Source organism: Bradyrhizobium sp. KB893862 SZCCT0404, from assembly GCF_018130885.1.
Taxonomy (GTDB): Bacteria; Pseudomonadota; Alphaproteobacteria; order Rhizobiales; family Xanthobacteraceae; genus Bradyrhizobium; species Bradyrhizobium stylosanthis.
On the sequence record NZ_JAFCLT010000008.1, the window covers coordinates 111982 to 169652 of the forward strand.

Sequence of the window (57671 nt, forward strand, 5' to 3'; positions counted from 1 at the left end):
AGGTCGCGATCGAGGCCGCGATCAGCTCCTTGGCCAGCGGCGGATGCATCGGATTGAGCATCGGCTGCGACATCACGGGCGTCAGCATCTGCCGCGCCGCCGGTACGTAATGCACCTCGTCGAAGACGAACTTCTCAGGCGTGGTGAGTCCGATCAGCAGCGCCAGATGCGCGATCAGGAAAATCGCGACAGCGATCACTGCGCTTCGCGACATCATCGGAACCGGCGCTGCTTCAAGCGACTCTTGTGGGGATTTTTTACGTGGCAAATCTGCTTCACCGCGGAGAAAAACAGGGACGGCACTTTTCATTGAACGCATTCTGCCGCAACTGTCACTAAGCATAGCGCAGGTCCCGCGCCGCTTGTGATAATTTCGCCACATCAGAAGCGCGCGCGATCCGGTACGATCAGGGACACATCGATCGGTTGCGAAATGAATTTGCGTTTCTGGCTTTTCCCCACACTGCTGTCGGCCGCTCTGTGCGCGGCGCCCTGCGCACAGGCGCAGACGCGCGTCGGCGAAGCAGTCGTGATCCAGAATGAAGTGGTGCGCGTCGCCGCGACCACGACGCCGATCAGCGTCGGCGACAGCATGCTGCGCGACGAGACCGTACGCACCGGCGCCGACAGCGCCGCGCGGTTCGTCATGGCCGACAGCACCAATCTGTCGCTCGGCCCGAGCGCGACGCTGAAGCTCGACCGCACCGTCTTCAACGACGAGCACAGTTATCGCGACGTCGCGATCCGCATGACGACCGGCGCATTCCGCTTCGTCACCGGGCATTCCGAAAAGACCGCCTACAAGATCACGACGCCGCTCGCGACCATCGGGGTGCGCGGCACCACGCTCGACATCCTGTCCCAGCGCGGCCGCTCCGTCGTCGTGCTTCAGGACGGCGCGGCCAGCGTCTGCACGACGAGCTTCCAGTGCGTGCAGCTCACCCAGCCCGGCGACACCGCAATCATCACGTCCACCGGCGGCAAGGTCTCGATCACCAAGACCAATACGCCGCCCTGGACCTTCGCCGCCAACTGCGCCGCGAGTGCGGGACTGTGCGCGGTCAACCAATATGCCGACGCCTCGCCGACCATCACGCCCGCCGTCCATGACGACGGCATGCTGTGCGGGCGCTGACGATGGCAAAATTCCACTTTGGACGGCTCATCCTTGCCGGCGTGCTGACCACTGCACTTGCCTTTGTCGCGCTGGACATCCACCCGGCTGCAGCCCAGGCGGCGTGCGAGTCCGAGTGCACCACCGGACCGACTCCCACACCGACCTATTCTCCCTCACCTTCGCCCTCTCCGTCGCCGATCCCCTCTCCGTCACCATCGCCGAACCCGTATCCGTCCCCGAGCCCGACACCGACGGGCGCCGACTCCAGCGGCAATTCGATCGGCGGCCTCGCCAATCAGCGCTTCAACCAGATGATCACCAACCGGGTGCTCGGGACGGTGCTGCTCGGCGTCAACGAGCAGGTCAATTGCAGCGACTGCATCAGCGCGTTCGGCTCGGCGGGCTCGTTCTCGGCCGGCATCCACGGCCGCAAGGAATTGACCAACAATCTGTCGCTGCTCGCCGGCATCGCCTACACCCAGTACAACGAGGGCGGCTACAAGATCACCAGCGCGCCGATCGGTGCCTTCGCGCTGCGCTACGACTTCACCGATTGGGGCTCCTCGCGCCCGTTCTTCGACGTCGGCACCATCCTGACGCCATGGGAGAAGGCGCGTTACACGCGCAGCTACGACACCAGCCTCGGCCCGGTGAGCGTCACGAGCTCGACCAACGCCTCGAACTACGCGGTCTACGGCCGCGCCGGCTGGATCAGCCGGGTGTCACCGCGCGACGAGGTCGCAGCTTCGATCGAGGTCTGGCAACTCTGGCAGCGCGTCTCCGGCTATAGCGACAGCGCCGTGGCGTTCAATCCATTCGACGCCAGCATCGCGACCGGCACGGATCGCACCAATCTGGTCAAGATCGGCGGCCAATGGACGCATCTGTTCGCCGGCAACATCGAGACCAACATCAATGGCGGCTGGGTGCAGTCGTTCGCCAGCCATAGCGGCATCGTCGCCACCGTGACCGGCAACGGCACTGTGGTGCCGACGATGGGCAACCAGGGCTGGTTCGAATATGGCGGCCGCCTCGGCTTCCGCGTGCAGAAGGGCTGGATCGTGGACCTGTTCGCCAACGGCACGCTGGGCCCGCAGCCGGTGGGGAATACGATCCACGGCGGCGTGGGGTTACGGATCAATTATTGAGACCATGCATGGTCTCGTAGGGTGGGCAAAGGCGCGAGAGCGCCGTGCCCACCATCCGTCTCCATTTGCGAAAGGTGGTGGGCACGCTTCGCTTTGCCCACCCTACGGCACTAAGTACGTGGCACGAGTCACGCCGCCGACTTGCCCTCGAACGCCCGCCGCAAGGCATCCGAGTCCAGCTTCACCATCTTCATCATGGCCTGCATTGCACGCGCGGCGGCGGCCCGGTCGGGGCTCGACAGGAACTCGAACATCACTTTCGGCACCACCTGCCAGGCCACGCCCCAGCGATCCCTGAGCCAGCCGCACTGTTCTTCCTTGCCGCCGTGAGCGAGGAACGCGCTCCAGACGCTGTCGACCTGGGCCTGGTCGTCGCAATGGATCATCAGCGAGATCGCGTGGGTGTACTCCATCTTCATGCCGCCATTGAGCGCGACCAGCGGCTGCCCGGCCACCGTGAACTCGACGACGAGCACCGAGCCCGTCTTGCCGGACGGGCCGTCCGAAACATTGCGCTGAACGTGCGTGATCTCGGAGTTCGGCACCAGCGAGGTGTAGAATTTCGCGGCGTCTTCGGCATCGCCGTTGAACCACATGCAGGGCACGACCTTGGACATCGTGAATGCTCCTCTTCAGCTGACTGGGGTTTCGATCAGGCGGGCGCCATGTCGGACTGCGCGGCGAAGGCCGCGAGGTCCATCCAGTTCACGCCCCACATGTGGCCGTCGGGGTCCTCGAAGCTGCGGCCGTACATGAAGCTGTACTCGTCTTTCGGGCCGGGGTCGGCGACCCCGCCGGCGGCTTCGGCCCTGGCGACGATATCGTCGACCTCGTCGCGGCTGTCCGCGGACAGGCAGAACAGCGCCTGGTTCGAGGTCCTAGCGTCCGAGATCGGCTTCGGCGTGAACTGGCGAAACTTGTCGTGGGTCAGGAGCATGACGAAAATGGTCTCGGAGAGGACCATGCAGCTCGCCGTGTCGTCACAGAATTGCGGGTTCCTGACCGCGCCGACCGCCTCATAGAAAGCGGTCGCGCGCTTGAGGTCGGTCACCGGCAAATTGACGAAAATCATCCTGGGCATCGGAAGCTCCGTGGGCGGGGTTCTGCCCAAGGACGGATGGCCCGACGGCCACCCGACACCGCTTCCGGATATTTTTATCAGATGCGCCCTGCGTGGTTCTGCCGCACAGGGACCAGCCGGCGCTCAGGCCGGCCTTACTTCTTCTCGTTGGGATCCCGGTGCACCGGGTCGATCCACAGCACCGTCTCGGGCTTCTCGACCGGCTCGATGTCGAGGTTGATCGCCACCGCCTCGCCGTCGCTGCGCACCAGCACGCATTCCAGCACCTCGTCCGGGCTGGCATTGATCTCCTGGTGGGGCACGTAGGGCGGAACGAAGATGAAATCGCCGGGGCCGGCTTCCGCGGTGAATTGCAGCTTCTCGCCCCAGCGCATCCGCGCCTTGCCCTTCACCACGTAGATGACGCTTTCGAGATGGCCGTGGTGGTGCGCACCGGTCTTGGCATCGGGCTTGATGCTGACCGTGCCCGCCCAAAGTTTCTGCGCGCCGACGCGCGCGAAATTGATCGCGGCCGCGCGGTCCATGCCCGCCGTCGACGGCACGTTGGTGTCGAGCTGGTTGCCGGGAATGACGCGCACGCCATCATGTTTCCAGCGATCCTCGTGATCGTGATCGTGGTCATGGTGGGAATGCGAATGGTCATGGCCGGTCATGGGACTTGCTTTCTGTTGGTTCCGTGCGCGGCAAAGTAACCCAAAGCCATATCTTCAAGCCATACCAAAATCGGAACTCTCGTAGTTGCCTGACGTTGTCCTTCCGAGCGAAATGGAAGGAGAGTTTCATGGGTAGCACGACCGACAAGATCAAGGGCAACGCCAACGAAGCGATCGGCAAGGCCAAGCAGGGCATCGGTGAAGCCACTGGTTCGGATCGCTTGCAGGGCGAAGGCGCGGTTCAGGAAGTCAAGGGCAAGGGCCAGAAGGCCATGGGTGATGCCAAGGACGCCGCGAAGGAAGCGATGGATCGCGCCGCAGCGGCCGCACGTCGCGCGGCGGAATAACGCGCGTCCGTCTGAAAGCGAAAAGACCGGCCGCAAGGCCGGTCTTTTTGTTTTGCTTGTCTCGCTCTCTCCGTCATGGCCGGGCTTGACCCGGCCATCCACGTCTTAGCCACGTCAAAGAAAGAACGTGGATGCCCGGGACAAGCCCGGGCATGACGACGTGGAGACGTGAGTTACTTCACCGCGAGCAATTCCACGTCGAACATCAGCGTCGCGTTCGGCGGGATCACGCCGCCGGCACCGCGCGCGCCGTAGCCGAGCTGCGGCGGAATGATCAGCGTGCGCTTGCCGCCGACCTTCATCGACGCGACGCCCTCGTCCCAACCCGCGATCACGCGGCCCTTGCCGATCGGAAACTCGAACGGCTCCTTGCGGTCGACGGACGAGTCGAATTTCTTGCCCTTCTGGCCGTTCTCATAGAGCCAACCGGTATAGTGCATCACACAGATCTGGCCGGGCTGCGGCGAGGCGCCGGTGCCGACAGTGCTGTCGATGATCTGCAAGCCTGAAGCTGTGGTCATGGTCTTTCCTGCGGTCTGGGCCGAGGCCGTGGTGGAAACAAAATCGGACACGCCGGCGATCACCGTGATCGCGAGTGCCGACATGATAGCGAGGAGCATGCGCTGGAAACGCTGCATATGACACCTTCCATTTGAGGCGGGAGGTGTCTAACCCAACGCCGTTGCCGTTTCCACCCCCTTTAGACCTCGATATTTTCCAGCCGGACCGGGAGCTTGCGGATGCGCTGACCGGTGGCGTGGTAGATCGCATTGCAGATGGCGGCATTGGTGCCGACATTGGCGAGCTCGCCCAGGCCCTTCGCACCCGCGGAGTTGATGTGATCGTCTTGCTCCGAGAGCAGGATGACCTCGACGCCAGGCACATCAGCATTCACCGGCACGAGATAGTCGGCAAGATTGTCGTTGACGTAGCGCGCGTAGCGCTCGTCGATCTCGGTGGCCTCGAGCAGCGCCGAGGACATGCCCCAGATCAGGCCGCCCATCAGCTGGCTGCGCGCCGTGCGCGGGTTCATGATGCGGCCGGCCGCGAAGGCGCCGACGAGGCGCGGACAGCGGATTTCGTGCGTGAAGCGGTTGACCCGGACCTCGACGAACTCGGCACCGAAAGCGTAGGCGATCCTGTCCTTCATCTGGTGACCGCCAACCAGCCGGGCGTGCCCGCTATGCATGGCCTTGAACGAGTCAAGCGGCGCGCCCTCCGGCTTCCACTCACCATATTCCTCGACCACACCGACGCCGAGCGCATCGAACGCCTTCTCGATATCGAGCGGACGATCGCTCTTCGCGGCCTGGGTGGTGGGCGCCGGGCTGATGCCGACGGTCTCCTTGGCCTTGTCCGTGAGGCTGTCGCCCGGCATCACCGCCTTGAACAGCCGCTGGCGAATCTGGTCGCACACCATCATCACCGCAGAGCAGGTGCTGGCGGTCGAGTTCGAACCGCCCGCGACCGGCCCCGGCGGCAGGTCGCTGTCGCCCATGAACACCGATACCTTCTCCAGGGGCACGCCGAGCCGTTCGGCCGCGGTCTGCGCGATGATCGTATAGGCGCCCGTCCCGATCTCATGGCCGGCGATCTCGACGCGGGTGCGGCCGTCGCGCTGCAGGCGAACGCGCGCCGCGGACGGCGCCATCTGGGTCGGGTAGCAGGTGGCGGCACAGCCATAGCCGATCAGCCAGTCGCCCTCCGACATCGATTTCGGCTGCGGCGATCGCTGCGACCAGCCGAACGCCTTGGCGGCCTCGTCGAAGCACGCCATCAGCGACCGCGATGTGTAGGGCTTGCCTTCGATCGGCTCATTGGTGGTGTCGTTGATGCGGCGCAGCTCGACCGGATCCATGTCCAGCTTCACCGCGAGCTCGTCCAGCGCGCTTTCCAGGGCGAACAGGTACGGCACTTCCGGCGGCGAGCGCATGAAGCCGGGCGTGTTGCGGTCGGCGCGCACGATCGACACCAGGCTGTCGACATTCGGACAGGCATAGAGCCGCGTCGTGGTCTTGGTGCCGCCGACGCAATAGGCGTCCGGCCGCGAGGACACCTCGGCGCCCTCGTGCCTGAGCGCGGTGAGCTTGCCGTCGCGGCTGGCGCCGAGCTTGATCTCGTGGCGGGTCTCCGCGCGATAGGTCGCGATGGTAAATCCCTGGTCGCGGGTCGGAACCAGCTTGATCGGCCGGTTCAGCCGCCTGGCGATGCCGGCGATGATGGCCGTGCGCGGCGTCATCGACCCGCGCGAGCCAAAGCCGCCGCCGACATAAGGATTGACCACGCGCACCTTGTCGGCGTCGATGCCGAGCTGCTCGGCCACGCCGTTCTTGAGGCCATAGACGTACTGGCTGCCCTCGTAGATGACGAGCTCGTCGCCCATCCAGGCGCAGCTCGTCGTGAACAGCTCCATCGGATTGTGGTGCTGCGTCGGCGTATCGTAGGCGGCGGTCAGCTTGACCTCTGCCGCATCGAACGCCTTGGCGAAGTCGCCGACCTTCGCGTCTTCCTTGAACTGCGCGTTCTGTCCTTTCGCCGCAGCCGTGGTCGTGCCGGGCGAGTCGAAGGTGGCGCTGGGTGCAGCTGCGGTATAGCTGACCTTGACGCGGTTGGCGGCTTCGCGCGCGGCTTCATAGGTTTCAGCGATGACGACCGCAATGATCTGTCCGTCATGCGCGATCTCAGCCGATCTCAGCGGCTGGATCGTGGTCCCGGCATACCCGCCATTGCTGAACAGCTTCGACTCCTTCAGCTTCGGCGCATTCTCGTGCGTCACGATGTCGATCACGCCGCGGACGGCCTTGGCATCGTCCAGATCGAAGCCATCGACGCGGCCCTTGGCGATCGCGCTGGTGACCAGGAACGCGTAGGCCGGACCGGGCAAGGGCATGTCAGACGCATAGGTCGCCCGTCCCGTGACTTTCGAGACCGCGTCATAGCGCGGCACCGGCTTGCCCATATTCGCCTTCGGCTCGGGAGCTGCAGCGGTCATGGTCAGATCTCCATCGTTACGGCCTGCTGGAGCGCGCGTGCCATCACGCGCTTGCCGAGCTCGATCTTGAAGCTGTTGTGCCGGCGGCCGCGCGCGTCTGCAAAGGCGGCGTCGGCCGCGCGCTGCGCGAGGCTGTCGTCAAACTTCTGTCCCTTCAGCAGCGCCTCCGCCTCGCGGGCGCGCCAGGGGATTGTGGCGACGCCGCCAAGCGCGACCCGCGCATCCCGGATCGTGCCATCCTGCACGTCGAGCGCGATCGCAGCCGACGACAAGGCGAATTCGTAGGACTGCCGGTCCCGCGCCTTGAGATAGACCGACCGCGGCCAGCGGCCGGGGACGGCAAAGGCCGAGATCAACTCACCCGGCTGAAGCGAGGTCTCGATGTCGGGGGTGTTTCCCGGCGCCTTATGCAGCTGTGCGAACGGCAGGCTCCGGCGACCGGACTTCCCGGTGACTTCGACGGTTGCATCCAGTGCGATCAGGGCCTGGGCGAAATCGCCGGGATAGGTCGCGATGCACTGGTCGGAGATGCCGAGCACGGCGTGCATGCGGTTGACGCCGTCCATCGCGGCGCAGCCCGAGCCCGGATTGCGCTTGTTGCAGTTCTCGTAGGAGACATCGCGAAAATAGCTGCAGCGCGTCCGCTGCATCACGTTGCCGCCGAGCGTCGCCATGTTGCGCAGCTGGGCGCTGGCGGCGAGCTTCAGGGAATCGGCGATGACCGGATAGCTGCGCTGGATCTCGTCATGCGCGGCGACATCGGACATCCTTGCCAGCGCACCGAGCCGCAAGGCGTCGCCGCCCGGCTCGATTGCCGACCAGTCGCGCGCAAGCGGATTGATGTCCACGATCGCACTCGGGCGCATCACGTCCAGCTTCATCAGGTCGATCAGCGTCGTGCCGCCGGCGAGCGGCTGCGCCGCCGCCTTTGTCCGCGGGTTGCTAGCGACCGCGGCCGCGCTGAGCGCCTGCACCGCCGCATCGGGGTCCGTCGCCCGTTGGTACGAAAAGGGTCGCATGCGCCTAGCCTTTCATGATCTCGGGCGCGGCCTGCTTCACCGCAGCGACGATGTTGGGATAAGCGGCGCAGCGGCAGATGTTGCCGCTCATGTATTCGCGGATGTCGGCGTCGCTGCTGGCGTGGCCCTCCTTCACGCAGGCGATCGCGGACATGATCTGGCCCGGCGTGCAGTAGCCGCATTGGAACGCATCATTGTCGACGAAGGCCTGCTGCATCGGATGCAGGCGATCGTCGGTGGCGAGGCCCTCGATGGTCGTGATCTCCTGCCCTTCGGCAGCAAGCGCGAGCGTCAGGCACGACACCACGCGGCGGTCGCCGATCAGCACCGTGCAGGCGCCGCACTGGCCGTGATCGCAGCCCTTCTTGCTCCCGGTGAGCTTGAGATGCTCGCGCAGCGCGTCGAGCACCGTAGTGCGCGCATCGAGTTGAAGACGCTTGTCCTTGCCGTTCACCCGCAGCGTGACGTCAACAGGGAGCGCTGGATCCTGCGCGGTCGGCGCTCTCGCATCCTGCGAGGCGGCCCGCGCCGTCATCGGAACAAGCGCGCTGCCGGCGGCGCCTGCCATGAAGGAGCGCCGATCGAATCCGGATGGTCGGGAACTTGAATGGTCGGACATGGACGGCCTCCGCCGCTGCAAAACAAAGCAGCGCACGCCTGCACCGCTCACCGCCCACCAACTTGGGGCCATGAGCTCCGTTCCGAACGGGAAAGGGCGGCGCAGCCAATGCCGCACCGCCCTTCGTCAACTTTTCCTGATGTTCGCGCGAGGAACTTTGCCCGGCGCAGCCAGAGATCAGTAGCCCAGCGCGCAGCCGTCCTTGCGCGGGTCCGAGCCGCCGGTGAGCGTGCCCTTGTCCCAGTCGATCCAGATCGCCTGGGCGCCGCCGAGCGGGGCGACCACGCTGGTGGTCTTGTGGCCGAGCTTCTTCAGGCCCTCGACGATGTCGGCGGGAACACTGTCCTCGAGCTGGTACTGGCCCTCGTAGTGCAGGCCACGCGGCATATCGATCGCCTCCTGCACGTCGCAGCCATAGTCGAGGATATTGGTGATCACGTGAGTCTGACCGGTCGGCTGGTACTGGCCGCCCATCACCGCGAACGGCATCACGGAGCGTCCGCCCTTGGTGAGCAGGCCCGGCATGATCGTGTGCAGCGGGCGCTTGCCGCCCTCGATGCAGTTGGGATGGCCGGGCTGGATCCGGAAGCCGCCGGCGCGGTTCTGGAACAGCACGCCGGTCTTGTCGGAGACGATCGCCGAGCCGAACGAATGCGCGACCGAATTAATGAACGAGCAGACGTTGCGGTCCTTGTCCACCACGGTGATGTAGATGGTCGAGGGATTCATCGGCGGCGCGACGTTCGGCAGGTCGAGCATGCCGTCCATGCGGATCTTGCTGATGTACTCGTCGGCAAAGCCCTTCTCGAGCATCTCGGCGACGTTGATCTTCATGTGCTCGGGAGACGCGACATGCATCTCGCGGTTCATGTAGGCGATGCGCGCGGCTTCCGCCTCGAGATGGAAGCGCTCGACGCTCACGGGCGCGTACTTGGTCAGGTCGAAGCGCGACAGGATGTTGAGCATCAGCAGCGCCGTGACGCCCGGACCGTTCGGCGGGCATTGCCAGACGTCGTAGCCCTTGTACGTGCTGCCGATCGGCGTCGTGGTCTCGGTGGTGTGCGCGGCGAAATCGTCGAGCGTGTGCAGGCCGCCGATGCGGCGCAGCGTCTCGACCATGTCCTCCGCGATCTCGCCCTTGTAGAAGGCGTCGCGGCCGTTCTTGGCGATCGCGCGCAGCGTCTTGCCGAGCTCGGCCTGACGGATGACGTCGCCCGCCACCGGCGGCTTGCCGCCCGGCAGCAGGTAGCGCACGCTGTTGGTGCCGTTCTTCAGCTTCTCGAACTGGTTCTTCCAGTCGAAGGCAATGCGGGGGGCGACGACATAGCCTTCTTCGGCCGCCTTGATCGCGGGCTGGAGCAGGCGGTCGAAGCCGAACTTGCCGTGATCGCGCAGCACGGTCGCGAAGGCGTCGATCACGCCGGGGATCGAGACCGCATGCGCCGAGGTCAGCGGCACGGAATTGATCTTGCGCTCGAGATACCAGTCGGCATTGGCCGCCTTTGGCGCCCGGCCGGAGCCGTTATAGGCGATGATCTTGCCTTCGCCGCGCGGCTGGATCAGCGCGAAACAGTCGCCGCCGATGCCGGTCGATTGCGGCTCGATCACGCCGAGCAGGGCCGAACCCGCCACGGCCGCGTCCACCGCCGTGCCGCCCTCGCGCAGCACCTCGATCGCGGCCAGCGAGGCCTGCGGATGCGAGGTCGCGACCATCGCGTTGGTGGCGTGGACCGTGGACCTGCCGGGGAAATGGAAGTTTCTCATCGAATTCTTGCTCTCGTTAGGCTTTGTTGGCCGTGGATGCGCGCGCCGGGCGGTCGCGGAAAAACCCGGTCTACATGACACATTCCGCCCGGTCGGGGCAATGCTGGCATACCAGGGAAATGGCTGCCATCCGCTGGGCGTATAGACCTTTTCCGGCCCGGGACCATGCGGGTTTTCCGGGCTGCGCCCGCCTGCTAAATGAGCCGCCATGATCACCAAGGTCTGCGCCTTCTATCAATTCGCCGCCCTTCCCGATTACCGCGAGCTGCGCGAGCCGCTGCGCGTGTTCTGCGCCGGTCTCGGGCTGAAGGGCAGCGTGCTGCTGGCCGAGGAGGGCATCAACGGCACGATCGCAGGCGCAGCCGAGGCCATCGACGCCTTCGCCCGCGAGCTCGCACACGGCGACATGTTCGGCGGCCGGCTGGACAATCTCGAATTGAAGTTCTCGACCGCGGAGGCAATGCCGTTCGGCCGGCTCAAGGTGCGGCTGAAGAAGGAGATCGTCACGCTCGGCGATACGGCCGCCGATCCGACGCGGCAGGTCGGCACCTATGTCGATGCGCGCGAATGGAACGCGCTGATCGCGGCGCCCGACACGCTGGTGCTCGACACCCGCAACGCCTTCGAGGTGGCGATGGGCACGTTCGAGGGCGCGGTCGACCCTGATATCAAGAGCTTCGGCCAGTTCAAGGATTTTGCCGCCGAGAAGCTCGATCCGGCCAAGCACCGGAGGATCGCGATGTTCTGCACCGGCGGCATCCGCTGCGAGAAGGCGAGCGCACACCTGCTCGCGCGCGGCTTTGCCGAGGTCTATCACCTCAAGGGCGGCATCCTGAAATATCTGGAAGTGGTGCCGGAGGCGCAGAGCCGCTGGCGCGGCGAATGCTTCGTGTTCGACGAGCGCGTCGCGCTCGGCCACGGCCTGCAGGAAATCGGCTTGCGCGAACGGGACAAGGGGCACCACGGTGACGAATGACATGAAAGTCCTGAGCGAGCGCATCGACGCGCTGGAGATGCGCATCGCCTATCAGGACGATACGATCGAGACGCTGAACCAGACCATCACCGCGCAGTGGAAGCAGATCGACGCGCTGACGCGAAAGGTCTCGGAGCTCGGCGAGCGCCTGCAGCAAGCCGAGGCGAATGCGCCGGGCCCCGCCAACGAGCGCCCGCCGCATTATTGAGCGGGGTTACTCGCCGACCGCCTTCGGCAGGTGCGTCACCTCGATCGACATCATCAGGCGGTTGCGGCCGGCTTCCTTTGCCGCATAGAGCGCCTGATCGGCAGCCTCGACGAGCGTGCCGACGCCGGCGGTGCGCTCGAACGCCGGCCGGCAGGTCGCGCCGCCGAGCGACGCGGTGACGTAACCCGACGCAGAATTGGTGGTGTGGACGAGGCCAGCCGCACGGATGGCCTTGCGGATCCGCTCGCCGATGCGGGCGCAGCCTGCAGCATCGGTGTTCGGCAACAGCATGGCGAACTCCTCGCCGCCATAGCGCGCGGCCAGGTCGCCGGGCCGCTGCACCTCGGCCGCCATCACCTGCGCCACCACGCGCAGGCAGGCATCGCCAGCGGGATGGCCGTATTCGTCGTTGTAGGCCTTGAAGCGATCGACGTCGATCATCAGCAGCGCGAGCGTGGAGCGGTCGCGATAGGCGCGCGCCCATTCCTCGTTCAGCCGTTCGTCGAAGCGGCGGCGGTTGGCGAGCCCGGTGAGGCTGTCCTCGATCGCAAGCGTCTCGAGCTTGGTCTCCAGCTTCTTCTGCTCGGTGATGTCGCGCGAGATCGCGACCACGCCGTCGACGCGGCCGTTGTCCTTGCGCGTCACCCGCATGGTCGATTCCAGCCAGACCTCGCCGTTCTGCCGGTGCGAGTTGCGGTAGGTGACACGCGCCTCCTCCTTCTCGCCGCGCTTCATGGCGTCGACGAGGGCCTGGACCTGCGGCAGGTCGTCGGCGTGAATGCCGGCAAGCGCGGGCGTTCCGATCAGCTGATTGGCGCGCCAGCCGACGACGCGGATCGACGAGGGCGAGACGTAGCGCAGCCGCTCGTCGAGCCCGATCCGGGTCACCATGTCGCTGGAGCCTTCGGCGAGCAGGCGGAAATGCGCCTCCTTCTCGATCAGGGCGGCCGCCATGTGCTGGCCGCGCTGCAACTGCCGCACCAGCACGGCGCCGATGATCGCGATCAACATGACCAGCGCCAGGACGTAGAGCATCCGCGAGATCGCGGCGGCGCGCCACGGCGCCAGCAATTCCTCCCTGTCGACGGTGGCGAGCAGGACGAGCGGATAGCGGCCGGAGCGCTTGAAGAAGCTGACGCGTTCGGCTCCGTCCAGCGGCGACTTGAAATGATAGGCGCCGCTCGGCCGTTGCAGGCTCGCGTCGCGGAACAGCGGTGCGTCGGCAACGCTGCGGCCGACATATTTCTCGTTGCTGGGATTGCGCGCGATGATGAGGCCGTCGCCATGCGTCAGCGCAACCGAGCTGTTGCGGCCGATCTCGAACTGCTCGTAGAAATGCGAAAGATATTTCGAGCTGATGGTCGCGAGCACCACGCCACCGAAGCTGCCGTCCGGCTTGTTGAAGCGGCGCGACAGGGTAACGACCCATTCGCCGTCGATGAGGCTCTTCACGGGGCGTCCGAAATGGGGTTCGCGCTTCGGCGAGAGCTGGTGGTGCCGAAAGAACGCGTCGTCGCTGAACGTCGCGCCGATCGTGCCGGGTGAAGTCAGCCAGTTGCCGTGGTCGTCGATGATGGCGAAGCTGTGCACGCGCTCCATCGCCTTCTTGCGCACCTCCAGGAGGTTGCGGAGCTTTGCGATCGTGGCGGGTTCGGTACCGTCCATCTCCAGACGGCTGACGACGCCGACGACGCCGGAATCGAGCAGATCGAGGCTGTCCTCGGCATGCTGCGTCAGCGAGCGCGCGACGTTCGCCATCTCGGTCTCGGCGCCCTTGAGCACCGCATCGCGCGCAGCCCATTCGCGCCAGCCGCTGACGCCGAGGATGGTCGCGCATGTAAGCACGACGAACGCCGCCGCGCGCAGCGGCAGGCGGCTCCATCCGGCTCTCTGGGCTAGGACGTTCATGCGGCAGGGTTTCTCCGATCGTTTCGGAAACTCTGCCGCTTCTATTAGTGAACCCTGAAACCACTACTGGAATACGTAGCTAACTCCCCGCTTTCCAGTAGTCCTACGGACGCCGGGATCGGCGCATCGCTAACAAGACATTAGCGAACCTATCGGAATCCGGGCGTGCCTCGCCGCTAGCTGAAGATCGCCTTAACCTTGTCCCAGAGCGAGGGGGCATCTGCCTCCGCGTCGGCCTTCGACGGCGTCGGCTGTGCGGCGCTGACGGGATCCGATGCCGGGAAAGTGTCCTTCAGGCCGGTATCGAGCTTGGCGTGACGATCGGCGGCGAGCGCGTCGCGCAGATCGTCGGCGTGCTTGTCGTGCGGGGCGGGATTGAATGTCTCAGCCATGATCTCCTCCGTTGGCTGGTCAACGCCGCCCGATTGCGCTGGTTCCCCTGTTCCGCTGGACGCCGGGGCGGTGTATCAGGGGCCATAACCCGCTTCAGGACCCTTCGTGCCCCAGTCTGCGACAAAGCCCTTCATCGACGTGCTCTCCGGCCAGCGCCAGCCCGTCCCGCCCATGTGGATGATGCGACAGGCCGGCCGCTATCTGCCGGAATATCGCGAGGTGCGCGCCAAAGCCGGCGGCTTCCTCGATCTCTGCTTCAATCCGGAACTGGCCGCCGAAGTCACGCTGCAGCCGATCCGCAGGTTCGGCTTCGATGCGGCGATCATCTTCTCGGACATCCTGGTGATCCCCTACGCGCTCGGCCGCTCGGTGCGCTTCGAGGTCGGCGAAGGTCCGCGGCTCGATCCGCTGGACGATCCCGCGAAGGTCGGCACGCTGGCGCCGCGTGCCGACTTCGGCAAGCTTCAACCGGTGTTCGACGCCTTGAAGATCGTGCGCGGCGCGCTCGATCCCAGGACCGCGCTGATCGGCTTCTGCGGCGCGCCGTGGACGGTGGCGACCTACATGGTCGCTGGCCAAGGCACGCCCGACCAGGCGCCGGCGCGCATGATGGCCTACCGGCATCCCGAGGCGTTCTCCAAAATCATCGACGTGCTGGTCGACAATTCGATCTCGTACCTGCTGGCGCAGCTCGCTGCCGGCGCCGACGCCTTGCAGATCTTCGACACCTGGGCCGGCGTGCTGCCGCCGGCCGAGTTCGCGCGCTGGTCGGTCGAGCCGACGCGGCGCATCGTCGAGGGCGTGCGTGCGAAAGTGCCGGATGCGAAGATCATCGGCTTTCCGCGCGGCGCCGGCGCGCAATTGCCCGGTTATGTCGAGGCGACCGGCGTCAACGGCGTCAGCATCGACTGGACCGCGGAGCCGGCCTTCGTCCGCGAGCGCGTGCAGTCACGCGTCACTGTACAGGGCAATCTGGACCCGCTGGTGCTGATCACCGGCGGCGCCGCGCTCGACCGCGCGGTCGACACCGTGCTGGCGAACTTCGCGCAAGGGCGGTTCATCTTCAATCTCGGCCACGGCATCCAGCCGGAGACGCCGATCGCCCATGTCGAGCAGATGATCAAGCGGGTGCGGGGGTGACGATCTTTTTGTAGGCCCAAACAAAAAGTGCGAAAACAACCCCATGCACAGTACAAATCGTTGAGGAATTTCGCCCCGCGCGGCTTCGTGCCCGGCAGCGTCGCGGTTTGACCCGTCGGGCAAAACAGGGGCATATTGCCACCATCGCCCCGATCAAGAATTCGATGAGAGTCTAGCGCGGCCGGCTGCGCTCGATGATCTCGGCTGCACCCTTGCCCAGCAGGTCCAGTCCCACCGCGCGGCCGAGCTCGCGCGGGCGGTTGGCCGGGCCCGTGCGCGCGGCTTCGATGATGGTGTTGCCGGAGAGGTCGAGCACGGACGCGGTGAGCGACATCTGATCGCCGGCGATGGTCGAGAAGCCTGCCACCGGTGAATTGCAGTGACCGTTGAGCACCCACAGCACCTCGCGCTCGGCATCGGCCGAGGCGTGCGCGGCGGCATCGTCGATCGATGACAGGATCTGTCGCGTCTGCCAGTCCTGCGCGGCGCATTCGACCGCGACGATGCCCTGCCCTGCCGCGGGCAGCATTTCGGCCGCGGTGAATTCGTAGGCGATGCGGCTCGACAGGCCGACGCGGTCGAGGCCCGAGCGCGCCATGATCAGCGCATCGGCCGGGCCCACCGCGCCGCCGTCCGGCAACTTCTGCATCTCGCCATTGTCGAGCTTTCGCACGCGGGTGTCGGCCGCGCCGCGGAAATGGATCACCTCCACATCCGGAAACAAGCGCCGCGCATAAGCGGCGCGCCGGACGGCATTGGTGCCGATTTTAAAACCCTTGCCGCGGGACTGGCGCAGCGCCTCCAGCGTCACGCCGTCGCGCAGAACCAGCGCGTCGCCGGGCGGATCGCGCGACAGCGTTGCGCCGATGACGAGGCCGGGCGTGTCCTCGTTGCCCGGCATGTCCTTCAGCGAATGCATCGCGGCCTGCAATTCGCCCGACAGCACGGCGGCGCGGATCTGCGCGACGAAGGCGCCGCCCTTGCCGCCATGCGGCAGCAGCTTGCTGGTCTGATCGAGATCGCCCGTGGTGTCGAACTTGACGATCTCGACGTCGAGACCGGGCACGGCGGCGGTCAGGCGGCGCGCAATTTCTTCCGTCTGCGCCAGCGCCATGGCGCTCTTGCGTGTGCCGATCCTGAATCGCGTCGCCAAGTCCAAATGCTCCTAATTCGCGTCCTGCAATATCATATCGGACGCCTTCTCCGCGATCATGATGATCGGCGCGTTGGTGTTCCCCGAGACGAGGTCCGGCATGACCGAACCGTCGACGACGCGGAGGCCTTCGAGCCCCCTCACCTTCAGCCGCTGGTCCACCACCGCGAGCGCATCGTTGCCCATACGACAGGTCGAGGTCGGATGGTAGATGGTGCTACCCCGCTCGCGGCAATAATCCAGGATCTCGGCATCCGTGGATACCTTCGCCCCGGGATCGTACTCGCTGATCACGAACGGCTTCAGCGCCGGCGCGTTCAGGATCTTGCGCAGGATCTTGATGGCTTCGACGTTGGTGGTGCGGTCGGTCTCCGTGGACATGTAGTTGATGCGGATTTCCGGCGGCACCGTGGGGTCCGCGCTTTTGATGCGCAGGGAACCCCGGCTCTCGGGGCGGAGCTGGCACACCGAGGCCGTGAAGCCGGAAAAATCATGCAGCCTCTCGCCCATCTTGTCGGTCGAGAACGGCAGGAAGTGGACCTGGATATCGGGCGAGGCCAGCCGCGGATTGGTCTTGAAGAACGCGCCCGCCGTGCCGGCCGCGATCGTCAACCAGCCCTTGCGGAACAGTGCATAGCGCGCGCCGGCGAGCGTGCGGCGGAGCGGATTGTTGACGGTGTCATTCAGCGTGATCTTCTGCGAGCAGCGCATCACGATGCGGACCTGCATATGGTCCTGCAGATCATGGCCGACGCCTTGCGCATCGAGCACGACGTCGATGCCGTGCTTGCGCAGGAGATCGGCAGGGCCGACGCCGGAGAGCTGCAGCAGTTGCGGCGAGTTGTAGGCGCCGCTCGACAGCACGACCTCCTTCCGCGCACGCGCGCGGCGCACATTCGCGCCCTGGCGATATTCAACGCCGACCGCACGGCGGCCCTCGAACAGCACGCGCTGGCCAAGTGCCTCGGTCTCGACCTTGAGATTGCCGCGCGCCCTCGCGGGGCCAAGATAGGCCACGGCCGTCGAAGCGCGGCGGCCGTTGCGCGTCGTGGTCTGGAACAGGCCGACGCCTTCCTGCGTGGCGCCGTTGAAGTCAGGGTTGTAGGGCAGACCGGTCTCGACCGCGGCGTCCATGAACGCCTTTGACAGCGGATCGGTCACGACCATGTTGGAGACCGGCAGCGGCCCTCCGGTGCCGTGATATTGGTCGGCGCCGCGCGTCTGGTTCTCCGCTTTCTTGAAGTAAGGCAGCACGTCGTCATAGCCCCAGCCGGCGTTGCCGTGCTGGCGCCAGCGATCGTAATCCTCGTGCTGGCCACGCACGTAAAGGAGCCCGTTGATCGAGCTCGAGCCGCCCAGCGTCTTGCCACGCGGCTGGAACACTTGCCGGCCCTTCAGCTCGGGCTCCGGCTCGGTCTGGTACATCCAGTTGACGGACTTCTCCTTGAACAGCTTGCCGTAACCGAGCGGCACGTGGATCCAGATGTTGGAATCCTTCGGGCCGGCCTCGAGCAGGAGCACGCTGTGCTTGCCGTTCGCGGACAGCCTGTTCGCAAGCACGCAGCCGGCGGAGCCTGCACCGACGATGATGTAGTCGAACTCGGGATCGCCAGAGGCGAGAGAGGAATTTGCGTTCATGCGCTACACGTCTTCTTGTTGTGGGCGTTTCCGCTTCGTCACTAGCACAATCATGGTGTGACGCGCAGCGCCTCGACCAGCGACCTGAACGCACGGGCATATTCCGCGCCCGCCCTTGCGATATCGGCGCGTCCGGCGCAGGCGACCGCGGCCTCCGTCACCGCGCCGAGCAGCAGCCGCGCCAGCGGCTCGACCGGCTGCCTGGCGATCAGGCCGGCCTCCATCGCAGCGGACAACGCACGCGGCATCTTGCCGCCGAAATGCTGCGCGTCGATCTCGCGCCAGCGCTCCCAGCCGAGCACGGCGGGACCATCGCGCAGGATGATCTGGCCGGTCGGTCCCTTGGCGGTCGCGGCAAAATAATGCTGGGTGCCGGCAACCATCGCGGCGAGCACGTCCTTCTCGGCGCGCGCGGTGCGATCGATCTCGGCGACGAGGTCGCGCGAGACGGAATCGAACACCGCTTCGAACACCGCCTCCTTGGTCTTGAAGTGATGATAGACCGCGCCCTTTGCGACCGAGGCCGCTTCCGCGATCTCGTCCATCGTGGTGGCGGCGAAGCCCTGCGTCCCGAACAGGCGGCGCGCGGCCGTCAGGATCGCCTCCGATGTCGCCGCCCGCCGCTCTGCCTGCTTTGCCATGTCGTTCCTGTCTAAGCGCGGGGCTCGGCCACGGGCTCGCTGCACCTCTCCCGCTTGCGGGGGAGGCATAGGCCGCCTTCGGCGGCCGTCCCCTTAGAAACGCCGAGGCGCCGCCTCGGCTATGGCGAAGCGCCGGGTGGGGGCTCTCTCCTCTTGGGGGTCCTTCCTTGCGGAGACCCCCCACCCCAGCCCTCCCCCGCAAGCGGGAGAGGGAGCAGACCTCCATCGTGGACGCACCTCGATCTGATCTCGTGATGCTCTAATCGAATTCGTCTCACGCCACCAGTTGACTTTTCGACTACCGGTCGGTATTTACCGACTATCAGTCGGTTTTAACTGTGAGGTGCGCCATGCCCAGCCGTGACATCGTCGAAGCGTTTGCGAAGCGGTTGGAGCATGGCGACTTCGTCGGGGCGATCGAGCAGTTCTACACGCCAGATGCCGCGACCGACGAGAACAACGCTGCGCCCACGATCGGGCGGGACAAGCTCGCGGCAAAGGAGCGCGGCGTGCTGGCCGCCTTCAAGGAGGTCAAGGCCGCCCGCATCGGGCCGAGCATGATCGAAGGCGACCATGTCGCCACGCGCTGGGTCTTCAGCTTCACCAATGCCGAAGGCGTCACCCGAACGCTGGACGAGATCGCCTGGCAAACCTGGCGCGGCGATGAGCTGATCGAAGAACGGTTCTATTACGACCCCAAGCAGCTAGGCCGCTGACAAGCCACGCTGTCGTAACCGACTTCAGCCCTGCTCGCCCGGCGCGACCATCGCGTCTGCGAGCTTGCGCATCAAGCGCACGAGATCCTCGATCTCCTGATCGTCCCAGCTCGCGAACATCCCGCCGACAATCCGTTCGCGTGCCCTGTCGACCGCATCCGTCATGGCCTTGCCGCTCGGCGTGATCGTGGCTTCGCTGACGCGGCGGTCCGCTTTGCTGGCGTGACGCTTGACCAGGCCCAGGCTCTCCAGCTTCGCGACCTGCCGGCTCACCGTGGTGTAATCCCGCCCCATGCGATCGGCGAGGTCGACGACGCCGATCGGTCCACGCCGCTCGATGCCGACGAGCAGCGGAAACAGCGCGCGATCGAGCGATATCCCCGCCTCGCGGATCATCATCTCGTCGCCCTGCCGGCGGTTCATCACGCTGATGATGTCGATCAACGCCTCGTGAAGCGATCGCACCTGTTTTTTAATATGTGTATTTTGCACGCTTCTTGACATCCGGCCGACTCCTCTCTTAATATGTGCATATTACACATATTGAGGATCCCATGACAAAGCAATTCACGGCGGACGTCCTGATCTCGGGTGCAGGCGCGGCCGGCCTGACACTCGCCATTGATCTCGCCCGGCGGGGCGTCTCGTTTCGGCTGATCGAGCAGAAAGACGCCCCGTTCCACGGCTCGCGCGGCAAGGGAATCCAGCCCCGAACCCAGGAGATTTTCGAGGATCTCGGCATCCTAGACCGTATCGTCGCGGCCGGCGGCCCCTACCCGCCGGAGCGCAAATACCGCGATGACGGCAGCTTCACCGAGTCGGCGGTGGCAGAGCACATCGACCCGACACCCGCCGAGCCCTACCACATGGCGCTGATGATCCCGCAATTCCTGACCGAGGGCGTGATGCGCGAGCGCCTGCGCGAGCTCGGCCATCGCGTGGAATTCGGCTGCGAATTGATCGGCCTCGAGCAGGACCAGGACGGCGTGACCGCGCGGCTTTCGAGCGCGGCCGGTGCCGAGACAATACGGGTGCGTTACCTCGTCGGCGCTGACGGCGGTCGCAGTTTCGTACGTCACGCGCTCGATATCGGCTTCCCAGGCAAGACGCTCGGCGTGCGTGCCATCGTCGCCGATGTTGTCCTGACGGGGCTCGACCGCACGGCGTGGCACCGGTTCAACGACGGCGCGATGGACCGCCAGATCGCGTTGTGCCCACTGGCCGGAACGGAGCTGTTTCAGTTGCAGGCACCGATCCCGCTCGAAGGCGAGATCGATCTATCGGCCGAAGGTCTTTCGGCGATGATCGCCGATCGCACGGGCCGCAAGGATATCCTCGTCCAGTCCGTGCTGTGGGCCTCGGCCTATCAGATGAACGCAAGGCTCGCCGATCGCTACCGGGATCGCCGCGCATTCCTGATCGGCGACGCCGCTCACATCCACCCTCCGACTGGCGGACAAGGTCTCAATACCAGCGTGCAGGACGCCTACAATCTCGGCTGGAAGCTCGCTGCAGTTATCGGCGGCGCGCCGGAAACTCTGCTCGACAGTTACGAGAGCGAACGGCGCCCTGTCGCTGCAGGCATGCTCGGCCTTGCCACGGATCTGCTGGAGGCCGCGAAACGCGGCGACATGAGACGCGGCCGCGAGGTGCAGCAACTCGTCATCGGCTATCCCGGCTCGCCGCTGGCGCTGGAAGAGCCGGAGCGCGCGGCAGGCTTGCTCGCGGGAGATCGTGCACCGGATGCGCCGCTGCGCGGTGCCGCCGGACAGCCCATCCGCCTGTTCGACTTGCTCAGGGGTTCCCATTGGACGCTGCTCGGCTATCGGGTGGAACGAGGCGCCGTGCCCGCACGCGCTGGACTGCATATCCACTGCATTGGTTCGAACGGAGAGCTCATCGACGAAAGCGGGCACTTCCGGAGCGCCTACGCCGTGTCGTCAGGGGATTGGGTGCTGGTGCGCCCCGACGGTTACATCGGCGCCTTCGTGGGCCCGCAGCAGACCGGCAAGCTCACCCGGTTCCTGGACGAACAGGGCCTGGTCTGATCGAGGCGCTGTTCGCGCCTTCCTGACATCGGTGTCATCTCCCGCCTTGTGCGCGCTTGCGCACTAGGCGGGGCATGAGAGGAGTCAGTGGCGGACGCTCGACCGCAGCCATAATGCGGGACGCCGCATTTGTATCGATTTGTTATCGATACCCCCGATCGAACACGCAGAAGTGGTCACGGCGAACGTGGTGAACGGGGATAATTCATAGTTCGTCAAAGGTTTGCGGCGAATTCTCGCGATCGCGCCGGACCAACCGCCGTGCTGCCAGGCTTTGACATGCGGACTCAACTGACCAACTATGTCGCGCGGCTGTTCGCCGGCGATCTGTCGGCGTTCGGCGGTCCCGGAACGGACGAAGCCGTGGCCGGCCACATCCGCGCCGAACAGATGTCGCTGGTGCTCGGCTATTCGGTCGGCATCATGCTCGCCAACGCCTGCAACGCCGTGGTGCTTGCGATCGCGCTGTGGCATTCGCCGGACTGGAGGCTGGCCCTGATCTGGGCCGTGCTCGTCGCCGGCGCCGCGATCGCGTTCGGCGTGCAATCCCACGCCTCCCGCCGGATCACCAAGCCGCAATTCGTCTCGCGTCGCGCGATGCACCGGCTGGTGCGCAACGCCTTCGTCCTCGGCACCGCCTGGGGCTTCGTGCCGGTCGCCTTCTTCGCCGACGCCTCCTCCGGCGGCCAGCTCGTGATCACCTGCCTCTGCTCGGGCATGCTGGCCGGCGGTGCGCTGGCCTTCGCCACCATCCCGATCGCGGCCATCGCCTTCACCGCGCCGATCTTCGCCGGCATCGCGATCTGCCTCAGCCGCGACGGCGATCCCGCCTATGTGCTGGTGGCGATCCTGGTCGTGGTCTACGGCACCGTGCTGCTCCGCGCTGTGTTCGTCTATTCCTTCACCTTCGCGCGCCGCGTGATGCGGCAGATCGAGGCGGAGCGTACGGTGCGGCAGGACCCGCTGACGCAACTGCCCAACCGCTTCGCCTTCAACGAGACGCTCGATGCCGCCTTGAAGCGCCTTGCCCTCTCCGGCGAGGAGTTCGCGGTGCTGCTGCTCGATCTCGACCGCTTCAAGGAGGTCAACGACAAGTTCGGCCATCCCGCCGGCGACGAATTCCTGATGCAGGTCGCAAACCGGCTGCAGCGCTGCACCCGCGCGGCCGAGCATGTCGCGCGCATCGGCGGCGACGAGTTCGCGCTTGTGATGGCCAATCTGGCGCGGCCCGAGGATGCGCTCGAGATCGCCGAGCGCTTCGTCGCGGCCTTCACCGAGCCGTTCCAGATCGAGGGCCGCCAGATCTCGGGCGCGACCAGCGTCGGCATCGTGCTGGCACCGCGCGACGGCAACACGGCGCTCGACATCATGAAGAACGCCGACGCGGCGCTCTACCGCGCCAAGAAGGCCGGACCGGGCTCGGTGTGTTTCTTCGAGCAGGCCGACGACAGGCTGTCCCGCGACCGCAAGGCGCTGCAATCCGACCTCGAGGGCGCCGTCGCGCGGAACGAGCTGTTCCTCGTGTTCCAGCCGTTCCTCGAGCTCGGCAAGAACAGGATCACTGGCTTCGAGGCGTTGCTGCGGTGGCAGCATCCCACGCGTGGCCTGGTGCCGCCGAGCGAGTTCATCGCCATCGCCGAGGAGACCGGGCTGATCCACGAGATCGGCGAGTGGGTCATCCGCCGCGCCTGCGCGACGCTGGCGGACTGGCCGGAAGACATCCGGGTCGCCGTCAACTTCTCGGCGGCCCAGTTTCACAACACGGCCATCCTGCAGACCATCGTGCAGGCGCTCGCCGATGCGAAGGTGTCACCCAGCCGGCTCGAGATCGAGATCACGGAATCGATGCTGCTGTCGAAATACGGCTCCGCGGCGTCGATCCTGAATGCGCTGCTGCAGCTCGGCGTCACCGTGGCGCTCGACGATTTCGGCACCGGCTTCTCGTCGCTCACCTATCTGCGCAAGCTGCCGTTCAGCCGCATCAAGATCGACCAGTCCTTCATCCGCGACATGCTGGCGCAGCGGGACTGCGCCGCGATCGTGAAGTCGGTGATCTCGCTGGCGCGCGACCTCGACATCGGCGTCGTCGCCGAAGGCGTCGAGACCGCCGACCAGCTCGAATATCTCAGGCAGACCGGCTGCGACGAGGTGCAGGGCTATCTGATCAGCCGGCCGGTGTCGGCCGATAACGTGCTGGCGCTGCTGAATACGCGGAAGCTTCGGGCGATCTACGCGGCTTAGGCCGTTTGGCCGTCATCGACACGCCGCTATCCCCAGACGAAAGCCGAATGGCGCTGCAACATCCACGCGCCTAGATTGAAGGCTTGAAGGCAGGTTGTCGCCGGGCAAACGGGGATACCGCATGATCAGCAGCTTCCTTTGGCGCGTGTGGCAACGGTACAAGAAGAACACCCGGGATTTGGACGGGGCCGAGCCGTCCGCCGAACATTTCGACGACAGGCATCGGCGGCACATGCTGCAGGCGCTGTCCGCGCTGGTGGCCGGTGGTGCTCTCGGCGGAATGTCGCACCCGGCCGCAGCAAAGGATTCGAGTGATCTGCCGGCACCAAAACGCGCGCTGACCGGCCGCGACGAGACCGGCAAATCGGTCTTCAAGTCTTTCGACGTGACGTCGAAGGTGGTCGAGATCGATGCAAATCCCGGACTGACTTTCTACGAACTGTACATGACCGAGGGCGTGCCGGAGCTCACCGGCCGTGAGCCGGACCCGATGTTGAAGGGCACGAAAGCCTTCCCGGGTCCCGGAGGTACGATGTTTCGTCTCATCTCGTACCCGCCGAAGCGCCCGGAAGGCTGGAAGCCGCCGCCGGGTGTCACGTTCGAGAGCGGGCTTCGCGAAATGTCGGACAAGATCCCTGGCATGGGAGACCATTTCGACCGCAGCACGCCGGGCATGCACACGACGGACACCATCGACTACGGGGTCGTCGTTCGCGGCGAGATGACACTGGAATTGGACGACGGGCAGAAGATCCATCTGCGTCAGGGCGATTGCGTCGTGCAGAACGGCACGCGCCATCGCTGGCGCAACCCGCTGCCGGAGCCCTGTCTCATGGCGTTCATCTCGGTCGGCGGCAAGCGCGCCTGAGTCCGGAGCGAATTCGGCTCAGACCGCGTCCGCGCGCAGCAGCGTGTCCACCGTGATGGTGCCCCGCGCGCGGGAGACGCAGGCGCAGATCTTCTCGTTGCTCTGCTTCTGGTGGTCGCTGAAGAAGACGTCGCGGTGGTCGATCTCGCCGTCGACCGCGACCACGTCGATGGCGCAGAGGCCGCATTCGCCGCGCTTGCAGTCGTACATCACCTCGTGACCGCTGGCATTGAGCACATCCAGCATCGAGCGCTCGCGCGGGATCTCGAGCTCGACATCGGAGCCCTTCAGGCGCACGCGAAACGTTTCGGTCGGCAGCGTGCCGCTGGAGCCGAAGGTCTCGTAGCGGAGATCGGGAAGCGGATGGCCGGCGCCGACCCAGGCATGGCGCGCGGCATCCAGCATCCGCATCGGGCCGCAGAACAACGCCAGCGCGCCCCGCGGCGTTGAGGCGAACAGCGCGTCGAGATCGAGGCGCCCGCCTTCGTCGCCGGCATGCACGACGAGGCGCTCGCCGAGCATCCCCGAGAGATCGTCGAGATAGGCCGCCTCGGTGCGCGAGCGCATCGCATAATGCAGGGTGACATCGGCTCCGCGCCGCGCCAGCGCCTGCGCGGCGCCGAGGATCGGCGTGATGCCGATGCCGCCGGCGATCAGGCAATAGTTCTCGCGCGCCCAGTCCACCGCGAGCAGCGAGGCGGGCTGCGTGATGTCGAGCCGCGCGCCGGGACTGAGCTGCCACATGTAGCGCGAGCCGCCGCGGGAATCCTCGGCGCGGCGCACGGCGATGCGGAGGCCGTGCGGCGAGGCCTCGCCGACCAGCGAATAGGACCGCGTTTCCGGCATTCCGTCGATGGTCACGCTGACATTGATGTGGCTGCCGACCGGATAGGCGGCGCCGTCGAACTGATCGGGCCGGATCAGGAATTCGCGGATGCCGGGCGCAAGGTCGCGCGTCGAGACCAGCGTCGCCGGGGTCCAGGTTTCGATGAAGCGCATGGCGATGCCCTCAGTCGGTTGCGGTCTTGATCAGCGCGAGCGCCGGCAAGAGGTCGAGATGGGTGCGGTTGCGCAGCGCGAGCCGCAAATTGCGCACCGCAAGCCGCGCATGCTCGCGCATGATGGCTTCGGCGCGGGCGCCTTCACGATTCTCGATGGCGTCGATGACGACCCGGTGATGCTCCTGCCCGATGATCAGGATCTGCTGCGCTTCCGGCAGCGCCGACTGCGCCATCACGAAGCCGCTCGGGGAGGCAAACGGCAGCGCCGAGGCGCGGTCGATCTGCCGGATCAGCGGCGCGCTGCGCGACAATTCCGTGAGCACGGCATGGAAGCGCGCATTCAGCGTGACGTAGGACGAGAAGGCATCGACCGAGATCGGCACCTGACGCAGCAGCTCGTCGATCGCGGCCGAGCATTCCTTCAGCGGCTCGAGCTCACGCGCGGAGACGCCGCGCTCCGCGGCAAAGCGCGCGGCGAGGCCCTCCAGCGTACCGCGCACTTCGATGGAATCGGAGATGTCGCGTTCGGAGAACGCCTTCACCATGAAGCCGCCGGAGGGGATGGCTTCCAGCAGGCCCTCCTCCTCCAGCCGCACCAGCGCCATGCGCACCGGGGTGCGCGAGGCGCCTGTGGTCTCCACCGCCTGCAGCTCGGAGATGCGCTCGCCGGGACGCAAGGAGCCTGCCAGGATCTGGTCGCGCAGCGCGAGCTGCGCCTTCACGGTCTGCGAGACGGAGCGGTCGACCTCGCGCTCGGGCGCTGCTTTCACCTGCCCTACTCCGCGGCCTGGAGGCGCGGAGGCGGGTTTTCCTTCGCTACCATCTTGTCGATCAGCTTGCGCGACCACATCGCGCCGGCGTCGATGTTGAGATTGTAGAACACGCGATCGGGATTCTCGTCCATCGCGCGCTGCTGCGCCTCGAGGATCAGTTCGTCCTCGTGGAAGATGCCGGAGACGCCATCGCGGATCTCAGTGGTGATGCGCTGCTCGCCGATCTGGTAGTTGCGGACGAAGGCCCAGAAGTAATGGCAGGTCTTCTCGGTCTCCGGCGTGATGGTGTTGAGCACGAAGCCGTTGACGCCTTGCGAGCGGTCGCCTTCCGGCGCGCCGGTGCCCGTCGGCGCGACGCCGACGTCGATCGCGATGGTGCACGGCGCCTCGAAGCGGATGATCTGCCAGCGGTCGACGAGGCCGGACTTGCCGAGTTGTTTCGCCCAGAACGGCGGCGCCTCGATGCCGCGCATCCAGCGCGTCACCGTCACGGTCTTCTCGCCATGGGTGACGTCGAACGGCGCTTCGGCGACCGCTTCGTTGCCGATGGAGGAGCCGTGCACGAACGTCTCGTGGGTGAGGTCCATGAGATTGTCGAGCACGAGACGGTAGTCGCAATTGACGTGAATGGTCTTGCCGTCGCCGGCCCAGGCCGGATCGTGATTCCAGTGCATGTCGGGCACCAGCGCGGGATCGGCCAGCGCGGGATCGCCCATCCAGAGCCAGATGTAGCGATGGCGCTCGACCACGGGATAGGCGCGCACGCAGGCCGACGGATTGATGGTCTCCTGCGAGGGCATGAAGGTGCAGCGGCCCTGCGCGTTGTACTTCAGACCGTGATAGCCGCAGACGACGGTGTCGCCCTCGAGCCGGCCCTTCGACAGCGGCACCAGGCGATGCCAGCAGGCGTCTTCCAGCGCGGCCACCGAGCCGTCGGCCTTGCGATACATCACGATGTGCTTGCCGCAGATCGTGCGCGGCAGCAGCGCCGGCTTCACGTCCGCGTCCCAGGCGGCGGCGTACCAGGCGTTCATGGGGAAGGGCTTGGTCATCGGTCTCACTCCCGCGGCTTATGTATGCGTTATGTATACAATAGCGGAGGGATAGAATCGTTCAAGGCCGAATTTTGCGTATCTAATTACCTATTTCTGATGTGATGTATACATATGTAAACAACCAGTCATTCCCCGCGAAGGCGGGTGATGACGGCGGAGGATGCGGCAGCCCCTCCGGAGGGAGAGGATAAGAGAGAGCGCCTCGGCGCTTTACGCCTCGAACACTTTCTTCAGCCCCGCCTGCGCCTCTTCCTGAATCCGCTTCAGGTGCTCGGTGCTGCGAAAGCTTTCCGCATAGATCTTGTACACATCCTCCGTCCCGGAAGGCCGCGCGGCGAACCAGCCGAAATCGGTCTCGACCTTGATGCCGCCGAACGGCTGGCCGTTGCCGGGCGCCTTGCTCAGCGTCGAGCGAACCGGATCGCCGGCGAGATCCTTCAGGCCGAGTTGCTCGGGCGTGACGGATTTCAGGATGTTCTTCTGCGGCCCGGTTGCCGCGACGTCGATGCGCGCATAGTGCGGCACGCCGAGCTCGGCGGTGAGGTCGTTGAACAACTGGCTGGGATCGCGGCCGGTCTTCGCCATGATCTCCGCGGCGAGCAGGCCGAGGATGACGCCGTCCTTGTCGGTGGTCCATACCGTGCCGTCGCGGCGCAGGAACGAGGCCCCTGCACTCTCCTCGCCGCCGAAACCGAAGCTGCCGCCGACGAGGCCATCCACGAACCATTTGAAGCCGACCGGCGTCTCCACCAGCTTGCGGCCGAGCTTCTTGGCGACGCGGTCGATGATCGAACTCGACACCACGGTCTTGCCGATCGCGGCATCCTTGCCCCAGTTCGGCCGGTGCGCGAACAGATAGGAGATCGCGGTCGCCAGATAATGATTGGGATTCATCAGGCCGCCGGTGCGGGTGACGACGCCGTGGCGGTCGGCGTCGGTGTCGTTGGCGAAGGCAACGTCGAAGCGGTCGCGCATGCCGATCAGGCTGGCCATCGCATAGGGCGAGGAGCAGTCCATGCGGATCTTGCCGTCCCAGTCCACGGTCATGAAGCGGAAGGTCGGATCGATCGCCTCGTTCACGACGGTGGCCTTCAGGCCATAGCGCTCGATGATCGGATGCCAGTAGTGCACGGCGGCGCCGCCGAGCGGATCGATGCCGATATTGATGCCGGCGGATTTGATGAGATCGAGATCGACGACGTTGCCGAGATCGGCGACGTAGGGCGTGATGAAGTCGTAGGGGTGAACGTTCGCGGCCTTGCGCGCTCTGGCGTAGTCGATGCGGTTCACGCCCTTGAGGCCGTCGGCGAGATAGGCGTTGGCGCGTTTCTCGACGATTCCGGTCACGTCGGTGTCGGCCGGGCCGCCATGCGGCGGATTGTATTTGTAGCCGCCGTCCTCGGGCGGATTGTGCGACGGCGTGATGACGACGCCATCAGCCAGGCCAGACGTGCGCCCCTTGTTGTAGGTGAGGATCGCGTGCGAGATCACGGGCGTCGGCGTATAGCCGCCGTCCTTGTCGATCATGACCTCGACGCCGTTGGCGGCGAACACCTCGACGGCGCTCGCCAGCGCGGGCTCGGCCAGCGCATGGGTGTCGATGCCGATGAAGAGCGGGCCGGTCAGCCCCTTTTCCTTGCGGTAATCACAGATCGCCTGCGTGGTCGCGAGGATGTGGCCCTCGTTGAAGGTGTTCTTGAACGAGGTGCCGCGGTGGCCGGAGGTGCCGAACGCCACCCGCTGCGCGGGGTCCGCCACGTCGGGCTTGCCCGCGAAATAGGCCGTCACCAGCCGTGGAATGTTGGTGAGCGCGTCCGGCGAGACCTGCTTGCCCGCCGCGGGATGAACATCAGCCACTGGAAAGATCCTCGTCTGTCGTGAGTGCGGGACACCATAGCATCGGCAGGGCCCCCGCCAAATGCACAACACGCGCGAGGGGGAAGGCGTTCCTTGGGTGTGACGACGACCGAAGTACCGTCATCCTGAGGTGCGAGTGGCGCGATGCCACGCATCGCGCCGGGAGCCTCGAAGGATGGACGGCCGGGATGCAGCCGGGCCGCCGCCCTTCGAGGGCCGCTGAAGAAGCGGCCACCTCAGGGTGACGGGGATGAATTGGAGCGCGCGGCCTGCGCATCCGCTGGTTCATGCTATGCTTGCTCCCATCGAGGCCCCGTCGAATCGTCGCATGATCCTTCAGCGAAAACTGCTTCTGCTGATCGCCGGTCTCGTCATGGCCGGTGCGCCTGCAATGGCCGCGGAGTTCTACACCGAGGATCTGCGCATTCCGATGACGGAGGCGGGGCCGCAGGGGCTGGAGGCGTTCCTGGTGCGTCCGGCGGGGACGAAGCGTTATCCGCTGGCGCTGCTCAGCCACGGCTCGCCGCGCAAGTTCGACGACCGCGCGGGAATGTCGGCCCACAAATATTACGGCCTTGCGCTCGAATATGCCCGGCGCGGCTTCGCCGCGCTGATCGTGATGCGGCGCGGCTACGGCACCTCGCCCGGCGGCCGCGTCGACAGCGTCGGCGGCTGCGCCAATGCGGCTTATCTGCCGGCAGCGGCGGTTGCGGTCGCTGATCTGCGTGCCGCGATCGACGCGATGGCAGGGCGAAGCGACGTCACGACATCAGGCATGATCGCGGCCGGCCATTCCGCCGGCGGGCTCGCCACCGTCGCGCTGACGGCGCAGGCGCCGCCGGGTCTCGTCGCCGCGATCAGCTTCGCCGGCGGCCGCGGCTCGCGCGACGACGACGACGTCTGCAACGAGGATGGACTGGTGCAGGCCTTCGCCACCTTCGGCAAGACCTCGCGCGTGCCGATGCTGTGGGTCTATGCAGCCAACGATTCCTTCTTCGGTCCCGATCTTGCGCGCCGGCTCTATGACGGGTTTCGCAAGGGCGGCGGTAACGCGAAGTTCATCGCCGCGCCGCCCTATGGCGACGACGGCCACTATCTCTATTCGGTCGTCGCGCGTCCGCAATGGACGCCCTATCTCGACGCTTTCCTGCGCGAGCGCGGGCTGAACCACGACATCTTGAGTCCGCCCGATCCGCTGCCGCCGCCGAGCCAGCTCAACGAGGCCGCGCGCGCCGAGTTCGCGCGCTATCTCGCCAGCATGATGCCGCACAAGGCGTTTGCGGTGTCTCCGAACGGCGGCTACGGCTGGCGTTCGGGGCATACGACCGCCGAAGACGCCCAGCGCGATTCCCTCAATGCCTGCATGAAATGGTCGGCGACCTGCACGCTCTATGCGGTCGACGACCGGCTGGCCGGACCTGCGCGGAAGCCCGCGGCGGACCAGAGCGCCCGCGCGCGATAAGACGCTTAGAGGCGCTCGCTGAGTGCGAGCTTGTAGCCGACGCCGGTGACGGTCGCGATCACGGGCGTGCCGCTGCCGACGAGCTTGCGCCGCAGCCGCGCCACCAGCGCATCGACGGTGCGGATGTCGACCTCGGCCTGGCGGTTGCTGACGACCTCGATCAGATAGTCGCGGCTCAGCGGCCGGCCGTCGGCGCCGACCAGCGCCGCCAGCAGGTCGAATTCGGCGCGCGTCAGCGCCACCGGCTTGCCATCGGCGCCGAGCAGCTCGCGCCGCGTCAGGTCGATGATCCAGTCGCCGAAGGCGATCGAATTGTGGTTGCGCGCCGCCTTGCGATCGATCGAGCGCCGGCGCAGCACGCTGCGTGCGCGCGCGAGCAGATCGCGCAGATTGATCGGCTTGGTGACGTAGTGGTCGCCGGCGATCTCGAGGCCGAGAATGCGGTCCACATCGGTGTCGCGGCGGGTCACGAAGATGATGCCCGCGTTGTTGGTCGCCTGGATTTCCTTGGCAAGCTCGAAGCCGTCGCCGTCGGGCAGCTGCACGTCGAGGAAGACGAGATCGGTGCGCGAGCGCAGCGCCTGGCGGCACTCTGCGCAGGAGCCGGCGCCGACGACGTCGAAGTTGTTCTCACTGAAATAGCCGACCAGCATGGTCCGCGTCACCGGATCGTCTTCGACAACGATCAGCCGCTCGCGGCCCGCCGGGCGCACGTCCTGACGTGAAGCATCAGCCACGATGTTGGATGTCCTGTGTGCGGGCGACCCGGTGTGAAAAGTCACGCTGTCGCGCAACGCATTGTCTTGTGAACGTACATTCACAGCTGGTTCGAGCCCCCGAAATTGCCTGCCGAATATTAGGCGTGTTGTGCAGCCCGAACAATATTGTTCACGGTATTGCCGCATTAAGTATGAATTGCCCCACATTTCTCATCCGGCGCATCATCATGCAGGCGCGCCTCGCAAAGCGCCGCGAGAGCGGTTTCATGCCGCCCACCCCGCACATCCGTCATTTTATGCAACCTCTGGTTATCAAAATTTTCGGATTCCTGGAAACGACGATATGCCGCGGGCTCGCCGGGCGTGATGACGAGCCACCTTCGGCAATGCGGGCGCGCGAACAACCATCGCGTCGACCTCGGCTCTTATGCGGTTGAAATGCTGACCTGTTCGACATCGTCAGGGCCACGACGATGTCGCCTGGCATGGACGCGACGCGCGAAAGCCAGCGCGCTACGCAAGTTCTACATCCGCTTGCCTCGCCGCCGCCTTCGACTTTACTCTGTGCACTCAAAACATCTGCGCGCTGGAGTGAGCGCCATGGAAGTCATATTGCTCGGCACCGGCGGTCCGCGCCCCGACCCACGCCGCATGGCGACGACCACGCTGATCAGGCTCGGTGATGAGAACATCCTGTTCGACGCAGGCCGCGGCGTCATGGTGCAGCTCACCAAGGCCGGCGTGCCGCTCGGCGCCATCAACACGGTCTTTCTCACCCATCACCATTTCGACCACATCGGCGACCTCTACGACGTGATGCTCAATTCCTGGATGCATGGACGCAAGGACGAGCTGCGCATCTACGGACCGCCGGACACCGAACGGCTGGTCAACACGCTGGTCACGCAGGTCTACGACAAGGACATTGCCTGGCGGGATCAGGGCGAGCCGACCTTCGGCGGATGGAAGCCGGTCGTCGCAACCGACATCATTCCCGGTCCCGTTCTCGACACCGGCCGCTGGAAGATCAGCGCCGAGCTCGTCTCGCATGGCGACGGGCTCGACATGTCGCCGGCGTTTCTGGCGCGCTGGATGTGTCTCGGCTATCGCTTCGAGGCGGAGGGGAAGGTCATCGCAATCTCCGGCGACACGGTCCCCTGCCCCGGCCTCGAGCGGCTGGCCGAAGGCGCCGATCTGCTCGTCCAGGTCTGCTTTCTCGCAACGCCCGAGATCAACAACGAGCATCTGCGCCGGCTGGCGAAATACACGATCGCCTGTGGCGACACCGTCGGCAAGGTCGCCGCCAAGGCCGGCGTGAAGAAGCTCGCGCTGACCCATCATCGTCCGCGCACCGACGATGCCATGCTGGAGGCGCTGCTCGCCGATGTCCGGCGGGATTATTCCGGTCCGGTCGTGCTCGGCGAGGATCTGACGCGGATCGAAGTCTAACTCAGGACGATGCGACCTCGATCCGGAACGACAACCGCTCTTCGGCACCGGGCGCGATATGCATCAGGCCGGGCTTGTCGCTGAACTCGCCGTCGAAGCCGGCCGGGCTGGCATGGCCACGCCAGGGCTCGATGCAGAGGAACGGCGCGCCCGACGGTTTCGACCAGACGCCGAGCTCGCGAAAACCCTGCCATGACATTTTCAGCGAGGGACCGGCGGCTGCGCCCTGCCCGGCCGCGTAGCGCACTGAATGGCTCTCGATCCGGTCGAAGATGATCGCATCATCGACGAACAGGGAGTCGGACAAGGCAAGTGCCGCGCCCTGGACCGGGCTAGGCTCAGGCGCTGCCCGCAGCAGGCCGCCGTCGAGACGGCGAACGGGAGAGGACTCCGCGTTCGCGAAGGTCAGCGCATAGCTCTCCTTCGCCGCGCCAGGCTGGAGCGGCCAATTGAAGGCGGGATGACCGCCGAGCGACGCCGGCAACGTCTCGCTGCCGGTGTTCGCGACCGTGAGCGAGAGATCGAGACCGGTCTCGTCGATCGTGTAGACGGCCGTCAGGCGGAACGCGAACGGATAGAGCGCCCGCGTCGTCTCGTTGTCTTCGAGCACGAGCACGCAGCGGCTTTCGCCGCGCTCCGCCCAGCGAAAGCGGCTGTCGCGCGCGAAGCCGTGCTGCGTCATGCGATACGTCTTGCCCCGGTGCCGCAATTCGTCGTTGGCGAGACGTCCGACGATCGGAAACAGCAGCGGTGCATGGCGCGGCCAGGCCGGCGCGGCCTGCCAGACGAATTCTATCCCGGCGTCGCTCCTCAGCGAGCACATTTCGGCGCCCTGCGCCTTGACGGTCGCAGAGAGGCCACCGCTGCGGATCGTGTGCGTGTCGTCGGTCATGGTCATCTCCATGGAAGCAGCGAGGCTGACGAAACCAAGCGCGGGTCGCCGCGCGCGGCCCGATCATATCTCATCAGAAACGATTTCGCCCGCCCCAGGATGAGGCGGGCGAAGCTCAACTGCAAACAGCTTGCTCAGGCCTGCGGCGACCGTCCGACGCTGTCGTAGGTGAAGCCGGCGGCAACCATCTCTTCCGGACGATAGATGTTGCGGAGATCAACGACGACGGGCTGTGCCATGACGCTCTTCAGCCGATCGAGATCGAGCGCGCGGAACTGTACCCATTCGGTGACGATGACGAGTGCATCGGCGCCTTGCGCACAGGAATAGGCATCCTCGCAATAGGTGATGTTCGGCAGCTCACCCTTGGCCTGCTCCATGCCCACGGGGTCGAACGCTTTCACCTTCGCGCCCATGTCGATGAGGCCCGTGACGAGCGGGATCGACGGCGCGTCGCGCATGTCGTCGGTGTCGGGCTTGAAGGTGAGGCCGAGCACGCCGATGGTCTTGCCGCGCAGGCCGCCGCCGAGCGCCTGGCTCACCTTGCGGGCCATCGCACGCTTGCGGTTCTCGTTGACCGCCAGCACGGATTCGACGATGCGAAGGGACACATCGTAATCCTGCGCGATCTTGATCAGCGCCTTGGTGTCCTTCGGGAAGCACGAGCCGCCGAAGCCGGGACCGGCATGCAGGAATTTGGTGCCGATGCGGTTGTCCAGGCCAATGCCGCGCGCGACCTCCTGCACGTTGGCGCCGACCTTTTCCGAGAGATCGGCGATCTCGTTGATGAAGGTGATCTTGGTGGCGAGGAACGCGTTCGCGGCGTATTTGATCATCTCGGCGGTGCGGCGCGCGGTGAACATCAGCGGCGCCTGGTTCAGCGACAGCGGACGATAGATGTCGCCCATCACCTTGCGGCCGCGCTCGTCGGAGGTGCCGACCACGACGCGATCCGGAAACTTGAAGTCGCGGATCGCCGCGCCCTCGCGCAGGAACTCCGGGTTGGAGGCGACGACGACGTCCGCCTTCGGGTTGGTCTCGCGGATGATGCGCTCGACCTCGTCGCCGGTGCCGACGGGCACGGTCGACTTCGTCACCACGACGGTGAAGCCGGACAGCGACTGCGCGATCTCCTTCGCGGCAGCATAGACGTAGGACAGGTCGGCGTGGCCGTCGCCGCGGCGCGAGGGCGTGCCGACCGCGATGAACACGGCATCAGCGTCGGCGACCGGCTTGGAGAGATCAGTGGTGAAGTCGAGCCGCTTGGCCTTCACATTGGTTGCGACCAGCTCGTCGAGGCCGGGCTCGTAGATCGGGATCTCGCCACGGTGAAGGGCTGCGATCTTCTTCTCGTCCTTGTCGACGCAGGTGACGTCGTGACCGAAATCCGCAAAGCAGGCTCCGGACACCAGTCCCACATAGCCCGTTCCGATCATCGCGATTCGCATGAAAAACTCTTTCCGTTGAAGACGGATGTTCCACTGAACACCCTAGACATTTCTCTATCAGGCCGCACGCACAACATTAGGGCACGCTGCTTCGCTGAACGAACAAACCTTAGCCGCATCGCGTGACAGGAATTCCGGACATCTTTTTGAATACGGGACATGCAATTGTGCATTCTACGTATGCGAGAGATGTGCCGGATATGCGCGCGTTCCAAGTCGAGGCGCGTCTTCACACGCGCCGACGTTCGCAAGTGATCAGACACGCAAGAACCACGACACGAACGGAGGTTCACGGACGGCGCACAGGCTGTCGCCGATTGCGGACTCAGAGGTCGTGATATTTGCGATACCACGCGACGAAACGGTCGAGCCCGTCCGCAATGGACGTCGACGGCGAGAAGCCCACATCGCGCTGGAGCGCGGAAATGTCGGCGCGCGTTTCCAGGACGTCGCCCGGCTGCATCGGCAGCAACTGGCGGATCGCGGGCTTGCCGATGATCTTCTCCAGCGTCTCGACGAACTCGAGCAGCTTGACCGACCTGTTGTTGCCGATGTTGTAGACGCGGTACGGCGCATAGCTCGACGAATTCTCGGGCCGCTCCGCGTTCCACGCGGGGTTCGGCGCCGCCGGCCGGTCGAGCGTGCGGATCACGCCTTCGACGATGTCGTCGACATAGGTGAAGTCGCGCCACATGTCGCCATTATTGAAGATCTTGATCGGCTCATTGGCGAAGATCGCGCGCGTGAACAGCCAGGCGGCCATGTCGGGCCGGCCCCACGGACCGTACACGGTGAAGAAACGCAGGCCCGTCACCGGCAGCTTGTGAACATGCGCGAAGGTGTGCGCCATCAGCTCGTTCGCCTTCTTGCTCGCGGCGTAGAGGCTGACCGGATGGTTCACCGAATGCTCGGTCGAATACGGCAAAGTGCGGTTGGCGCCGTAGACGGAGCTCGACGAGGCATAGACGAGATGCGCAAGGCCATGACGCCGTCCGGCCTCGAGCACGGTGACGAAGCCGTCGCAATTGGCGCGGATGCTGGTGATGGGATCGTCGATCGAGGCGCGCACACCGGGCTGCGCCGCCAGATGCACGACGCGATCGGGCGAGACCTCATCAAAGACACGCGTCACCGCGGCGAAATCGGCAAGATCGATTTCGTAGAACTTGAATCCTGGATGGTGCTCGAGCGTTGCGAGGCGCGCGTGTTTCAGCGCGGGATCGTAGTATGGCGTGAACGCATCGATACCGACGACTTGTTCTCCGCGCGCGAGCAGACGCTCACACACATGCATGCCGATAAAGCCGGCAGCGCCGGTCACAATCACAGGAGCCATGATCAACTCGTCGCTTCGTCCTTACCGCACTGCAATGCCAGACTGATACGTCCGAAGCAAGGCTCGGATTTCGGCAGTTTCGTGCACGGCACCATCGGGGCGCCGGCGCTTCATGCGCGACAGGAAACTTGCCACTAGCCGCGGACGGGATTGCCGGGTTCGGCGAAGCACGCATGCGTAATGCGCAGCCCGCGGCTCTCGGCAAAGCGACGGAAGATGAGCCTCACCTCGACCGGATCGGTGCACATGCCCTCGAGCAGCACCGCCTGGGTCGCTTGCGATGCGGCTTGATACATCAGAACCGCGGTCGGAAACAGACGAGCTCCGATAATGTCGTCGAAATCGGCGCGCGTCTGCCGCTTGAGGTCGTCAGGCAGGAAGCCGTAGGCACGTAGCGCCAGCGGCGCGCGGAAAAGCTGAACCCAGATCTCGTGCGGTCCGAAACGATAGGACTGGGTGAGATAGGAAATCGCGGTCGGGCCAAAGCCCCCGGCTCGAATCTCGACCCAGTACAAGGCCAGCCAGGCGATCGATTCCGAGGGCGAGCACGCGATCAGTTGCTTTGCCGAGCGCGTCACGTTTTGCAGGCTCGCATCGAGCGCGTCGATGCTGCCGGATTCCAGGTGATTGCTCAGGAGCCGCAGATTGATCAGGAGCAGGTTGCGGCGCTGCCTGGCGTCGCAAAATACGACCGAGGCGTCCTCGTAGCGGGACGCAATCCGTTGGAGCACCTCGTTGTCGTAGTTCTCGCCGCGGCTCAGACGCGCGGCGAGATCCTGCAGCGTGGGACGGAACGTATAGCTCGCGACCGACAGCAGCCAGACCAGCGCCATTGCGGCGACAACGACGTTGACGACAGCCGCAAATACCGCAGACGGGCGGCGCGTCCCCTGCTTCCGATCAGGCCTGCTCGACGTAATAGTCGGAATAGTGCCGCCCCTTGTACGACTCGATGCGCTTCAGCGTCTTCGGATTGGCGCGATTCAGCACGATACCGACGACCTTGCTCCGGAACACTTCGAGATCGAGGATGGCCTCGTTCACCGCCGCACGGCGGGTCTTGCCCCATTCGACCACATAGACGATGGCGTCGACCAGATGGCCGGCGGCCTTGGCGTCCGTCACCGGAAGCACGGGAGCGAGATCGACGAAGATATAGTCGTACTTCTTCTTCGCTACCTTGAGGAAATCCGACATCGACTGGGACGACAGCACATCGGCCGAATTGACCAGCCGCGCCCGCACGACCGACGGCAGGAAGTTGAGGTTGGACTGCCGATCGACCTGGATGTGGTGCTCGAACTGCGCGGGATCGGCGAGGGCCTCGACGAGACCGGACTTGGCGCCGGGGGCGAGCTTCCGCGTCAGGGACTGGGTGTGCAGATCGCCATCGATCAGCAGCGTGCGATGCCCGGCGAGGGCAGCCAGGTGCGCGAGATTCGCGGCAACGGTCGTCTTGCCCTCCTTCGGGAGCGAGGAGACGACGGCAATGACGTTCGTTTCCCTGGTCAGGCGCGACAGGTCGACGGCGGTCTTGATGTTGCGCAGCGTTTCGGCGAATCGCGAGAACGGATGTTCGAGCGCGTATCGCGTCAGCGCCGCGCCGCGCACGTCCGAGGACGAACCGTCCGCGGCGTCGGGGCGAAGCTCCGGCAGGGTGCCAAGGCACTGCAGCGCCGTCTCGGCCTCGACCTCCGACGGCGTGCGCAGCACTTCGGTCAGCATTTCCTTGCCGACGGCACCGCCGAGACCGAAGCACAGGCCTCCGATGAGGCCGCCCAGGAGCAGCAGGCCCGTCTTCGGCCAGCTCTTCTTGTCCGCCTTCTGGGCCGTGCTGATGATTCTGGCTTCGCTGATCGGGAAGCTCTGGTTCTGCGTCGCTTCCTGCAACTGCTGCAGGAAGTTGTTGTACAGCGTCCGGTAGGTGTCGGCGGCGCTCTCCAGATTGCGCAGCTTCACCTGGGCCTGGCTGGCGCTGCCGGATTGGCTCACGAGCTTGTTGAGATCCGCTTCCAGCGAACTCTCCCGGCTGCGCGCGATCTCGTAGTCGCTCTTGTAGGCGTCGGCGATGCGTTTGACCTCGTCCTTGATCGCCCGCCGCAGTTCCTGCATGCGGGACGCCAGGTTGACCGAGGCCTGGTGGTCCTTGCCGTACTTGTTCGACCAATCGGCATACTGGGCGGCGAGATCGAGATATTGCGCGCGCAGTCGCGTGATCACGGTGTTGCTGAGAGCGTCCGTCACGGTCGGCTGCGCAAGATCCTGGTCCGTGATCGCGTTGATTCGGTCGAGTCTGGCCTTAGCTTCCGCCGTGCCGGCGCGCGCCTGGATCAACTGGGTGTTGACGTCGGAGAGCTGCTGCTCGTTCATCAAGCCCTTGCTCGTGCCGACGATGTTGTTCTCGGCCTTGAAGGTCTGGACCGCCCGATCGGCCTCCATCGCCTGCTGCTGCAGCTCGGCGCTTCGCCGTTGCAGCCATTCGCTGGCCCGCTTGGTGGACTGGTACTTGGCTTCAAGGACGCTGGTCATGTACGCGTCCGCCAGGGCGTTGGCGATCTTCGCGGCCTTCTCGGGCACCGTCGAGCGGAACGACATGGTCAGCACGTAGGTGACGCCGACACGCTCCACCTTCAGATTCTTCTTCAGGCTGGCGACCACCATCCGCTTCACGAAATCCTTGGATTCCGGTTCGCCGAGACCGAGCAGATTGACGATCGTGCCGACGACGGAGGAGATCATGTCGGGCTGGGTGTATTCGGGATCGCTGGTGAGGTTCAGCGAATCAACGACCGAGCGCACCAAATCGTCGGACGTGAGAATTTCGACCTGGCTCTCGACGAAGCCGGGATCGATCAGCGTGCTGTTCGCCGCGTCAGTCGACTTGTTCAGAACGGCCTGACGGGTATCGACGAGGATGCTGACGGAACTCGTGTAATAAGGTGTGGCGGTCAGCGCATAGGCCACCACCACGGCCAGACAGACGCCCACGACAGAGGCGATCAACGGCCACTGCCGGCGCACGATGTCGAGCGTCCGCTCGAAGGTCAACACGGCCGTGTTGAGCGGCAACGACGAAGATTGTCCGGCGTCGAAGGTATTTCGCGGCTGATACATGCTGCTCTATCGCGGCAATTCGAGAGGAAGCGGGACGGGGGCGAACGGATTGCCGACATCCATGTTCCATTCTCCCTCAAATAAAGAGTTGGACTGGGGGGCCGGCTTGCTCTGTGACGAAATCTGAACAGGTGCGTCGCTCTCGATCGACGCATATCCGGCGCTCACCGACGAATCCTGCAACTTCCGGACGTAATCGATAATGCTCTGCACGACTTTGGGCTCGATCGGGCCACAATGCTGCGCGGCCCGAGCCATGCCGCGTCCAATTGCCGACCGGCTCGACTCCGGAGCCAGCGAAACCAATTTCCCGATCTGCGGGAGCAGATCGGGATCACTGGCCAGATATTCGGTGACCTTGCCTTCGATCTTGGTCTTGTCGTTCTTCGCGTATTTCAGGACATGGCCCGGATCAGCCGAGAAGAGGCGAAGCTCGACAGGCGGAGTCCTGAGCAGCAACGGCAAACAGTGTGCCGTCGCAGACGACACACTGGCCAGCGTCACGCACGCCACGGCTAGGATTGATCGTGCCAGGATCGGAGCACGCGAATGAAGGCCCAACAGGCGACTGCGGTCTCTACGAAGCACTGGGTCTCACCGTAGTTAAAGGATTAGCCGCGATTAGCGGATAAATACGGCAAGTCTTTGTGCATTGCAAAAGAAAACCGATCGGGACTTTTCGCGACGCTCCTTACTTGCTCACGACTTCGGCAAAATCGCGATGATCTTGCTTGGCGATCGAAACCCAGAAGCGAGGATCCTCGCCGGATTCCATCGACACCCACTGATAGCTCGATCCACGCCAATCGCGAACGACGGAGGTGAGATTGTCCAAAACATAGTCACCGTCCTGCAGCCGCGCGATCAACACGAGGTGTCCACCAGCGGGCGCATAGACCACTGCAAGACGCAACGCGCTCGCGGGCAAGCCCTTTTCGAGCAGCAGATGCCGCTTGGTGATCGCGTAGTCGTTGCAATCTCCCGACGACGGCGAGATGGTCCAGCGCGCCAGCAGCGGCTCGGTCGATTTCGTCGCAGGCGAGATCGCCTGGTTCACGCTCGCATTGACCTCTTCGAGCATCGCAAAGGCGACGTCGCGGGCCGGCAACTGCGCCTCAGGCGAGCTCCGCTCGCACTCGCGCGAATAGTTCATGCAGAATTTCACAAACTGCAACGGAGCCAGAACGTTCTGCGACTCCTTCAGAAAGACGCCCTTGCTCGTCGCTTGCTCGGCCGCAAGGCACGGCAACGAAGAACTCAGAACCAACAGGGCTACAACCAGACGCTTCATTACCGCCTCCCGCGATACACTTGATCGCTAGACGGTAGCCTCGAAACTTCTCAACCCAATTGCGCAATTTCGTAAAATTGCGCGTAATTGGCGCCCTCGCTCAGTTCGTCGGGCTGGTTTGAGCGAGCGGATTGATCGAGGTGACCGAGGCTGCCGAGAAGAACGTCGCCGTCGACGGAGCCGAAGCTCCGGCAAAAGTTGTGCTCGTTGAACTACTTACCGAGCCAGCGGCCGGCGCCGCCGTGGTGGCGCGCCCACCTCCCGCGATCGATTCGCCATTCGGGTCGGAGCCGGGAATCGCGGTCGTCGGAACATCGCCAGTGATGCTTACAAAAGACTGAATCAGGTCGTTGTTCTCGGTCTTCAGGACGGCTTCCTGGATGGCCATCGCGGTCGCCGGATGACTCAGCACGCAGGTCGATGCTGCCGTTCCGAGTCCTGCGCCAATCGCGCGGTTCTGCGCCGGGGAACTGGCGCTCGAGAGCGAGCCGATGCCTTCCACCGTCTCGGGACGCATCGTGGCGAAATCGCGAACCGCCGCGGAGAGTCGGCCTTCCTCGCCTTCAGCGATTCCTGCGAGCAGCCCGGCGGGATTGTCGAGAAACTGAGTTGCCTTTTCGGCGGTCACACCTGCGGCAGCAGGCGCGCAGGCTACGTCGACGGCTGTCGCCGCGTTGGATGTCGATGGTGCCAGCAGCAATGCAATCACCAACCCGGGTATCATGCGCATCTGGGAACCCCAATTCCTTCCAAGAAAAGACATGTGTCAGACATACAGGATTTTAGAAGATGCGATTGACTATATTTAACGGATGGTAAACTGCCTAGCGTCTTTGCGGACGTCGTGTCGTCGAGATCGATTGCGCCAGGCCGCAGCCTGAAATAGCCGCGAACACCACTGCAAAGCCAGCAATTTGTAGCGAGAAATCGATACACGAATGCAACACTCCGAGCAGAAACACCGAAGCGGCCATTGCAGGAATTTCCCGGTCACGAAGTCGCGAGAAAGCGCCCAACAGCATTCGCGCCCAAAAGAAAGCCGCGATGACGCATATTGTCGCTCCCAAGGGAAGTCCGACCGACACGATCATTTCCGCCGGCGTGCTGTGCACCTTGTCCCAGATGCCCTGACTGCCGAGACTTTCCGGACGGTAGGGCGGAAATGCAGTCTCGAAATTTCCGACGCCGATGCCGAACAATTCGTGCCCACGCAGCATCTCGAGTGCGGTCCGATAGACCTCCGCACGCTGACCGTCGGTTAGGCCGAACAGACCGACTCGTCCGATCACGCTGCCGCCGATCACCAGGAAACCCACGATTGTGGCGGCCGCGATCGCTCCCGTGGCCAGCCAGTAATGCCTGGATTGGAACCGAAGTTGCATGAGATGGAGATTGGCGAGGCAGGCAAGGCTCAACAGTGTGAGCAGAACTCCAGCCCGAGAGCCTGTCATGCCAGTGGCGACAAGACATGTCAGAAATCCGACAGCGAGAGTGGCCGGATGGTCTGTGAATGAGTAGTCATGGCGCGACGGCTTGGACATCAAGGCGTCCGATACAATCGGGGCCAGACGGCCCAGGAACAAAACCGAGCAACTGCCCCAAAAAACGGCAGCCGTGTTGCGGTTCACGAATGTTCCCGTCGCATAGGGGAGATAATATTCCTTGCTCCTCCAGAGCAGCATGGCCGGCGCCACCAGATGCGCGAGGATTCCGTAGAGCGCATAGGCAAATCCCGCGTATGCGATCGCCTTCAACACCTGCCTCGCCACCTGCTCGTCGGTGGCAAGCAGATAGGCCCGCAACAACGTGAGTCCGAACAGCAGGCTTGAGCCGAAGGCAATCCAGGGCACCGATGCCGTCGCGGAAATGCGATTCGGCTCAGTCATCCCCGCGACATCCCTGGCAATCCGCCAGGAAGGATCGGCGAGCGCCTCACTCGCCCCGGGAGAGATTTGAAGAACCGTGAGTGCACATAATAGCAGCAGGATCGCCCCAACCGGTCCGACAACCCAGAGGTCCGAGTTGCAAACGCGAGAAAGATTGGCGGTCAACAAGCTTGCGATCAGAAGCGCCGTCCAGATCCAGATCCAGACCAGATCGACCGACCCGAAGGGCAAAGGGGCCAATACGAAGACTACAATCGCGATGAACCGGGATATACGAAGCACGGAATTTCTATCGGCAAGCTGCGGAATCGGCGATCACTTCATTGAGCCAGACGTGTAGAATGACCAAAATCGAGACAATTTGCTACGCTATCGACCAGGCCTATCGGTCTCTGACAGCACGCGCGATCTAACCGAAGGCCCCACGATGGATCAACCTACAACGTCGCTCGCCGAAAAGCGCGAGTCCGCACTTTCGGTCTGGGCGCTGCCTACCCTCGAAGGCTGCGCGGTGCTGCTCTATTTCAGCCGCGACGCCTTCGCCGGCGTGTTTCGCTATTATGCGAGCCTCACGCATCTGGATGCCCTCTGGTTCGTTCCCGACTTGTTTGCATTCGCCTGCGTCGCGGCGTTCACGTACAGATATGCGTTCAAGCAGGGCAACATCATCGCCATCCTGCTCGTTCTCTATACGATCTTCGCGCTGTTTCTCGGCTGGGTGTTCCTGGGGGAGACGAAGGGGCTCGCCTCCTCGATGAAGATGATCGCGCCCGCTTTCGTCGGATTCTGCTTCTGCGGCCGCGAGTTCAAGGACCAGAAGCTGCTCCTGAACGTCATCTATTTTCTGTTCTTCGCGTCGATGATCGGGATCTTCTGGTCCGCGCATTCGCGGCTGCCGTGGGTCGCCTTCTCATACGAATCCTTCGGCGCGACCCGGACCGCGGCGCGGCTCTGGTGGACGGGCGGCGAAAGCCGCATCTCGGGGTTCGCTGCCGACAGCACCATGGCTGCGTATTTCGTGCTGATCACCTATGTGTTCACGTCGATTCGCAAGAGCGTGCTCTGGTGCCTGCTCTGGGCAGGTCCCGCCCTTTATGCGATCCAGGTTTCGACCAACAAGACCGCGCTGGGCGTCCTGGTGATCTACATCGGCGCCCTGCTGCTGGTTCGCGCGTTCGACGAACGCCATCGTTTCGCTGCGCTTCGCTCGCTCGCGCTCTGGTCCTTTGCCTGCCTGCTCGTCCCGCCGGCCTTGATGCTGGCGTTCAGCGGGACCAATCTCGGCAGAATCGCCAAGAGCCTGTACAGCCTGCAGGACCGCATCAACAACAGCTGGCAACTGCCGTTCGTCTACATGAACGACCTGATGCCGCTGGGATATTTCACCGGTTGTGGCCTCGGCTGCTTCAACTATCCCCAGCAGCTGTTCTCGAACAAGGTCAGCTACTACGTGCCGGTGGATAATTTCTACATCGGAACCTACCTGATGTTCGGTCCGATCTTCGTGCTCTTCGTGGTTTTCGTGATCATGGCCGTGGCCAGGACCCGCGACATCTACAAGCTCACCGCCATCTTTGTGATGAACTTCTACACCATAACCGTTCTCGGTTACGGCCCTGCGAGCGGTCTGCTGGTGATCACCATGGCGTTCAGTGAAGTTTTCGGCAAGGCGTCGCCGCTGCCGCGCGCGAACCGCAATGCCATGACACCGCCGCCGCAACTGCTGAAGGTTGCAAGCGGGTGATGGCTCTTCTCGAACGGCCATCGGGTCCGGAACGGGCGAAGGATCTCGCCAAGAGGATATCCGACGGCAGGCACAATATCTTCGCGCAGCACGGCTCCGCCGCCCAGGCCCGGCTCTTTGAACCGTCGATCCAGGGGCTGCGCGGCCTTGCCGCGCTCAGCGTCCTGCTCGTCCATCTCTATGACATGCCGCTCACGGCCGGCTTCCTGCCACAAGTGCCGTCGTGGTTCGATGCCATTATCGGAACTTTCGGCCGCGGGGTCGAAGTGTTCTTCATGATCAGCGGCTACCTGATCCCGGCGAGCCTCGTCCGGCATCAACTGGTCTCGAAATTCTTCCTCGACCGCTGCCTGCGCATCCTTCCCGTCTTTGTGATCCTTCATCTCGCCTTGTTCGTCGTCGGGCCGCTGGTCGGATACAAATTCTTCAAGGGGATCGACGCGCTGGAATATGTGAAGATCTTCCTCGCGAACCTGTTCTTCCTTCCCGACATCCTCAACCTGCCGCTCGGGCAGCAGAATGCATGGACGCTGACATACGAGTGGATCTTCTATCTGTGGTTCGCGGCGGCCTTCTATTTCGCGACGCGCTCCCGGCTGGTCACCGCCCTGCTCGTTGTGGCGGGCGTCGTCACCGTTCTCTGGTTTCCGATCTCGGCCTATTTCCTGATCGGATTCGCGCTAAGGGCGATCGACCTGCGTATCGGAGCCCGCGGCATATCGGGGCTGCTGCTCAGCGTCGCGTGCCTGGCGCTGATGTACATGCTGCTGGAGTATGTTCATCCGTTCCTGGGGCTGCTTCCAGGCCTCATCCTGTTTTCGACGGTCCTGAACCCGGCCTCGTCCTTCGCGCAGCTGATGTCGAAGGCCACACCACAATTCGTGGGCAAGATCAGCTACAGCCTGTATCTCGTTCACCCGTTCGCGCTCTACCCGCTGCAGGTCATCGGAGCACGGCTGGTTTCCCAGGGCTATTCACCCTGGATGGTCTGGCCCATGTTCGTCGTTGTCGGGCTGCTGACCTCCGTCATCGCCTCGACGATCACCTATGAGCTGATCGAGGTCCGGCTGCGGAATGCCATCGCAGCCCTGCTTGGCACGCACGATCGCAAGATCGCGGCCGAGGTCCAGGGTGCGGCCGCCGGCGACATGCGCGACCACGCCAGATCTTGATCGTCAGGTCTTGATCGTCAGGGGCGACGGCGTGAAGGATGCTTCACCTGGACTGCCTCGACGGGAAGCTTCTTGGCTGGTGCGGTACGCCGCTTTTTCGGCACGATGCTGGGCGAGATCGTCTCTGGCGGAGCGTCTTCACCGAACATCTCGATGTAATGCGCCAGAGGCATATAGCCTGCGTCGACAAGCGCCCTCGCGCTATCGCGCGTGAGTTTCGCCTTCATTCCTCCCTCCCCTTGGTTAACCCGGATCTTCTATTTTCACGCCTTTTGACCAGCCTAGGCCCGGAACGGTAAAAGGTGCGTTGACCATTTGCCCGGAATCCGGCAATCGCGCCGCGAAGGCTAAGATCGAATGAACGGCACGATCGGCCTTCGCCTGCGACGACCAGCCTTGCGCCGATGCGTCAGGAGGGAACCGTACGGGCTGAAACCCGGCCGTCCAGTTGGACTTTCGACGGACGGCGCATGGCCTCCCACCGCGCCAGCCGTGCCGGCTCTCGAGCTTCGCGATCGCGATGGAAGCCAGCCAGCCGATCGCCTCACGACACAGGCAAACGACAAGCCGGCACGCACGTCGCATCCGGGATGCCTCCCTGCATTCCGGCCGCGCGCGAAAACCCTCCGGCCGCTCTGAATCACGCCTCTCTATCCTGGCAACCGCGTGCCGGGACCTGACCTGAAAGCGCTCTTGCGCAATCGGTTCTGACAACGTCTCTGCCTGCGACGAGGCACAGCGGCTAAAACTTCGGCGGAGCAACGGACGATCGAACGTTTTCGCGCATAACGAGCAAACACTATTCCGCGCGATGACGCTTCGCCTTTGACACCGCTCGGATGATGTGCTTGCCCTGCGCCATCACGGATGATCGGTGCCCTGACAATGCAAGTCCCCCAGAAGCTGGTTGCCTTCGCGAATGTGCTCATTCGACTGGCGACGCTCGGGCTTCGATTCCTGCTGTCCTTCTACGTCATCAAATATCTCGGCTACGACGCGGCGGGTGTCTATGGGTTGACGGTCGGCGTGACCGGCCTTGCGCCGGCGGTGATCGGATGGGGCCTGAATTATTTCGTGGCGCGCGAGGTCGTCGGATTGTCGCCGGCTGAAGCTGCGATCCGGGTCAGGAATCGTCTGTTTGTCACAATCGTTTCGCTGAGCCTGGCTACGGTCCTGGCGGTAGTGCTGTCGTTCTACCTGCATCGGTCGATCACACCCCTCTACGCGCTGATCGCCGTCCTGGTGTGGCTCGAAACAATCGGGCTCGACCTGCATCTGCCGCTGATCGGCCTCGACAAGGCGATCGTCGCCAACGTGCTGGTTCTGCTTCGCTCCGCTGCCTGGATTCCCTTTGTCATCGGCCTCGGCCTGCTGTTCCCGCAATTCCGCTCGATCGAGACGGTGCTGTGCGCCTGGATCGTCTCGAACGTCTTTGCCCTTGTCGTGCTCGGCATCGTGGCCCGACAATGGAAGCTCGGCAGTGTGCTCTCGCGGGACGTCGATTTCGACTGGATCACCAACCGTCTCAAGAAATCCTGGCACATCTATGTGAGCGACGTCAGTCTCGTCGGGCTTATGTATCTCGACCGATACATCGTGAGCTTTTTCCTCGGACTGTCGGCGACGGGCATCTACACGTTCTTCTGGTCGCTCAGCAATTCGCTGCAGACGCTGGTATCGACCGCGGTCGTTCAAACCGCCCTGCCCGTTCTCGTGGCGACCTATGCAAGCGGCAATCGCGAGGCATGGCGCGAAGCCCTTCGCGTGGAATTCATCAAGGTCGTCTCGATTTCCACGGGCGCGGCCGTCGCCATTTTCGCGGCAAGCGAAGTCGCGTTGCGCTACATGGCCATGGAAGGGCTGAGCGAGCATCGGGGCCTGTTCCTGCTGCTGCTTGCGGCAGCCGTGCTGCGTTCGTGCTCAGACCTCGGCAATGTCGGTCTCCTCAGCACGAAAAAGGACGCGTCCTACGCTGCCATCAACACCATCGGGGTCTGTCTTTCGACCGCGATGACCTGCGTCGGCATTGTCGCCTACGGCCTTACGGGCGCGGGAATTGCAATTTTCCTGACCGCGATTATCCTGCTGCTCATGCGCGCCTGGTTCCTGGCAGGAGCGTTTCGCTCGGCCGGTGCGTCGCCCTCCTCCGACGGTGGCGCATGAGTGGAAACGAAGACCGCCTTGCCGACCAACGAGGCCATATGGATCTAGCCGGCGCCCAGGCGGCGCTGCGGAGCTCACATTGATGACCCAGAAGACCAAGATCGTCGACAAGATCAAAGAGGATCTTGCCCACTACGCCTCGCGCGAGCACACCCCGGTCACCCCGGCATTCGTTATACGCATGCTGTTGTTGACGCCGGGCTTTCAGTTCGTCTTTGCCTGGCGCATCCAGGAGGCACTCTTCCGCGTCCCGCTCGTCGGCAGGATTCTGCGCCGCATCGTCTGGTGGTTTTCGTGCCTGCTGTTCGGCTCGGAAATCGCCCTCGCAGCGAATGTCGACGGCGGCCTTTATATCCCGCATCCCTATGGAATCGTCGTCGGCGCCAGCGATATCGGAAAGCGCGTGACGCTGCTGCAGCACATCACGATCGGCCGAAAGGACCACTCCGACCGGGGCAGGCCGCGGATCGAGGATGGGGCTTCCCTGATGGCCGGATGCGTCGTCCTCGGCAGCATCACCATCGGCAGCAATTCCATGATCGGCGCGAATGCGGTCGTGCTCAAGGACGTGCCGCCCAATTCCATCGCGGTCGGCGCTCCCGCCAAGATCCTGCCGCGCTCCGACGTTTCACCGAAGTCCGAGGACGCGTTGCAAGGCCTGGCGCCGGAAGCCGCCTAGCGCGACGACGCCGCCCGACCGACGTCCGCGGCCGGCAGCGCGTCGTCCGGTCTCGACGTGCGGATGATGCGCGCAGGCGCGCCCACGACCGTGGCAAAGTCCGGCACGTCTGACAGCACCACCGAATGCGCCGCGACGATTGCGTTGCGTCCGATCCTGATCGGGCCGAGCAATGTCGCGCCGGCGTAGATCACCGCACCATCGCCGATCGACGGGTAGGCGTCGACCTCATGCGAGGCCCGGCCGAGCGTGACGCCCTGGTAAATCGTGACGTCGGTTCCGATCACACTGCCTTCGCCGATCACGACACCGACCGGGTGCGGCAGACACAGGCCGGCTCCGAGCCGTGCGGTTGGGGCAATGTAGCATCCGTAATTCCTGACGGTGGACCGCCAGACCAGCCGCGAAAGCAGCCTGCCAACCTTGCCCCGGGCGTTCAGCCAAGAGGCGAGCCTCGCGCGTGACATGAGGGCGAAGCCGGGTGACGTGACGTAAGCGATCAACGCGCCCTTCAGACCGTTACGCGCGGCGTTTCGCTTGAGATCCTGTCTCCACATGCTCATTCATCACCCTGCTGGACGGTTCGTGCCGATCTTGCGACCGGCCTCGGAACAATGATGTAGCAAGTTCCACACGCTTTCCAAGCATCCATTGTTATGCAGACATCCTTCAATGCTTCGTCGTTGTGCAAGCAAGACGCAGACGATCTTGCGCCGTCACGACAACGGCGACATGAAACACGCAATGAACATCTGGCCAACAACACTTGAACAACGCGCGGCCTGAATTGCGTGATCGATTCACAAGTCGATGCGACACGGCCGACCAGGAACGAAGCATCTGCCGGCTTTTTCATCGCAACCGACATCGTCGTTGTACGTGAGAGGTGCGGGTTCCATGACGGTGCCGTGCGAACGAGCAGATGCGCGCGTTGCGGAACCGTCGCGCACACGTTTGCCGCTGCGACGCTCACGCGATCATCGCGCTCATCGAAACAGTGCGACAAAAAGTAATTCCAATCTCTTCAAACATGAAAACTTCCAAGTTGCGTGAGAGAGGTGAATGAAAGCCTTCAACTTGGAATCGCATCATGACGACGACCAGTACATCTTCCGCCGTCCTCTCCGCTCATGCATTCGTCGATTCAATCGCAGTCAATGCGCACGCGGCCTACTCGGCGGCATCCTCGTACGGAACCTACGCCAACTCGAGCCTCATCATCGATGGCCTGCGCTATCTCGGCGTCACGACCGTCCGGGATTCGCTGCCGACGGACCCGTCCGCAATCCCCGTGGTCGATGCGCTTGCCGCGGCCGGCGTGAAGTTCGACTTCGTCGTGACGTCCAATCTGCCGGCTTCGGGTTCGGCAGGAATTGCTCAATTCCTCGCTTCCCTCGGCAGCTTCAAGGCAATATATCCCAACAGCGTCATCGCGATCGAAGGTCTCAACGAGGCCAATATCCAGGCCTTTAGCTACAACGGCAGCTCCTCCCTCCATGCTGCCGCCGAGTTTCAGAAGGCCCTCTACACGGCCGTCAAGGCCGATGCACATCTCGGCGACGTCGCCGTCTACAACCTGACGCTGGGACTGAACGACGAGAAGGGCTACGCCAAGCTCGGCGACCTCTCGAACTATTCCGACTTTTCCAATGCCCACGCCTACGTGGCGACAACCACACCCGAGAACTACGGCATCAAGTTCGCCGTCGACCTCGCGGCCACCAGCTCACGCAACAACCCTTCCGTCATCACCGAGACGGGTTACACCACGCTGGCGAGCTACAATGGCCTCGGCGTCGACCAGTTGGTGCAGGCCAAGTCCATCCTGAATTCGCTCGTCGATGCCTTCAGGAACGGCGTCACCACGACGTATCTGTACCAGTTGCTCGACCACGGCAGCAGCTCCGACCCTGAAGGCAAGTTCGGCCTTTTCAATACGGACGGCACGCCGAAGCTGGCCGCGACTGCGATCCACAATCTGACGTCACTCCTCGCCGACGATGGCGACGGCGGCCGCACGCCCACCAAGGCGCTCGGCTATACGATCGACAATCTGCCCGCGACGGGCAACAGCATGGTCCTCGGCAAGAGCAATGGAGCCTATGAGCTGGTGGTTTGGGCCGAACCGCAGCTCTGGAACGACGCCAAGGACGTCGAGATTGCGAACCCGACGAAGCAGGCCAAGGTTCACCTGAACAGCGTACACAAAACCGTCACGATCTATGACCCACTCAAGAGCGGGAAGCCGATCGCGACCTACAGCAACGTCCAGGATTTCACCGTCCCGGTGAGCGACCATCCGCTCATCATCGAGATCGACGCCCCCGCGCCCTCGGCGCCGCCGCCTCCCGTGACCGACGTCACCGGCACCGCGGCCGAAATCGTGGCCGACCTGTCCGATCTCAATGCCGCCGGAACCGTCAAATCCATCACGCTGACCGACACCCATGTTCTTGCCGTGTCGACGAAAGAGACCATGGATTACATGATCTCGCACTATGGCGGCGTGCTTTCGACGATCAAGGGCGGCTATTCGTTCGCAGTGACCACCTCGGCGTCCACCTGGAGCCTCACCGAGAATTACGATTCGACCGGCAAGCTCACGTCGACCGAGCAGGTGGCCTATCAATCCGGTCTCCCGGTCTACGATCTCGTGACCTACGCGGACGGATCAACCGCTGAATCGTCCTATGCAAAGGGGATCAAGACGACGACGACCGTCACCCATACCGACAAGTCGAAGGACATCTTCGTCTATGGAATCACGGGTCAACCCTATGTCACCGAGGTGACACACAAATCCGCGTCGGGCGCCGTGACCGGGAAGACCTATATCGCCGCCGACGGAAGCTCGACCGACGAGCATTACAATTCGTCCGGCACGCTCGTGTCGGAAACCAAGACGAACGCCGACGGCTCGTCGAGCACCACGCTCTTCAATGCGGGTGTCAAGACAGCTATGTTCGTCACCCATACCGACCATTCGAACGACAATTTCTTCTACAACATCAAGGGAAAGAGCTATGTGGCGGAGGTTGTGCACGTCGACGCCAACGGCGTTGTCACATCCGTCGTCCGGACCCACGCGGACGGAACCCTGGACTACACCGAGACGCGCAGCGCCGACGGCACGACGACATCGACCAGCTTCGATGCCAAGGGCGTGAAGATCGCCGAGGCGATCTCGCATCCCGACGGGACCAAGGACATCTACGCGCTGAACATCAAGCAAAAGGCCTACGTGACCGAGCACAGCGGATTCGACGCGGCGGGTCACCTTGTGCTGTTCGAGCGGCTGCATGCCGACGGCAGCTACGCGCAGAAGGTCACGATTGCTGACGGCATCAAGACCACCGACAATTTCGATCCCGCCGGCGCGCTCCTCAGCGAAACCGTGGCCGTCGCGGGTGGCGCCAGAACGACGACGTTCTTCAGCGACGGCCTCAAGACGAAGATGTACGTCACGAACGCCGATCACAGTCAGGACAACTACGCGTTCGACATCAAGGGCCAGCCCTACGAGAACATCGTCCAGCACGTCGACGCATCGGGGCAATTGACGTCGATCGTCCGCACGCATGCCGATGGCACCCTCGAATCCACCGAGGTCATCGACTCACAGGGCACGAAGACCGGCACGCAGTACGACGAGCACGGCCAGAAGATCGCCCAGACGGGGCACCATACGAATGGCTCGTTGGTCCACGAATTGTTCAATGCCGCCGGGGCGATCACGCAGGAGATCGTCAAGATCGCGGATGGACCGACCTCGACGTCCCTCTTCACGGACGGCGTGAAAACCAAGATGTACGTGCTGCACGCCGACAACAGCCAGGACAATTATGCCTATGGCGTCGCCGGCCAGTCATACGTAGACATCGTTCAGCACGTCGACCCCGCCGGCAAGCTGACGTCGGCGACGCGCACCCATGCCGACGGATCGCTCGACTACACCTTCAAGGCGGGCGCGGACGGCAGCACGACCGCGACCTACTACGACGACGCCGGCCAGCTGGCGTCCAAGGTCGTCACCCAGAGCAGCGGCGTGAAGGACGTCTATACCTTCCTGTCGTCCGGCGTGCAGGACAAGACCTACAACGCCTCGGGCGTCCTGCAGAAGACCGATTTGCTCAAGACCGACGGCACGCATGTCGAGACGGCGAATGCAGCCGGCGTCACGCTGAAGGGCGGCAGCGGCGACGACGTGTTCACGGCGGCGGCTTCGACGACGTTCGTCTTCAACGGCGGCAACGATCAGATCTCCGGCTTCCACGCCGGCGCCGCTGCGAACCACGACGTCATCCAGCTGTCCAAATCGTTCGCACCCGACTTCGCTCATCTGAACATCACACAGGCGGGAGCAGACGCGATCGTCCATCTGGGCGATGGCGCTTCGATTCTGCTCGCGCATGTCAATTCGACCAGTCTTACGCACGACAATTTCCTGCTCGTGTAGGCTGCACGGATCGCGCGAGACTGCCTCTCGATCCGGCACTTGTCGCTCTTCTGTCATTTCGCGCGCCGGTAAGCGCGCGAAGTGCCGTTATATTCGCGTTGCAATCATACGAACGGAAATATAGAGAATGACCCGTGAACGGCGGGTCGAATGGCGTGACCATTCGAGGCCGAGTTGGTGCCTACGTATACGATCCAGAGATCAGCAAAGGGTGGACCAGGAAGCCGCATCCTGCAAAATTCAGCGGGGGCGCTGAATTGCCACAAAGCTCGTTTTGGTTAAGTCTGTCAGCGAAGGATGCTCGGCCCGCACTGGGCTTGCCCGGGGTGGAAGCAGGAATATCGTTGAAGACCGGGTGTTTGTTGTGTGGGTTGCATATGTCTCCATCAAGTCAATTTCCGAATGACGTCTGATTCCCCTCGGCTGAAGATCATCCACGTTGCCGAGACTATCCGCGGTGGGATCGCGACCTATTTTACCGAGTTGCACGCGCTTCAATGCCAGACTTTCGGCAAGGAGAACGTGTGCTATATCGTGCCGTCGGACCATCGGGCCGACCTGATCGGGATTGCAGACTCCAATATCGTCGCCTTTGACCGCTCGGGCCGGAATTTGCCCAGCCTGCTGAGGCTCGCGCTCGAGACCATGCGGCAGGTGCAGATCACCAAGCCGGATATCGTGCACGTTCACTCCACGCTCGCGGGCCTGATCGTGCGGACGGCGTTCGTTTTCATGCGCAAACGCCCTGCCATCGTTTACTGCGCGCATGGCTGGGCCTTTTCCCGCGAAACCTCGCGCTTCAGCAACGCCGTCGCCAAGCTGGCGGAGCGGTTGCTCGCCAAGGTCACCGACAGAATCATCTGCATCTCGCAGAACGAGTACGCCGCCGCCCGCGACGCCGGCATCCCGGAAAGCCAGCTCAGCCTCGTCCTGAGCGGAATGCGAAACGAACGCCCAAATATCAGCCATGATGACGCCGGTTGGAGCACGTCGAAGCTGAAGGTGCTGTTTATCGGGCGCCTTGACCGTCAAAAAGGATATGACTTCCTGATCGAGGCTGCGCAGCAGCTCGAGTCGTCGATTGACGTCCGAATGATCGGATCCGCGGTCGTCAGCGAAGAAGGCAACCACAACATGCCTTCGAATGTCACCCTTCTGGGCTGGCTCGCGCGCACGGACATCGAGGCCCAGCTCGACCAGGCAGACCTCTGCGTGATTCCATCGCGATGGGAAGCCTTCGGCTTTGTCGCGCTGGAGGCAATGCGCGCCCACAAGGCGATCCTTGCATTTCGGGCAGGCGCGCTGCCGGAAATCGTCGAAGACGGAACGACTGGCTTGATCTGCGATCCCGCCGGAACGAAGGCACTTGTGGCGGGACTGAGGCGAGCATCAACACATGTTAATTTGAGAGCGTTGGGCGAAGCTGGTTACGAACGTTTTGTGTCGGTGTTCAGTATCGACAGAACGCATCATGAGCTGCTTAAAGTTTACGCAGCAGTGATCACGACATCGCCGAAACATCTGGCCAAGTTTGTCTTCTAGCGCAACGAAGTGGCCCGAATGCAACAGTGACTTTCAATGGTCCGTTGCTACCTCATCCAGACTTGGTCTCAATTGGTGCGACTGCTAAGAACTTCAAGCAGGCTAAGAGTGAGATAGGACGCGCGTTTTGTTGGCATCGATTTTCAGATTTTCTCCCACGCTTGCGATCTCTGCCATTTGCTTGGCCGGCTGCGCGGGGTTTACGCCACAAGATGCGCCGAACGGGGCTTCAGTCGTCACCAATGCGGCGCTGACGGTCGCGCCCAGCCCGCCTGTGCCTTACGCGCTGCTCGCGGTCGATCCGAATATCCTGAAGTCGGCAAATTCGATCAGCGATCATGTCAGCGGCAATTTCCGCAATCTGCCGGGTGGTGACTACAAGGACATCACCATCGGCGTCGGCGATATCGTCACCGTCACCGTGTTCGAAGCCCAGTCGGGCGGCCTCTTCATTCCGCGCGAGGCCAGCGTCCGGCCCGGCAACTTCGTTGACATCCCGCGCCAGCAGGTCGACCAGTCCGGCAACATCACCGTGCCCTATGCCGGCACGATCAAGGCTGCAGGCCTGACCGCCCGTGCGGTGGCCGACATCGTTCGCGAGCGGATCAGGAATCGCGCGATCGATCCGCAGGCGGTCGTTTCCGTCGTCGAACAGCGCGGCAACCAGATCAGCGTGCTCGGCGAGGTCAATGCGCCGCTCCGATTCCCGGTCGATCCGGGCGGAATTCGCGTGATGGGCGCTATCGCGCGTGCCGGCGGCCCGAAATATCCGTCGTGGGAAACCAAGGTCAAGATCAAGCGCGGCAGCAAGACGTATACCGAGACGATGAGCTCGATCGTGCGTCATCCCGAAGAGGATGCGTTCCTCGCGCCGGGCGACGTCGTCTATCTGTCACGGGAACCGCGGGTGTTCATGGTCTTCGGATCGACGCCTTCGCCTGGCTCGATCGGCGGCACCAACAATCGCAGGTTCACGTTCGAAAACGACCGGATGACGCTGGCTGAAGCGATCGCGAAGGCCGGCGGCCTCGACGGCGCGCGCGCCAATTCGCCTTCGGTCTACGTTCTTCGACTCGAGCCGCGCAATCTGCTCAAGTCCGCCGGAATCGACGTGCAGCGCTTCCCCGGCGAACTGGTTCCGACGGTCTACAACTTTGACTGGAGCAAGCCGGACGGGTTGTTCTTCGCCGACTCCTTCCAGATCCGCGATCACGACGCCATCGTGGTGTCAGAATCGCCGAGCACAGAGCTGATCAAGTTCTTCTCGCTGATGCTCGCCGGAACGGACACGGCCGTTAACGTTCAGACGCTGACGCGATAACAGACACAAACTGGTGATACGGGGAACGCGGCGCTGCAATCATGCAGCGCCGCGTTCGCTTCCAGTACTCCTGGTTGTGCGTCGCTCTGCTGCCTCATTTCATTGTGACTGAGCGGCGAACCAAGCACGTGGCCCGGATACTGCAAGATGGCCCGGGCACGTCATAAAAAGGCGCTGGGTCTGCAGCTAAACGAACCCGGATCCGCTGATCTTCTGGAGCTTGAACGTATGCGCATTCTGGTCGTCTCGGCCATGTTTCCTCCGAATGTGCTCGGTGGTGCTGAAATCTCTGCTTTCAACCTCTCGTCCTGGCTCCTGAAGCAGGGACATGAAATCGGCGTACTCACGGCTGCAAAGTCGCGCGAAGAGGAGAAGTTCGGCGAGCTGGTCGACGGCATGAGACTCTGGAGCATCTACATGCCGCGCCCCTACCCGATCTACAAACAGGGGCGCGTCGACGAGACCTATTTGAAGCCGTTGTGGCATCTGCAAGACCACCTCGACCCGAGAAATGGACGCATCGTCGGCCGCGTGCTCGACGAGTTCAAACCCGAGTTCTGCAATGTGCACTATCTGACCGGCATCGGACACAACGTCCTGCAGGAGTTCGCCAAGCGCGATCTGCCGATGATGTACGTGATGCCGGACCTGGCGCTGTCCTGTCTGCGGCTGACGATGTTCGTCGACGGCAAGACCTGCGAAACGCAGTGCGGCGTCTGCAAGCTGTCGGCGGGCGTGAAGCGGCGCGGCATTCTGTCGATGCGCCGAATCGGCTTCTGCTCGCCGTCGCGCGCCAATCTCGAGCGGAATGCCGAGTTTCAGCCGCTCAAGCAATTTCCGACCGCTCACATTCTCAACGCGAACAAGTACCCGACGCCAACGGTCCAGCGCGTCGAGTCCGAGGCGGTCCGCTTCGTCTACGCCGGGCGTCTGCACGAGGCCAAGGGAATTGATTGTCTGCTGGAAGCCGCCGAGGGGCTGGTGGATCGCTGGCCGTTCACCTTCACGATCGTCGGCGGCGGCGGACATGAGCCTGCCTTGCGCAAGAGGTTTGGCCATCATCCGTGGATCAGCTTCACGGGCCACGTTCCGCTGCAGGAGGCCATCAATCACATCGCGACGAGCGACGTGCTTTGCATTCCCTCGATCTGGCTGGAGAACTCGCCGGGCGTCGTCATTCAGGCCCTCGGCGTCGGCGTTCCCGTGATCGGCAGCAATTTCGGCGGAATCCCCGAGCTGGTCGAGCACGATGAAACGGGACTGCTGTTGCCGCCGGGAGACGTCCAGGCCTGGCGCGACGGCCTCGAAAAGGTCTTGTCGGACCGCGACACGCTTCGCCGCTACCAGGCCAACGCGATGGGGCGCGCCGGCGAATTCGATCAGGACTATCTGGGCGCAAAATACCTGAAGTTCATCGACGAGATTCGCAACTTCCGCGGACATGCGAGCCAATGAGGCTGATGAAAATCTTGACCGGCAAGCCTGCCCATGAGGCTACGGCGTCGCATCCGGCACGCCGCGGCGCGCCGGTCTCTGCGGTGCTGCGTCGTGGCGTCGCATGGGGCCTGTTGTTCGGCATCACGATTGCCGGTGCCGATCGCGCCGTGGCTGCGGAGAAGACCGTCACTCTGGCGCCGGTCG

Annotated in this window: 52 protein-coding genes (2 of these 52 only partly in view); 21 read left to right on the forward strand and 31 right to left on the reverse strand. The window is 63.9% G+C overall.

Annotated elements, in window-relative coordinates:
* Positions 1-382, reverse strand: partial view of a phospholipid carrier-dependent glycosyltransferase gene (locus tag JQ617_RS28120; RefSeq protein WP_212029155.1) — the beginning only. Its footprint begins 1049 nt before the window's first position; only the first 382 of its 1431 coding nucleotides appear in the window; its start codon is at positions 380-382; its stop codon lies beyond the left edge, outside the window.
* A gap of 51 nt (positions 383-433) precedes the next feature.
* On the opposite strand from JQ617_RS28120, the gene JQ617_RS28125 reads away from it, so the two are divergent.
* Positions 434-1135, forward strand: a complete 702-nt coding sequence (locus JQ617_RS28125; protein ID WP_212029156.1) for a FecR family protein — start codon at positions 434-436, stop codon at positions 1133-1135.
* A 2-nt stretch (positions 1136-1137) separates the two neighbouring features.
* Complete coding sequence (locus JQ617_RS28130; protein ID WP_212029157.1) at positions 1138-2265, forward strand: hypothetical protein; 1128 nt, start codon at positions 1138-1140, stop codon at positions 2263-2265.
* A gap of 128 nt (positions 2266-2393) precedes the next feature.
* On the opposite strand, the gene JQ617_RS28135 is transcribed toward JQ617_RS28130, so the two are convergent.
* From JQ617_RS28135 to JQ617_RS28145, 3 genes are all read right to left on the reverse strand, one after another.
* Positions 2394-2882 (reverse strand): VOC family protein, encoded by a 489-nt coding sequence (locus JQ617_RS28135; protein WP_145667699.1) that lies wholly within the window; start codon positions 2880-2882, stop codon positions 2394-2396.
* A gap of 35 nt (positions 2883-2917) precedes the next feature.
* Complete coding sequence (locus JQ617_RS28140) at positions 2918-3346, reverse strand: VOC family protein (RefSeq protein WP_212029158.1); 429 nt, start codon at positions 3344-3346, stop codon at positions 2918-2920.
* A gap of 134 nt (positions 3347-3480) precedes the next feature.
* The gene (locus JQ617_RS28145) at positions 3481-3999 is read right to left on the reverse strand and encodes a cupin domain-containing protein (RefSeq protein ID WP_212029159.1); all 519 of its coding nucleotides are present in this window, start codon (positions 3997-3999) and stop codon (positions 3481-3483) included.
* A 128-nt stretch (positions 4000-4127) separates the two neighbouring features.
* On the opposite strand from JQ617_RS28145, the gene JQ617_RS28150 reads away from it, so the two are divergent.
* Entirely contained in the window at positions 4128-4346 is a 219-nt protein-coding gene (locus JQ617_RS28150) for a CsbD family protein (RefSeq protein WP_212029160.1), read from the forward strand.
* A 173-nt stretch (positions 4347-4519) separates the two neighbouring features.
* Here JQ617_RS28150 and JQ617_RS28155 read toward each other — a convergent pair whose 3' ends face one another.
* The 5 genes from JQ617_RS28155 to ggt all read right to left on the reverse strand — a co-directional run bounded on the left by JQ617_RS28155 (position 4520) and on the right by ggt (position 10740).
* The gene (locus tag JQ617_RS28155; RefSeq protein ID WP_212029161.1) at positions 4520-4984 is read right to left on the reverse strand and encodes an FKBP-type peptidyl-prolyl cis-trans isomerase; all 465 of its coding nucleotides are present in this window, start codon (positions 4982-4984) and stop codon (positions 4520-4522) included.
* 62 nt (positions 4985-5046) lie between these two features.
* Positions 5047-7338 carry a xanthine dehydrogenase family protein molybdopterin-binding subunit gene (locus JQ617_RS28160; RefSeq protein WP_212029162.1) on the reverse strand — a complete coding sequence of 764 codons (2292 nt, stop codon included), beginning with the start codon at positions 7336-7338 and terminating at the stop codon, positions 5047-5049.
* A gap of 2 nt (positions 7339-7340) precedes the next feature.
* On the reverse strand, positions 7341-8357 hold the full coding sequence (locus tag JQ617_RS28165) for an FAD binding domain-containing protein (protein WP_212029163.1): 1017 nt from the start codon (positions 8355-8357) through the stop codon (positions 7341-7343).
* Positions 8358-8361: 4 nt separating this feature from the next.
* Positions 8362-8925: a (2Fe-2S)-binding protein gene (locus JQ617_RS28170; protein ID WP_249157637.1), complete on the reverse strand. Its 564-nt coding sequence runs from the start codon at positions 8923-8925 to the stop codon at positions 8362-8364.
* Between the two features lie 228 nt (positions 8926-9153).
* Positions 9154-10740: a gamma-glutamyltransferase gene (gene ggt, locus JQ617_RS28175; RefSeq protein ID WP_212029165.1), complete on the reverse strand. Its 1587-nt coding sequence runs from the start codon at positions 10738-10740 to the stop codon at positions 9154-9156.
* A 208-nt stretch (positions 10741-10948) separates the two neighbouring features.
* Between ggt and trhO the strand changes: the two genes are divergently transcribed.
* On the forward strand, positions 10949-11716 hold the full coding sequence (gene trhO / locus JQ617_RS28180; protein WP_212029166.1) for an oxygen-dependent tRNA uridine(34) hydroxylase TrhO: 768 nt from the start codon (positions 10949-10951) through the stop codon (positions 11714-11716).
* 1 nt (position 11717) lies between these two features.
* Positions 11718-11924 (forward strand): SlyX family protein, encoded by a 207-nt coding sequence (locus JQ617_RS28185; protein WP_249157638.1) that lies wholly within the window; start codon positions 11718-11720, stop codon positions 11922-11924.
* A 6-nt stretch (positions 11925-11930) separates the two neighbouring features.
* Here the strand turns inward: JQ617_RS28185 and JQ617_RS28190 are convergent, their stop codons facing one another.
* Both JQ617_RS28190 and JQ617_RS28195 read right to left on the reverse strand, forming a co-directional pair.
* Complete coding sequence (locus JQ617_RS28190) at positions 11931-13832, reverse strand: sensor domain-containing diguanylate cyclase (RefSeq protein WP_212029168.1); 1902 nt, start codon at positions 13830-13832, stop codon at positions 11931-11933.
* 176 nt (positions 13833-14008) lie between these two features.
* The gene (locus tag JQ617_RS28195; protein ID WP_212029169.1) at positions 14009-14224 is read right to left on the reverse strand and encodes a hypothetical protein; all 216 of its coding nucleotides are present in this window, start codon (positions 14222-14224) and stop codon (positions 14009-14011) included.
* 106 nt (positions 14225-14330) lie between these two features.
* Between JQ617_RS28195 and hemE the strand changes: the two genes are divergently transcribed.
* Positions 14331-15365 carry a uroporphyrinogen decarboxylase gene (gene hemE, locus JQ617_RS28200; protein ID WP_212029170.1) on the forward strand — a complete coding sequence of 345 codons (1035 nt, stop codon included), beginning with the start codon at positions 14331-14333 and terminating at the stop codon, positions 15363-15365.
* 172 nt (positions 15366-15537) lie between these two features.
* Here the strand turns inward: hemE and hemC are convergent, their stop codons facing one another.
* The 3 genes from hemC to JQ617_RS28215 are packed head-to-tail and all read right to left on the reverse strand — an operon-like array spanning position 15538 to position 18797.
* Positions 15538-16518, reverse strand: a complete 981-nt coding sequence (gene hemC / locus JQ617_RS28205) for a hydroxymethylbilane synthase (RefSeq protein WP_212029171.1) — start codon at positions 16516-16518, stop codon at positions 15538-15540.
* A 12-nt stretch (positions 16519-16530) separates the two neighbouring features.
* Positions 16531-18156: a GMC family oxidoreductase gene (locus JQ617_RS28210; protein ID WP_212029172.1), complete on the reverse strand. Its 1626-nt coding sequence runs from the start codon at positions 18154-18156 to the stop codon at positions 16531-16533.
* Positions 18157-18206: 50 nt separating this feature from the next.
* Entirely contained in the window at positions 18207-18797 is a 591-nt protein-coding gene (locus JQ617_RS28215) for a TetR/AcrR family transcriptional regulator (protein WP_212029173.1), read from the reverse strand.
* A gap of 350 nt (positions 18798-19147) precedes the next feature.
* Between JQ617_RS28215 and JQ617_RS28220 the strand changes: the two genes are divergently transcribed.
* A complete protein-coding gene (locus JQ617_RS28220; RefSeq protein WP_212029174.1) occupies positions 19148-19513 on the forward strand; it encodes a nuclear transport factor 2 family protein in 366 nt (121 codons plus the stop codon).
* A 24-nt stretch (positions 19514-19537) separates the two neighbouring features.
* Here the strand turns inward: JQ617_RS28220 and JQ617_RS28225 are convergent, their stop codons facing one another.
* Positions 19538-20017: a MarR family winged helix-turn-helix transcriptional regulator gene (locus tag JQ617_RS28225; RefSeq protein ID WP_212029175.1), complete on the reverse strand. Its 480-nt coding sequence runs from the start codon at positions 20015-20017 to the stop codon at positions 19538-19540.
* Between the two features lie 50 nt (positions 20018-20067).
* On the opposite strand from JQ617_RS28225, the gene JQ617_RS28230 reads away from it, so the two are divergent.
* From JQ617_RS28230 to JQ617_RS28240, 3 genes are all read left to right on the forward strand, one after another.
* On the forward strand, positions 20068-21561 hold the full coding sequence (locus JQ617_RS28230) for an FAD-dependent oxidoreductase (protein ID WP_212029176.1): 1494 nt from the start codon (positions 20068-20070) through the stop codon (positions 21559-21561).
* A 279-nt stretch (positions 21562-21840) separates the two neighbouring features.
* Positions 21841-23802: a putative bifunctional diguanylate cyclase/phosphodiesterase gene (locus JQ617_RS28235; RefSeq protein ID WP_212029177.1), complete on the forward strand. Its 1962-nt coding sequence runs from the start codon at positions 21841-21843 to the stop codon at positions 23800-23802.
* 94 nt (positions 23803-23896) lie between these two features.
* Positions 23897-24670, forward strand: coding sequence for a cupin domain-containing protein (locus JQ617_RS28240; RefSeq protein ID WP_249157639.1), 774 nt, complete (start codon positions 23897-23899; stop codon positions 24668-24670).
* An 18-nt stretch (positions 24671-24688) separates the two neighbouring features.
* Here JQ617_RS28240 and JQ617_RS28245 read toward each other — a convergent pair whose 3' ends face one another.
* From JQ617_RS28245 to pgm, 4 genes are all read right to left on the reverse strand, one after another.
* Positions 24689-25669, reverse strand: coding sequence for a PDR/VanB family oxidoreductase (locus JQ617_RS28245; RefSeq protein WP_212029178.1), 981 nt, complete (start codon positions 25667-25669; stop codon positions 24689-24691).
* 10 nt (positions 25670-25679) lie between these two features.
* Positions 25680-26441, reverse strand: coding sequence for a GntR family transcriptional regulator (locus tag JQ617_RS28250; protein ID WP_063692208.1), 762 nt, complete (start codon positions 26439-26441; stop codon positions 25680-25682).
* Between the two features lie 5 nt (positions 26442-26446).
* On the reverse strand, positions 26447-27496 hold the full coding sequence (locus JQ617_RS28255) for an aromatic ring-hydroxylating dioxygenase subunit alpha (RefSeq protein ID WP_212029179.1): 1050 nt from the start codon (positions 27494-27496) through the stop codon (positions 26447-26449).
* A gap of 213 nt (positions 27497-27709) precedes the next feature.
* Positions 27710-29356, reverse strand: a complete 1647-nt coding sequence (gene pgm, locus JQ617_RS28260) for a phosphoglucomutase (alpha-D-glucose-1,6-bisphosphate-dependent) (RefSeq protein WP_212029180.1) — start codon at positions 29354-29356, stop codon at positions 27710-27712.
* A gap of 328 nt (positions 29357-29684) precedes the next feature.
* Here pgm and JQ617_RS28265 point away from each other — a divergent pair, with 328 nt between their 5' ends.
* A complete protein-coding gene (locus JQ617_RS28265; RefSeq protein WP_212029181.1) occupies positions 29685-30818 on the forward strand; it encodes an alpha/beta hydrolase family protein in 1134 nt (377 codons plus the stop codon).
* 5 nt (positions 30819-30823) lie between these two features.
* On the opposite strand, the gene JQ617_RS28270 is transcribed toward JQ617_RS28265, so the two are convergent.
* Positions 30824-31639, reverse strand: a complete 816-nt coding sequence (locus JQ617_RS28270; protein ID WP_063692211.1) for a response regulator transcription factor — start codon at positions 31637-31639, stop codon at positions 30824-30826.
* 498 nt (positions 31640-32137) lie between these two features.
* Here JQ617_RS28270 and JQ617_RS28275 point away from each other — a divergent pair, with 498 nt between their 5' ends.
* A complete protein-coding gene (locus tag JQ617_RS28275; protein ID WP_212029182.1) occupies positions 32138-32986 on the forward strand; it encodes an MBL fold metallo-hydrolase in 849 nt (282 codons plus the stop codon).
* Position 32987: 1 nt separating this feature from the next.
* On the opposite strand, the gene JQ617_RS28280 is transcribed toward JQ617_RS28275, so the two are convergent.
* The 9 genes from JQ617_RS28280 to JQ617_RS40380 all read right to left on the reverse strand — a co-directional run bounded on the left by JQ617_RS28280 (position 32988) and on the right by JQ617_RS40380 (position 43235).
* Positions 32988-33878 (reverse strand): aldose 1-epimerase family protein, encoded by an 891-nt coding sequence (locus tag JQ617_RS28280; protein ID WP_212029183.1) that lies wholly within the window; start codon positions 33876-33878, stop codon positions 32988-32990.
* Positions 33879-34012: 134 nt separating this feature from the next.
* Positions 34013-35326: a UDP-glucose dehydrogenase family protein gene (locus JQ617_RS28285; RefSeq protein ID WP_212029184.1), complete on the reverse strand. Its 1314-nt coding sequence runs from the start codon at positions 35324-35326 to the stop codon at positions 34013-34015.
* 325 nt (positions 35327-35651) lie between these two features.
* Positions 35652-36662, reverse strand: a complete 1011-nt coding sequence (locus JQ617_RS28290) for an NAD-dependent epimerase (RefSeq protein ID WP_212029185.1) — start codon at positions 36660-36662, stop codon at positions 35652-35654.
* Positions 36663-36796: 134 nt separating this feature from the next.
* Positions 36797-37495 (reverse strand): hypothetical protein, encoded by a 699-nt coding sequence (locus JQ617_RS28295; RefSeq protein ID WP_145667635.1) that lies wholly within the window; start codon positions 37493-37495, stop codon positions 36797-36799.
* A 67-nt stretch (positions 37496-37562) separates the two neighbouring features.
* Positions 37563-39776 (reverse strand): polysaccharide biosynthesis tyrosine autokinase, encoded by a 2214-nt coding sequence (locus JQ617_RS28300; protein ID WP_212029186.1) that lies wholly within the window; start codon positions 39774-39776, stop codon positions 37563-37565.
* 6 nt (positions 39777-39782) lie between these two features.
* A complete protein-coding gene (locus JQ617_RS28305) occupies positions 39783-40280 on the reverse strand; it encodes a hypothetical protein (RefSeq protein WP_063692224.1) in 498 nt (165 codons plus the stop codon).
* A gap of 187 nt (positions 40281-40467) precedes the next feature.
* On the reverse strand, positions 40468-41067 hold the full coding sequence (locus tag JQ617_RS28310) for a transglutaminase-like cysteine peptidase (protein ID WP_212029187.1): 600 nt from the start codon (positions 41065-41067) through the stop codon (positions 40468-40470).
* Between the two features lie 100 nt (positions 41068-41167).
* Positions 41168-41797, reverse strand: coding sequence for a hypothetical protein (locus tag JQ617_RS28315; protein WP_212029188.1), 630 nt, complete (start codon positions 41795-41797; stop codon positions 41168-41170).
* Between the two features lie 94 nt (positions 41798-41891).
* The gene (locus tag JQ617_RS40380) at positions 41892-43235 is read right to left on the reverse strand and encodes an O-antigen ligase family protein (protein ID WP_212029189.1); all 1344 of its coding nucleotides are present in this window, start codon (positions 43233-43235) and stop codon (positions 41892-41894) included.
* Between the two features lie 145 nt (positions 43236-43380).
* Between JQ617_RS40380 and JQ617_RS28325 the strand changes: the two genes are divergently transcribed.
* Positions 43381-44697, forward strand: a complete 1317-nt coding sequence (locus tag JQ617_RS28325) for a hypothetical protein (protein WP_212029190.1) — start codon at positions 43381-43383, stop codon at positions 44695-44697.
* The gene (locus JQ617_RS28330; protein ID WP_212029191.1) at positions 44697-45869 is read left to right on the forward strand and encodes an acyltransferase family protein; all 1173 of its coding nucleotides are present in this window, start codon (positions 44697-44699) and stop codon (positions 45867-45869) included. The genes JQ617_RS28325 and JQ617_RS28330 overlap by 1 nt, the downstream gene beginning before the upstream one ends.
* A 17-nt stretch (positions 45870-45886) precedes the next feature.
* Here JQ617_RS28330 and JQ617_RS28335 read toward each other — a convergent pair whose 3' ends face one another.
* The gene (locus JQ617_RS28335) at positions 45887-46096 is read right to left on the reverse strand and encodes a hypothetical protein (protein WP_212029192.1); all 210 of its coding nucleotides are present in this window, start codon (positions 46094-46096) and stop codon (positions 45887-45889) included.
* A gap of 658 nt (positions 46097-46754) precedes the next feature.
* Here JQ617_RS28335 and JQ617_RS28340 point away from each other — a divergent pair.
* Both JQ617_RS28340 and epsC read left to right on the forward strand, forming a co-directional pair.
* The gene (locus JQ617_RS28340; RefSeq protein WP_212029193.1) at positions 46755-48032 is read left to right on the forward strand and encodes a lipopolysaccharide biosynthesis protein; all 1278 of its coding nucleotides are present in this window, start codon (positions 46755-46757) and stop codon (positions 48030-48032) included.
* Positions 48033-48114: 82 nt separating this feature from the next.
* A complete protein-coding gene (epsC, locus tag JQ617_RS28345) occupies positions 48115-48711 on the forward strand; it encodes a serine O-acetyltransferase EpsC (protein ID WP_063692235.1) in 597 nt (198 codons plus the stop codon).
* Here epsC and JQ617_RS40280 read toward each other — a convergent pair.
* On the reverse strand, positions 48708-49274 hold the full coding sequence (locus tag JQ617_RS40280) for a serine O-acetyltransferase (RefSeq protein ID WP_283842091.1): 567 nt from the start codon (positions 49272-49274) through the stop codon (positions 48708-48710). The two genes, epsC and JQ617_RS40280, sit on opposite strands and share 4 nt — an antisense overlap.
* A gap of 527 nt (positions 49275-49801) precedes the next feature.
* Here JQ617_RS40280 and JQ617_RS28355 point away from each other — a divergent pair.
* The 5 genes from JQ617_RS28355 to JQ617_RS28375 all read left to right on the forward strand — a co-directional run.
* Positions 49802-53167 carry an RHS repeat domain-containing protein gene (locus JQ617_RS28355; RefSeq protein WP_212029194.1) on the forward strand — a complete coding sequence of 1122 codons (3366 nt, stop codon included), beginning with the start codon at positions 49802-49804 and terminating at the stop codon, positions 53165-53167.
* A gap of 402 nt (positions 53168-53569) precedes the next feature.
* The gene (locus JQ617_RS28360) at positions 53570-54709 is read left to right on the forward strand and encodes a glycosyltransferase (protein WP_249157641.1); all 1140 of its coding nucleotides are present in this window, start codon (positions 53570-53572) and stop codon (positions 54707-54709) included.
* Between the two features lie 181 nt (positions 54710-54890).
* Positions 54891-56030 (forward strand): polysaccharide biosynthesis/export family protein, encoded by a 1140-nt coding sequence (locus JQ617_RS28365; RefSeq protein WP_249157642.1) that lies wholly within the window; start codon positions 54891-54893, stop codon positions 56028-56030.
* Positions 56031-56258: 228 nt separating this feature from the next.
* Positions 56259-57485, forward strand: coding sequence for a glycosyltransferase (locus JQ617_RS28370; RefSeq protein ID WP_212029196.1), 1227 nt, complete (start codon positions 56259-56261; stop codon positions 57483-57485).
* A gap of 5 nt (positions 57486-57490) precedes the next feature.
* Positions 57491-57671, forward strand: the start of a protein-coding gene (locus JQ617_RS28375; RefSeq protein ID WP_212029197.1) for a hypothetical protein. The gene runs 1256 nt beyond the window's last position; only the first 181 of its 1437 coding nucleotides appear in the window; the start codon lies at positions 57491-57493; the stop codon falls past the right edge of the window.

Coding starts and splice junctions, on each gene's coding strand:
- JQ617_RS28125 (WP_212029156.1), top strand. CDS start 434: ATGAATTTGCGTTTCTGGCTTTTCCCCACACTGCTGTCGGCCGCTCTG.
- JQ617_RS28130 (WP_212029157.1), top strand. CDS start 1,138: ATGGCAAAATTCCACTTTGGACGGCTCATCCTTGCCGGCGTGCTGACC.
- JQ617_RS28135 (WP_145667699.1), bottom strand. CDS start 2,882: ATGTCCAAGGTCGTGCCCTGCATGTGGTTCAACGGCGATGCCGAAGAC.
- JQ617_RS28140 (WP_212029158.1), bottom strand. CDS start 3,346: ATGCCCAGGATGATTTTCGTCAATTTGCCGGTGACCGACCTCAAGCGC.
- JQ617_RS28145 (WP_212029159.1), bottom strand. CDS start 3,999: ATGACCGGCCATGACCATTCGCATTCCCACCATGACCACGATCACGAT.
- JQ617_RS28150 (WP_212029160.1), top strand. CDS start 4,128: ATGGGTAGCACGACCGACAAGATCAAGGGCAACGCCAACGAAGCGATC.
- JQ617_RS28155 (WP_212029161.1), bottom strand. CDS start 4,984: ATGCAGCGTTTCCAGCGCATGCTCCTCGCTATCATGTCGGCACTCGCG.
- JQ617_RS28160 (WP_212029162.1), bottom strand. CDS start 7,338: ATGACCGCTGCAGCTCCCGAGCCGAAGGCGAATATGGGCAAGCCGGTG.
- JQ617_RS28165 (WP_212029163.1), bottom strand. CDS start 8,357: ATGCGACCCTTTTCGTACCAACGGGCGACGGACCCCGATGCGGCGGTG.
- JQ617_RS28170 (WP_249157637.1), bottom strand. CDS start 8,925: ATGGCAGGCGCCGCCGGCAGCGCGCTTGTTCCGATGACGGCGCGGGCC.
- ggt (WP_212029165.1), bottom strand. CDS start 10,740: ATGAGAAACTTCCATTTCCCCGGCAGGTCCACGGTCCACGCCACCAAC.
- trhO (WP_212029166.1), top strand. CDS start 10,949: ATGATCACCAAGGTCTGCGCCTTCTATCAATTCGCCGCCCTTCCCGAT.
- JQ617_RS28185 (WP_249157638.1), top strand. CDS start 11,718: ATGAAAGTCCTGAGCGAGCGCATCGACGCGCTGGAGATGCGCATCGCC.
- JQ617_RS28190 (WP_212029168.1), bottom strand. CDS start 13,832: ATGAACGTCCTAGCCCAGAGAGCCGGATGGAGCCGCCTGCCGCTGCGC.
- JQ617_RS28195 (WP_212029169.1), bottom strand. CDS start 14,224: ATGGCTGAGACATTCAATCCCGCCCCGCACGACAAGCACGCCGACGAT.
- JQ617_RS28210 (WP_212029172.1), bottom strand. CDS start 18,156: ATGAACGCAAATTCCTCTCTCGCCTCTGGCGATCCCGAGTTCGACTAC.
- JQ617_RS28215 (WP_212029173.1), bottom strand. CDS start 18,797: ATGGCAAAGCAGGCAGAGCGGCGGGCGGCGACATCGGAGGCGATCCTG.
- JQ617_RS28220 (WP_212029174.1), top strand. CDS start 19,148: ATGCCCAGCCGTGACATCGTCGAAGCGTTTGCGAAGCGGTTGGAGCAT.
- JQ617_RS28225 (WP_212029175.1), bottom strand. CDS start 20,017: ATGTCAAGAAGCGTGCAAAATACACATATTAAAAAACAGGTGCGATCG.
- JQ617_RS28230 (WP_212029176.1), top strand. CDS start 20,068: ATGACAAAGCAATTCACGGCGGACGTCCTGATCTCGGGTGCAGGCGCG.
- JQ617_RS28235 (WP_212029177.1), top strand. CDS start 21,841: ATGCGGACTCAACTGACCAACTATGTCGCGCGGCTGTTCGCCGGCGAT.
- JQ617_RS28245 (WP_212029178.1), bottom strand. CDS start 25,669: ATGCGCTTCATCGAAACCTGGACCCCGGCGACGCTGGTCTCGACGCGC.
- JQ617_RS28255 (WP_212029179.1), bottom strand. CDS start 27,496: ATGACCAAGCCCTTCCCCATGAACGCCTGGTACGCCGCCGCCTGGGAC.
- JQ617_RS28265 (WP_212029181.1), top strand. CDS start 29,685: ATGATCCTTCAGCGAAAACTGCTTCTGCTGATCGCCGGTCTCGTCATG.
- JQ617_RS28275 (WP_212029182.1), top strand. CDS start 32,138: ATGGAAGTCATATTGCTCGGCACCGGCGGTCCGCGCCCCGACCCACGC.
- JQ617_RS28280 (WP_212029183.1), bottom strand. CDS start 33,878: ATGACCGACGACACGCACACGATCCGCAGCGGTGGCCTCTCTGCGACC.
- JQ617_RS28285 (WP_212029184.1), bottom strand. CDS start 35,326: ATGCGAATCGCGATGATCGGAACGGGCTATGTGGGACTGGTGTCCGGA.
- JQ617_RS28290 (WP_212029185.1), bottom strand. CDS start 36,662: ATGGCTCCTGTGATTGTGACCGGCGCTGCCGGCTTTATCGGCATGCAT.
- JQ617_RS28295 (WP_145667635.1), bottom strand. CDS start 37,495: ATGGCGCTGGTCTGGCTGCTGTCGGTCGCGAGCTATACGTTCCGTCCC.
- JQ617_RS28300 (WP_212029186.1), bottom strand. CDS start 39,776: ATGTATCAGCCGCGAAATACCTTCGACGCCGGACAATCTTCGTCGTTG.
- JQ617_RS28310 (WP_212029187.1), bottom strand. CDS start 41,067: ATGAAGCGTCTGGTTGTAGCCCTGTTGGTTCTGAGTTCTTCGTTGCCG.
- JQ617_RS28315 (WP_212029188.1), bottom strand. CDS start 41,797: ATGCGCATGATACCCGGGTTGGTGATTGCATTGCTGCTGGCACCATCG.
- JQ617_RS28325 (WP_212029190.1), top strand. CDS start 43,381: ATGGATCAACCTACAACGTCGCTCGCCGAAAAGCGCGAGTCCGCACTT.
- JQ617_RS28330 (WP_212029191.1), top strand. CDS start 44,697: ATGGCTCTTCTCGAACGGCCATCGGGTCCGGAACGGGCGAAGGATCTC.
- JQ617_RS28335 (WP_212029192.1), bottom strand. CDS start 46,096: ATGAAGGCGAAACTCACGCGCGATAGCGCGAGGGCGCTTGTCGACGCA.
- JQ617_RS28340 (WP_212029193.1), top strand. CDS start 46,755: ATGCAAGTCCCCCAGAAGCTGGTTGCCTTCGCGAATGTGCTCATTCGA.
- epsC (WP_063692235.1), top strand. CDS start 48,115: ATGACCCAGAAGACCAAGATCGTCGACAAGATCAAAGAGGATCTTGCC.
- JQ617_RS40280 (WP_283842091.1), bottom strand. CDS start 49,274: ATGAGCATGTGGAGACAGGATCTCAAGCGAAACGCCGCGCGTAACGGT.
- JQ617_RS28355 (WP_212029194.1), top strand. CDS start 49,802: ATGACGACGACCAGTACATCTTCCGCCGTCCTCTCCGCTCATGCATTC.
- JQ617_RS28360 (WP_249157641.1), top strand. CDS start 53,570: ATGACGTCTGATTCCCCTCGGCTGAAGATCATCCACGTTGCCGAGACT.
- JQ617_RS28370 (WP_212029196.1), top strand. CDS start 56,259: ATGCGCATTCTGGTCGTCTCGGCCATGTTTCCTCCGAATGTGCTCGGT.